Here is a 44756-nt window from a genome sequence, read left to right on the forward strand (position 1 = left end):
CCGGCAACACCATCTTCATCACCGGCGGCGCCTCCGGCATCGGCCGCGGACTGGCCGAAGCCCTGCATCGATCGGGCAATAAAGTGATCATCGCCAGCCGCCGCAAAGCGCTGCTTGATGCGGTGACCCAAGCCAATCCAGGCATGGAGTCGCTGGTCATGGATGTGAGCGATGTGGACAGCATTCGCAGCGCGGCCGCCGAAGCCATCCAACGATTTCCCGACATCAACGTTGTCATCAACAACGCGGGGATCATGGACATCGACGACGCATCCCGCCCGTTGGACGATAAGCAGCTGCTGGATACGGTGAGCACCAATCTGCTTGGCCCCATGCGCCTGACCTCGGCTTTCGTCGAGCACCTCAAGACCCGCAAGAACGCCGTGATCGCGTATGTCACCTCGGTCCTCGGCTTCGTACCGCTGGCGCCCGCCGCTGTGTACTCGGCAACCAAGGCCGCCATGCACTCCTACGCGATGTCGCAGCGATTCATGCTGAGCAACGATGATGTGCGCGTGCTCGAAATCGCCCCGCCCTGGGTGCAGACCGACCTGCTCAACAGCAGCGAAGAGCCGCGTGCGATGCCGCTCAAGCCCTTCATCGAAGAAACCATGGCTGCGCTGGCCACCGATGCCGACGAAATCCTGGTGGAACGTGCTCAAGCGCTGCGCGCCAATCCTGGCCCGGGCGAAATGGCCTTCGTGACCGAGTTCAATGGCGCGTTTCTTTCGGGCGCGGCAGCCGCGGCCTAGATCAGACTGCACGTGAACGAAACGCCAGAGACATGCGAACGGCGCTGATACGCACCTGACAAACACCTCTCCACCCGAAGGCACGTCACGACCAGCCGCTTTTCGCTATGCTGCGCGGACCCTGGCCGACCTGCCATCGGGAGGAGCGTGTATGACCTCCGTTCGCTTGACTGATCTGGCCCACGGCGGTGGCTGTGGCTGCAAGCTCGCACCATCGGTGCTGCAGGAGTTGCTTGCCAACAAGCCCGCGACGATGCCGTATGCGCATCTGCTGGTAGGCACGGAAAACAGCGACGATGCGGCCGTGTGGCAGGTGGATGAAAGTACCTGCGTCATCGCCACCACCGATTTCTTTATGCCGGTGGTCGATGATCCTTATGACTTCGGGCGCATCGCCGCCACCAATGCGCTATCGGATGTGTATGCCATGGGCGGCAAGCCGATCATGGCGCTGGCCATCCTGGGCATGCCGCTGAACAAGCTCGATGTGGAAACGGTGCGGGCGATTCTTGCCGGCGGCGAAGCGGTCTGCACGCAGGCGGGCATTCCGGTCGCAGGCGGCCACTCGATTGATTCGGCCGAGCCGATCTACGGACTTGCGGTGGTCGGTTTGTCGGCAGCGCGCAACATCCGGCGCAATTCCACCGCGCGCGCCGGCGACGCGCTGATCCTGACCAAGGGCATCGGTGTCGGCATCTATTCGGCAGCCTTCAAGAAGCAGGCGCTGCCCGCCGACGCGTACACCGAGATGCTGGTGTCCACCACCTTGCTCAACCGTATCGGATGCGAGCTGGGCAAGGACGAGGACGTGCATGCGATCACCGACGTCACCGGCTTCGGTTTGCTCGGGCATGGCCTGGAAATGGCGCGTGGCAGCGGCCTGCGCATTCGGCTGGAACAGGCGCGCATTCCGTTCTTCACGCAGGCGCAGGCCCTGGCCGAAGCGGGATACATCACCGGCGCTTCCAACCGCAACTGGAACAGCTACAGCGACGGCGTCACCCTGCCCGCGGATTTGCCGGCATGGCGCCGCGCCTTGCTGACCGATCCGCAAACCTCGGGCGGCCTGCTGGTGGCGTGCAAGCCCGAGCGGGCCGAAGCGATTCGGGCGCAGATCGAGGCGGCCGGTTATCCCTGCGCGAGCATCATCGGCACGCTGAGTGAAGGAACGCCGGGCATCGAGGTGGTTTAAGACGACCGCCAGGAGTGGCGGAAGAGCATGGGAGTCGAACCCACCCGAGACAGTCTTATCTGCCTCACCCGGATTTGAAGTCCGGACGCCCCACCGGAGACGATGCTCTTCCTTAATCGCGCGATCACGACGAGGCGGGTCCGTACAAGTCGAGGGAGCGCGCCTGCATCCTGCGCATGCTACCGCGATTGAGCGTGACGCCCTGCCGGTCGAGAAATTCTAGTATCTGGATGGCGACTTTACGACCATTGTCCAGGCGATCGCGAAACTGCGCCGCGGTGAACCGCCCGTCACTGGATTGCGCAGCAATATCCGCCGCGATCATGACCATCTCGTGCATGGTCGCGCGCAGGAAGAAGTGGTCATGCGCCACTTCGTCGGCCAGGCCCATGCGCGCCGCCAAATGCATCAGCTGCCGAATCTCCTGCTCGGGGCGCGACAGCACGCCGGCAATGTCGCGAACGCGCGGCGGACGAAAGCGCTCGCCGCCGCCCAAAAACGGCGCCACGCGTTGCCACATCGCCTCGCTGGCCGGATTCATCTGCAGGGAGTGGCTGGCCAGGCGCACAAACGCACCGTCACGGACCACGCGTCCCGCCAGGTCGGCGTGTTGCAAGGCCAGCGCAAATGCCGACGGCGGCAATTTCGGTTGCACGGCCAGCCGCAGCTTTTCCCGGCCCATGCCTTGGACATCCGGGTTGTTGGCGTGAAACGCTTCCAGCCGCTCGATCAGGTTGGCGACAAAGGTCGGCCAATGCGCCTGGCTGATCGCGATGCGTTCGTCGTCTGCCTGGAAGATGATCGGTGCCAACGCCGCTACGACGCCTTCCATCACGGCATCGGAGAGTGCGCGATCCCGCGCGAAAGCCAGCAGATCCCAGGCGAACGGCGGCGCCTCCAGCAGGCTGGCCAAGGCTTGCCGAGGATCGCTGATCGCTTGCGCTTCACGCTGCGCTTCACGCGCTGCCGTTCGCCGTTGCCGCGATGGCGCGCGCAGATCGAAAAACTGTCCGCCACCCATGGTGCGCTGGGCGGATACGTCACGCAGCACGAAGCGATCGAACGCTGCCGCGGCAATCGGACGGCTCAACACCAGTTGCACGTCGGCCATCTGGCCAGGCAAGAGCTGCTGCCCTTCGAGCAGGACGATGCGTGCGCCCACTTCCACTGCGGCGTGATGCAGCCGTGCCGGAAACCATTGGCCGATCGGCCTGGCTTCGCCGGGCAAGAGTTGCAGACGCGCATCGATGCGGTCGGTGGGCGCGTGCAGGAAAGGATCGACCACCATGTCGCCGCGATGGATCGTGTCCTTGGCGATGTCCTCGCCGACCAGGTTGAGCGCGCACCGGTCGCCTGCACGCCCGCACTCCACGTCGCGGTTCTGTGCGTGCACCGAGCGCACGCGTGCGGCAAGCCCCGTGGGGCTGAGCAACACCTGGTCTTTGACACGAACCACGCCCGACAAGACGGTGCCCGTCACCACCAGTCCGATGCCGGGCAAGGTGAAAACGCGGTCGACCGCCAGGCGAAAACGGCCGTCGCTGGCGCGCTCGCCCAGGGCACGCGCCTCGGCGACGAGTCGATCGCGCAGTGCATCGACACCCTCACCCGTGATCGAAGAAACCGGCCATACCTCGGCGCCTTCCAGTACCGTCCCTGCCATCGCCTCATGGATCTGTGCACTCACCTCGGCAAGGCGTCCGGGCGTCACGCGATCGACCTTGGTCAGCGCAACCAGGCCACGCTCGACCTGCAACAGATCGAGGATGGCCAGGTGTTCGAGGGTCTGCGGCATCACGCCATCGTCGGCTGCAACCACCAGCAGCGCGATATCGATGCCGCTCGCACCCGCCACCATGGTGTGCACGAAACGTTCGTGGCCCGGCACGTCGATGAAGCCCAGGATGCTGCTGTCGTCCAGCGCAAGAAACGCGAATCCCAGGTCGATGGTGATGCCGCGGCGCTGCTCTTCCTTCAGGCGATCGCCCTCGACACCGGTCAGGGCGCGCACCAGCGCCGTCTTGCCGTGATCGATGTGGCCCGCCGTGCCTACGATCATGGAGCGTGCGTGGCGGCGGCTGGGAGCTGGGCGAGCGCCTCGAGGAATGCGTTCTCGTCCTGTTCGTCCAGGCAACGCAGGTCCAGTCGCAATGCGCCCACGGCGACCCGGCCGATGATGGGACGCGGCAGCGCACGCAGCGCCGCGGTCAAGCGCTCCAATGCGCTCTGGCTGCCACGCGCGCGTATCACCAGGGCGGCGCTGGTCAGCGTATCCAGCGGCAAGGCGCCGGAACCGACCTGGCTGAGGCAGTCGTCGACATCCACGGCAAAAGCGTCGCCGAGACGCCCTGCTACGGCGGGGAGCAATCGTTGCGCCTGCGCCTGGATATCGGACTGCTGGCGTGCAAGAAAACGCAACGTCGGCAGCCGTTCGGCCAGGCGATCCGGATCGTGATAGAGCTTGAGCGTGGCCTCGATCGCAGCGAGGCGAAGCTTGTCCACGCGCAGCGCACGCTTGAGCGGATTGCGGTTGATCTGTTCGATCAGCGCACGATCGCCGACGATGAAGCCGGCCTGCGGACCACCCAGCAACTTGTCCCCGGAGAAGGTGACCAGCCGCGCGCCCTCGCCCACCGCCTCGCGCACAGTCGGTTCCTTGGCCAGCCCGTAGTGCGACAGATCCACCAGGCTGCCGGAGCCCAGGTCGTTCAACAACGGCACACCGGCGGCATCCGCGATGGTCGCCAGCTCAGCGGCGCCTACCTCGGCGGTAAAGCCCTGTATGCGGTAATTGGAGGTGTGCACCTTGAGCACGATGCCAGTACGCGGGTTGAGCGCGCTGCGATAGTCGGCGGCATGGGTGCGGTTGGTGGTGCCCACTTCCACCATGTGCGCGCCGGCGCGGGCCATGATGTCCGGCATGCGGAAGGCGCCGCCGATCTCGATCAGCTCGCCTCGCGAAACCACGGCGTCACGACCGAGCGCAAACGTGTTGAGGCAGAGCAGCACGGCGGCGGCGTTGTTGTTCACCACGGTGGCGTCTTCGGCGCCGGTCAGGTTGCACAGCAGGGAGCGCAGATGATCGTCGCGGTCACCGCGCCCGCCTTCGTCCAGGTCAAATTCGAGCGATACGGGATGACGCATCGCCTCCACCGCCGCATCGATCGCCGCCTCGGCCAGCAGCGCGCGACCGAGATTGGTGTGCAGCACGGTGCCGGTAAGGTTGAACAAGGGGCGCAGGCCCGGCGTGCGTGCATCCAGCCACGCGCCGGCACGCTGGGCCAGTTCGTCGGCGCCGGGTGCGGTGCCGGGCGCGGCGCGCAAGGCGGCACGCGCGTCGTCGATCATGCGGCGGATGGCGTCGGTGGTCGCCACGCGCCCGTGCCGTTCCAGCAACAGCATCGCTTCAGCCGTTGCCAGCACCGTGGCAACCGCCGGAAGTTGGCGCAGCGAGACGACATCGGGTTCCGCCATGGCGCTTATCCAGTGACATCGGCGGGCACGCTTGCGTGCCGACCGATGATGGCTAATGTTGGCCCTATGCTGCTGGGCGCGTTCAAGCCGGTCAAGGCGCTTCGTCACCACGCCTGCCTGCACATCGGATTCACGAACGACCGTGGCTATGGCCTTCGCTAGGGTGACATTGGCCAAATGCCGTAGCATGCTCTCTCGCGCGACTGCACCGCAGCCGCGATGGGCTTGCCCCTGCACAGTGCGTCCGGCCTGTGGCAGAGGTGGCAATGGCGTGCCCTGTCAGGGCCGTGATGTCACGACTGTTCGTGGGGATGTCCATGTCTGCTGCACTTCAAACAGCGCGTCATGTCCGCTGGTTCGTATTCCTGTTGCTGGTGGTTGCCGGCTTGTTCTACGTGAAGTGGCATCCGTATTACGGACGCGCCTTTGTCGCCGCGTCCCAGCATTCGATCGGCCACTCGATCCTGATGGGCGACCAGGCCAGCGCACCAGCGCCGTCCTGGAGCGCCGCACTCGGCTATGCCGTCGCTTATGGCAAGGCCATCTGGCAGGCGATGGTGCTCGGCCTGCTGCTGGGCTCGGGCGTCCAGGCCTTGCTGCCGGTACGCTGGGTGGAGCGCGTGCTTGGTCGCTACGGTTTCGGCAGTGTGCTGGCCGGCGGGCTCCTCGCGGTGCCGGGAATGATGTGCACCTGCTGCGCCTCGCCGGTGGTGGTGGGCCTGCGCGCACATCGGGCGACGCCCGGTGCGGCGGTCGCTTTCTGGCTGGGCAACACGATGTTGAATCCGGCGACGCTGATCTTCACCGGCTTCGTCCTCGGCTGGTACTGGACCGGGCTGCGCCTGCTGCTCAGCGTGCCGATGGTGTTCGGGCTGGGCTATCTGGCCAACCGGATGTCGACACCGGGCGCGGACGTGCCGATCCCGGCCCAGCCGCTGGAGTCCGAACCCGTGTCATGGGGCGAAACGCTGAAGCGCTGGGCGCGCATCTTCCTGAGGATGACGGTGCGGCTGATTCCCGAATACGTGGTGATCGTGTTGCTGCTGGGCGCGGCGCGCGCCTGGATGTTCCCGCATATCGGACCGGAGATCGGCAACCAGTGGTTCTGGATCGCGGCGCTGGCCGTGGCCGGCATGCTGTTCGTGATTCCCACCGCGGGTGAAGTGCCGATCGTGCAGGCCATGCTGGCCCTGGGCATCGGCGCCGGGCCTGCGGCGGCCTTGATGATGACCTTGCCGCCGGTCAGCCTGCCCTCGCTGGTGATGGTTGGCCGATCTTTCAATCTGCGCCTGCTGCTGGCGCTGGCAGCGGCCGTGGTCGGCTTCGGCATCCTGGGTGGCGCGCTGGCGTCAGGGCTGGGTCTGCACTGAAGCACGCGATGGCGGTGGCTAGTCGGCCACCGCTTCGCCATCGCCCACCAGCAGCAGCGGGTTGGGCGCGTGGCGGGCAAAACCCGCTTCGGTGACCAGGATGTCCAGGCCGAGCGAGGCCAGATCGTCCGCATACGGATCGACCTTGGTGTCCTTCAGCTGATAGAGGACCTTGGCGTAGGTGTGGCATTCGGCGCAGGTTTCGGCCTTGACGATGCCCGGGTCATCTTCGATGCCTTGCAGGAACAGCTTGCGTGTACCGCCGCAGGTGATGCACACCGCACGCATGTGGTTCCACGCGGTGGAGCACATCGAGCATGACAGATAGCGCGTGCCGGGCGTCACGCCGGTCGCCGTGATCACGCCCGATACCGAAGGCGAGCCGCAGCATGGGCAGAGCGAGCGTTCTTCGAGCAGGCGCAGATCGTCGGCCCGCAGACGCGCTGCCGAACAGGTGAAATACACTTGCAGCGCCGCGGCAACGAACACCACCGCGCCCACTTCGGCAGCCTCCAGTTCGCCACGCAGGAAGTGGTCGGCCAGTTCGTCCAGCGCGGCGGCATCGCTGCGCTGCAGTTGCTCCATCGCATGCACGGCCGCCGGTGGCAGGCCGGCGCGATCGATGCGTTGAAGCAAGAGCGCAAGTCCCGCGCGCCATGACGCGTCACGACGATGGCCGTCTGCGGCCAGCGGCGGCAGGCGCGCTTCCACTGCCTGCGCTACCCACGCCTCACTGAGTTCCGCGGCAGGCGTCAACGTGGTTGCCACTTCGTGCTGCGCTCGCGAGAGCATCGACATGAACTGCAACCAGGCCTCCATCGGATGCCCGTCTGCCAGCTGCTCCAAGCGCTTTGCCGTGGCTGCAAAGCGCTTGCCCGGATCGGCCAGCACGATCGGATCGGGCGAACGGACGCCGGCGTGCTGCGGGCCGGTCCATTTGCCCTCGGGCGGTGCGCCAGCCTGCTTCATGGACGCTTCCTGATGCTGTTCTTGCCGTTCTGGCCGGACGCCAGCTCCCACAGCCATTTGCGGTGATGGCGCCAGGCCCAGCCCGGCGTCACATAACCTTGGGTCATCGCACGCACCGAGTGACGCACCCAGATGCCGGCATACACGTGGACGATCCAGATGATGATGGCAAGGAAGGCTGCGGTGCTGTGGATCAGCACGGCGGCGCGCTGCACCGGAATGGAGGTGGCTTCGCCGAAATACACTTCCCAGATCGTCAAGCCGGTAATGAACAAGGTGGGGATCAGCAGGGTCATCGACCAGAACACCAGTTTCTGGCCGGCATTGTTGTGGCCAACCGCGGGTATGTGTTCCTCATCGTCCTCGATCACCGCAGGCACCGACTTCATCCACGCCGTATCTTCCTGGCGCCAGAGGTTCGCGCGCCAGAACTGCGCGATCATCCCGATATAGCTTGCCATCAGCACGCAGCCTATCCATGGATGGATCGCGCGCGTCCACTGGCCGCCGCCAAACAGATTGGACAGCCAGAACATGATCGGGTGAAACATCGACAGGCCCGACAGCACCATCAAGGTAAAGCAGATGGCATTGATCCAGTGGTTGACCCGCTGGGACGTGGTGTAGCGAACAATGACGGTCCTGGGCCGGTTCATGGCGTCTTCTCCGCGGCATCCTCCAGCACGCGCTCGCCCTGCACTTCGTCCTCTTCAGTCACTTCGTTGGGACCCTTCACGATGTAATGGAAGAAGCCCACCACCGCAGCCAGCGCGATGCCCACCATCGCCAGCGGCTTGGCAATGCCCTTCCATGCTTCCACCGCAGCGCTGATGCGCGGGTTGTCGGGCAGGCCCGAATACAGCGAGGGCTTGTCGGCGTGATGCAGCACGTACATCACGTGGGTGCCGCCCACTTCCGGCGGGTCGTACAAGCCAGCCTTTTCGAAACCGCGCGATTTCAGGTCGACGATGCGCTCGCCCGCCCAGTGCGCCATGTCGGTCTTGGTGCCGAACATGATGGCGCCAGTGGGACATGCCTTGACGCACGCCGGCTCCAGGCCCACGGCGACGCGATCCGAACACAGCGTGCACTTGTACGACTTGTGGTCCTTCTTGCTGATGCGCGGAATATCGAACGGGCAGCCCTTCACGCAGTAGCCGCAGCCAATGCACTTGTCGCTGATGAAATCGACGATGCCGTTGGCGTACTGCACGATCGCGCCGGGCGCCGGACACGCTTTGAGGCAGCCGGGATCTTCGCAGTGCATGCAGCCGTCCTTGCGGATCAGCCATTCCAGATTGCCCTGCTCGTTTTCGTACTCGGCGAACTTCATCAGCGTCCAGACATCGGGACTCAAGTCGTTGGGGTTCTGATAGGACCCCTCGAAGTGGCCGATTTCCTGGCGAAGGTTGTTCCACTCCATGCACGCCGACTGGCAGGCCTTGCAGCCGATGCAGCGGGTCACATCGATGAGCTTGGCTACCTGCTCCTCGGTGCTGCGCGCCATCGGCGGCGTCATCGTGGAGGCGGAGCGCCGGATGTAATCTTGCGATTGCAGATCGGACATGACGGCTTCCTCAGGCGGCGACTGGCGCCGTGGTCTTTTCAATGTTGACCAGGAACGCCTTGAACTCCGGCGTCTGCGTATTGGCGTCGCCCACGGACGGCGTCAGCGTGTTGGCCCCGTAGCCCTTCCTGGCCTGGCCGGTAAAGCCCCAATGCAAGGGCACGCCGATCACATGGGTCGGCTTGCCGTCCACGGTCATCGGCTTGATGCGCTTGGTGACATAGGCCTTGCAAATCACTTCGCCGCGCTTGGACGACACCTTCACCCAACCGCCCTGCTCGATGCCCTTCTCCTTGGCCAGCACCTCGCCGATCTCGATGAATTCCTCCGGCTGGAGGATCGCGTTGATCAGTGCGTGTTTGGTCCAGAAGTGGAAGTGCTCGGTGAGGCGATACGTGGTAGCCACATAGGGAAAGTTCTTTGGACTGCCAAACGCAGCGCGGTCATCGGCGAACACACGGGCGGCCGGGTTGTTCTGCACCTTCGGATGCAGCGGGTTCTCCACCGGCGATTCCAGCGGCTCGTAGTGCTCGGGGAACGGCCCCTCCGCCATCAGCTTGCGGGCGAACAGCCGACCCAGGCCTTCGTCATTCATGATGAAAGGACTGGCGCCGGCCGAGGGAGCCAGGGTGGGCGTGTAATCGGGCACGTCGATGCCCACCCAGCGTATGCCGTTCCACGAAATGACCGGCTTGGCCGGGTTCCATGGTTTGCCTGCGGGATCGGCACTGGCACGGTTGTACAAGATGCGCCGGTTCGCCGGCCACGCCCACGCCCAGTTCGGCGCGATGCCTTGCTCGCGTGGATCGGTGGCGTCGCGCCGCGCCATCTGGTTGCCCTTCTCGGTGAACGAGCCGGAGAAGATCCAGCAGCCGGACGACGTACTGCCGTCATCGCGCAATTGCCCAAAGCCATCGAGCAAGGTGCCGGCCTTGGTCACTGCACCGGTGGTCGCATCGGTGAGATCGGCCAGGGCGCGACCATTCATTTCCTTCGCCAGCTCTTCCGGGTCGGGACTCAGCGGATCGGTGTATTTCCAGGTGAGGTTGAGCAGCGGATCGGGGAAGGCGCCGCCTTCCTTGCGATACAGCTCGCGCAGCCGGTGATAGATGCCGCTCATGATCCAGATATCGGACATCGAATCGCCCGGACCTTCCGCCGCTTTCCAGTGCCACTGCAGCCAGCGCGCCGAATTGACCAGGGAGCCGTTTTCTTCGGCGAAGCAGGTGACCGGCAGCTGGAATACCTCGGTCTGGATCTCGGCCGAATTGGCCGGGTTCTGCGGGCCGAAATCCTGCCAGAAACGCGAGGTTTCCGTATCCAGCGGATCCATCGTCACCAGGAACTTCAGCTTGCTCAGGCCGCGGCGGATCTTGCCGCGATCCGGGAAGGCCTGCAGCGGATTGAAGCCCTGGCAGATGTAACCCGTCATCTGGCCGTTGTTCATCATCTCGAACGCCTTGATGATGTCGTACAGCGGGATGTCGAGCTTGGGCAGCCAATCGAACGCCCAGTTGTTTTCCTGCGTGGCGGCGTCGCCGTAGAACGCCTTCATGAAGCTCACGAACAGCTTGCGGGTGTTCTGGTAGTAGCTGATCTGTCCCGGGCGCAAAGGCTTGAACTGACGGGTCGACATGTAGATGTCGAAGTCGGTTTCCTTGTCGGTGGGCAGGTTCATATAGCCCGGCATCTGATTGGACAGCAGGCCGACGTCGGTCAAGCCCTGGATGTTCGAATGTCCGCGCAAGGCATTCATGCCGCCACCGGCCACGCCGATATTGCCCAGCAGCAGCTGGATCATCGCCATGTTGCGGATGTTCTGCGCACCCACCGAGTGCTGCGTCCAACCCAGTGCAAACAGGCTGGTCATGGCCTTGTCGGGCGCCGAGGTGCTGGCGATCAACTCGCAGATATGCAGGTACTTGTCCTGCGGCGTGCCGGTAATACGCGAGACCATCTCCGGCGTGTAGCGGGAGACGTGATGCTTGAGCAGGTTGATCACGCAACGTGGGTCTTGCCAGGTGTCGTCGGCGCGGGCAAAGCCGTCCTTGTCCAGGTCGTAGTCCCAGGTCGACTTGTCGTAGGTACGCGTTTCCTCGTTGTAGCCGGTGAACAGGCCATCCTGGAAATCGAAACCGTCCTTCACGATCAGGCTGGCATTGGTATACGAGCGCACATACTCATGCTGGATCTTGTCGTGCTCCAGCAGGTAACGAATCACGCCATTGAGGAAGGCGATATCGGTGCCCGGGCGTATCGGCGCGTAGTAATCGGCCACCGAGGCCGTGCGCGTGAAGCGCGGATCGACCACGACGAGCTTGGCGCCGTTCTCGATCTTCGCCTCGATCACCCATTTGAAGCCGCACGGATGCGCCTCGGCAGCGTTGCCACCCATGACGATAACGACATTGGCGTTCTTGATGTCCTGCCAGGTGTTGGTCATTGCACCGCGACCGAATGATGGGGCCAGACTGGCCACCGTCGGTCCGTGTCAGACACGCGCCTGGTTGTCGAACACCACCATGCCGAGCGAGCGAACCACCTTCCAGGTCAGGTAGGAGGTTTCGCTGGACGACGCCGACGCTGCCAGCATGCCTACGCTGGTCCAGCGATTGACGGTGTCGCCCTTGGCGTTCTTCGCGATGAAGTTCTTGTCGCGATCGTCCTTCATCAGACGCGCGATGCGGTCCAGCGCGAAATCCCAGGACACGGTCTTGAACTCGGTGCCGCCGGGTGCACGGTAACGCGGCTCTTTCAGTCGCGTGGGCGCATGCACAATGTCGAGCAGCGCCGAACCCTTCGGGCACAAGGTGCCGCGATTGACCGGATGATCCGGATCACCCTCGATGTGGATGATGTTGGACAGCGCGTTCTTGGCGCGATCACCCATGCTGTAGATGATGATGCCGCAGGCCACTGAACAATACGTGCAGGTGTTGCGTGTTTCAGTGGCGTGGGCAAGCTTGAAAGGTCGAACGGCGGCGGCTTGCGCCACCCCCGATTCGCCAAAGCCCAACACGCCGAGACTGGATGCTGCCAGCCCCAAGCCTGTGAACTTGATGAACTCGCGGCGAGTCATTGGCATCGCGTAGCGCTCCCGGAAATCTGGCTGGACCAACCGCCCAATCCAGGGCGTCGACGTGGCTCGAAAACTCCGTGGCGACGACGGCAATGAACCTGTCGCCTGCTCAAAAAGGTAGCACAGTTCTCAGGTCCGAGGGGTCGGATTTCTTGCGAATTTCCGTTGCCCTGAAAAGCGTTTTTGGCGGATGCAAATCGTCACATTTCTCTTAGACGAAAGTATGAAGCCGGACCCGAATAAACACGTCCGATCACACTTTCGTCACGCTGCCCTTCGGCTACGGATGGGCAGCGTTGACTGCATTGGCTATCCGCGGCATGGCCACGGCAGGCGCATCGCCGCCATCGAAATAATCCAGTCGCGTGACCTTGCCCGCGGCGTCGCGCACGGGCACGAAGTAACTGAGTTCGTCCGGCACGAAATAGAGCTTTCCATCCGCGGCGACCTGCATCGGCACCGCATGACGACCCGTGCGTTGGGCGTAGAGCTGGTGATCCTGGACCGACAGCGTCTGCGTGGTGGTGGCGTCGATGCGATACGCGCCTTCCAAGGCACTCAGCGCGGCATCGGATGGCCTCGCCGCCGCCGGCGTCACATAGGGCCGGCCCAGCGCGATGGCGGCCAGCCGGCGGCTCATGGTGCGGGCATCGAAATTGTCATCATTAGCCAGCACAATCACTGTCACATCTTGCTTCGGCAGGTAAGCGACGGCGGAACAGAAGCCGTCGATCTGCCCGGTATGCCCAACCATCTCGCTTGCGCGCACGCGCCAGAGATACATGCCCATGCCGTAGGGATGCGCAGCACCGGGCATGGCCGCCGTGATCATCATCTGGAAGTCCTGAGCGCTGATCACACGCCCATGCGTCAACGCACGCATCCAGCGCACCAGATCGTCCGCCGTGGCAACCAGGCCGCCTGCCGCTGCGGGGATGCTCATGCTGATAAACGAAGCATTCTTGACCTGGTGTGCCGGGTTGTCCGTCGTGTAGCCGGCAACGCGCCCTGGCATGACCACGGCATTGTCGCCATAGCGGATGTGTTGCAGACCCAAGGGCTCCAGCAAAAGGCGCGTCATGGCCGCGTACCAGGGTTCACCCGTCACCTTCTCGATCACCGCTCCCAGCAGGATGTAACCACCGTTCGAGTACTGCTGCTGCGCTCCCGGCGCAAAGGTCGGCGTGCGCTTGCGGATTTCGTCCACCAGCGTGGCCGTATCCACATCGCGCTTCATGAAGCCGGGCTGCGGATCCTTGGTCTTGTCGGAAACGCCTGCGGTGTGATTCAACAATTCCCGCAGCGTGATGTTGCCGGCGTCCGGGAAGTCGGGAAGATAAGTGGCGAGCTTATCGTCCAGCGACAGCTTGCCCATCTCGGCAAGCTTGATCACCGTGGCGGCGGTGAACATCTTGGTGACCGACGCAATGCGGAACACCTGATCCGGATCGAGCGGCACGCCCAGTTCGATCTGGGCCAGCCCGGTCGCACCGCGAAACACGATGGCGTCGCCCTTGGCAATCACCGCCACTACACCTGGGCCGTTCTTGATCGATGCACTCTCCAGCGCCGCCTGCGCGGCTTTGGCCAGCGGAGTATCCGACGTGGGGGACGTGGTGGCCGTCGCCGTCAGCGAGAACACCAGGGCAAACACAGCCAGGCCGATACGCAAGCGCATTCCCGTCTCCATAGGGGCACTCGGACGCAGCATGCGTCCATCCACCAGCGCGCGAAGGTATGACACCGTGCCGCTGCCTCGCAACTGCTGCCGCAGGATGACGACGCGGCTCAACTTCTTTCGATGGGTCGCGTCAGGCGCTCCTCAGCAGTGAGTTCGCCTTACTCTCACGCAGACTTGCCTGCAACGAGCGCAAAATGCAGGCTTGTCGCAACACTTTGTATCCCTATCGGGCTTAGGAAGACCAATGAAACTCGGCATGATCGGTTTGGGCAGGATGGGAGCCAATATGGCTCAGCGGCTGATGAAGGGCGGACATCAGATCGTCGGCTTCGATCCGCAAGAGGCAGCGCGCAAAGGGCTGGAAAGCAGCGGCGCGCAAACAGCCGAATCGCTTGCAGCGCTGGTTGCCGCCCTGCCCGCTCCGCGCACGCTGTGGCTGATGGTGCCCGCCGGCGACATCACGGATGCCAGCCTCGACGCGCTGCTGCCGCTGCTCGCCGCGGGCGACACCATCATCGACGGCGGCAACTCCTACTACAAAGACACACTGCGTCGCGCACAGCGTTTCGCCGAACATGCCATCGCCTATGTCGACTGCGGCACGAGTGGCGGCGTCTGGGGGCTGGCCGAGGGTTACAGCCTGATGATCGGCGGCGATGAGGCAGCGGTAGAGCGTCTGCGTCCGATTTTCGAAGCGCTGGCACCTGCCAGGGATCAGGGTTGGGCGCGTGTCGGGCCGGTGGGTTCGGGCCACTTCACCAAGATGGTTCACAACGGCATCGAGTACGGCATGATGCAGGCGTATGCCGAAGGCTTCTCCATCCTGCGGCACAAGGCGGAATTCGAACTCGACCTGCAGCAGGTTGCCGAGATCTGGCGCTACGGCAGCGTGGTGCGTTCATGGCTGCTCGATCTGACCGCCGACGCACTGAAAAAGAATCCCGATATGTCCGGCATCGCTCCCTACGTGGCCGATTCCGGCGAAGGCCGCTGGACGGTTGATGAAGCCATTGAGCTGAACGTGCCCGCGCCGGTCATCACCCAATCGCTGATCGAGCGACTGCGCTCGCGCGACAAGGATTCGTACACCGACAAACTGCTGTCGGCCATGCGCAACGAGTTTGGCGGTCATCCGATCAAGAAGGAATAACTCGCTGGCCGCCAGGCCCTGCCGCTATCGAGCGAGCAGGGCCTTGGCGCGTTGGCAGACCGCATCGACGGTGAAGCCGTATTCTTTCAGCAGCACTTCGGCTGGTGCGGATGCGCCGAAAGTCTCGATGCCCATCATGTCGCCGCGCGAACCCACGTAGCGCTCCCAACCTTGGGATATGCCCAGCTCCACGGCCAGTCGCGCCGTCACCGAGGGCGGCAATACCTCGTCACGTTCGGCTTGCGGCAACGCCTCGAACAACTCCCAGCTCGGCATCGACACGCAGCGCACAGCCACGCCCTCTTCTTCCAGGCGCTGGGCGGCCTCCACGATCAGGCCGACTTCCGAACCGCTGGCGATCAGGATCAGCTCGGGCTTTTTACCCGGTGTATCGAATAGCACATAGGCGCCGCAACGCAGCCCATCGGCGGACGCCATGCGCTCGCGATCCAGCGTGGGCACGTTTTGCCGGGTCAGCACCAACAGCACCGGACGGCCCTTGGTTTGCAGGGCCACGCGCCAGGCAACCGCGGTTTCGTTGGCGTCGCCAGGGCGTATCAGCGTGAGGTTGGGAATCGCGCGCAGCGCGGCGAGCTGCTCCACCGGCTGATGGGTCGGCCCGTCTTCGCCAAGCGCAATACTGTCGTGCGTGAACACATGGATGACGTGCAGCTTCATCAGCGCCGCCAAACGCATCGGCGGACGCATGTAATCGGAGAAGATCAGGAAGGTGGCTCCAAACGGAATCGTGCCGCCATGCGCCGCCAGTCCGTTGACGATGGCGCCCATCGCATGTTCGCGCACGCCGAAATGCAGATTGCGGCCTTGGAAACTCCAGCCCGATACATCGGAACCCTGCAGATCCCCGCCCTTTGACGCGGGCGGATTGAAGTCGCCCAGGCCCTTCATGGCGGTCTTGGTGGAGGGATTCAGATCCGCTGAGCCGCCGGTGAAAGCAGGCACTTTGGCGGCAAACGCATTCATCACCTTGCTCGATGCGTCGCGCGTCGCCATGCCCTTGGCATCGGCGGGAAACACCGGGATATCCGCGTCCCAGCCGTCGGCCAGTTCGCCGCGCAGGCTGCGTTGCAGTTCGTCATGGAGATCGGGAAACGCCTTGGCATACGCCTGCATCCGATCATCCCACGCCGATTCAAGTTCCGCCCCGCGCGGCAACGCCTTGCGGAAATGGGCCAGCGCATCGTCCGGCACGTAAAAGTCCGGCTCAAGCGGCCAGCCGAGTTTCTCCTTCGTCTTGCGCACGCTTTCCTCGCCCAGCGGCGAGCCATGCGCCTCGAACGTATCCTGCTTTGGCGAACCATAACCGAGGCTGGTGCGCACCAGGATCAAGGTGGGCCGCGTGGCTTTGGCACGCGCCGTCTCCAGTGCGGCATCGATCGCCACCAGATCGTTGCCGTCGGTCACTGCGATGGTGTGCCATCCATAGGCATCGAAACGCTGTCGCACGTCTTCGGTAAAGGTCATGTCGGTGGCCGCGGAAAGCGTCATCGCATTCTGGTCATACAGGCAGATCAGCTTGCCCAGCCGCAGATGCCCCGCCAGCGATGCCGCTTCGGACGCCACGCCTTCCATCAGATCGCCATCACTCACGATGGCATAGGTGTGGTGATCGATCACCGCATGCTGCGGACGGTTGTAGCGCGCCGCCATCTGCGCCTCCGCCATCGCCATGCCCACCGCATTGGCCAGGCCCTGTCCCAACGGCCCCGTGGTGGTCTCCACGCCGGGCGTGTCGCCCCGCTCGGGATGTCCGGGCGTCTTGCTGTGCCATTGGCGGAACTGCTTGATGTCGTCGAGCGATACGTCGTAACCGGTGGCGTAGAGCAGGCTATAGAGCAAGGCTGAGCCATGACCCGCCGACAGCACAAAACGGTCGCGATCAAACCACTCCGGGTTGGCCGGGTTATGCCGGAGCCAGCGCGTCCACAACACATAAGCCATCGGCGCCGCATCGAGCGGCAGTCCGGGATGCCCGCTATTGGCCTTCTGCACCATGTCAACCGACAGGAAGCGCAGCGTGTTGATGCCTTTCAGATCGAGCTCATCGGTCATGCGGGTCACCTGTGGGAGTGCGTACCAGACTGCTGAAACAGCGCGTGGACTATGCCTTGGCCAACTGTGCGCTCTTGTCGGTGATGCGCTGGAGCAATTGCTTCCACGACGTCACGAAGGCCGCCGCGCCTTCCTGCTGCAGCTGTTTTGCCAGCGCGTCGAGATCGATACCGACATCGGCAAAACGCTTGAGAATGACGTCCGCGTCCCCGCCATCCTCGGGCAACACGCCCGTCACTGCGCCATGCGTGGCGAAGGCCCACAGGGTTTTCTCGGGCATGGTGTCGACCGTATCCGGTGCTGCCAGTGCCTCGATGTAGAGCGTGTCGGACACGCTGGGATCCTTGGTTCCCGTACTCGCCCACAACAGACGCTGCGGACGGGCGCCCGCTTTGGAGAGTGCCTGCCAACGCGGTGAGGCGAGCAACTCGCGATAGGCGCGATAGGTCTGCTTGCCGACCGCAATACCCAGCGTGTTACGCAAATCCTGCGGGACTTTGTCCTTGACTGCGACATCCCAGCGGCTCACGAACAGCGAGGCAACGGAGCCGACATGAGGATCCAGCCCCGCATCGATGCGACGCTCGATGCCGCGCAGATAAGCCTCGGCCGCAGCCAGGTATTGATCGCGCGAGAACAGCAAGGTCACGTTGATCGGTATGCCTGCAAAGATCGCTTCCTCGATCGCCGGGATGCCTTCCGGCGTGCCCGGTATCTTCACGAACAGATTGGGCCGATCGGCCTTCTTGAAGATGTCACGCGCCGCCTGGATGCTGGCCTGCGTGTCGAAGGCCAGCAAGGGCGACACCTCCATCGAGACCCAGCCATCGACATGCTGGCTGGACTGGAACACGGGCTGGAACAGATCCGCGGCGCGACGAAGATCTTCCAGCGCCAACTCGACGAACAGGCCTTCGCCAGCTGCACCGTTGCGTGCCTTCTCGCGTATGCCGTCGTCGTAGGCATCGCCATCGCCGATCGCGGCATTGAAGATCGAGGGATTGGAGGTAAGACCGGTGACTGACAACTCGTCGATGTAGCGGCGCAAGGTACCGTTGTCGAGGATGTCGCGGGTGATGTTGTCCAGCCAGAGGCTCTGACCGAGGGCGTGCAGTTGTGCGGTGGCTTTCATGATTCAGTCCGGTGCTGCGGCGTGCGGCGCCTGTTCAAGACGGGCCTGGCCGGCGGGCTCGCCCACGGGAAAATCGGACGAGGTCAGGCTGACCAGATCGGCAATGTGCATCACGGTCTTGTCGGGCATGGGATCGATCACCAGATGCTCCGCTTCGCGCGCGTAATGCCCCTGGTTCACGAAGATGGTGGTGATATGCGCGCCAAAAATGCGCTTCATCGCCGCCAGCAACTGCGGCTTGTCGTCGACCATCACGTAGTGCGTGGCCGGAAACGCGCGCTGGATGGCTTCAGTCATGCGCTCCTTGTGCACATACACCAGCACCCTGCCCTCCACCGCCGCCCCCAGGCCGGAGTGCGCGATCTTGCGTGGCTGGAAGACGATGTCGCCATCGGACAGGATCACTGTCGAGCCCAGGGTGCCCAGGTGTGCGAGTGCGTCCAGCGCGCCGGGAAACACCTTCTCGGCGAACGGATAGTCGAGCAGGAAGTTGGAGAGCGGCACCAAGCCCGGGTGGTACTCATGGCCCAGCCGGAATTGCTGCAGCGCGCCCAGATAATCGGCAAAGCCGAGCTCGTCGCGCAGCTTGTTGTAGATGGACCAATAGCGCTCGCGCTCCATCGCGCCAAAATCGCGATCGAGCCGTGCGGTGAGATCGGCGGCAAAGCCGTCGTTGTCGAGCAAGGTGTTGTCGACGTCAAGCAAGAACACCAGTGATGTAGCAGTCAGCACGGACGTGTTTCCTCCGGTTTGGGATCGTGCCAACCGCCGTCGTCGGCGGTCAGCGTATTGGCTGCGGTCGGGCCCCAGCTGCCGGGCGCATATTCGTGCACCGGGTCGGTGTGATCTAGCACGGGATCGACGACGGCCCATGCCGCCTCCACGCTGGCATCGCTGGTGAACTGCGAGCCGTCGCCGCGCATTGCGTCACCCAGCAGGCGCTGGTAGGCCGATTGCTCGTGCACTGAGCGATGGCGCGCGACCAGCTCGACCGGTTCGCCGCGCATCGCTTCGCCGGCCCGCTTCACGCGGGCACCGGTGGAGATGACGACGTCGGGGCTGAGCCGAAAGCGGAAGTAGTTGGAGTTCTGCACGGGCGAGCCGTCGAACACGGCCAGCGGCGGCTGCTTCAAGGTGACCATGACTTCGCACGCCGTCACCGGCAGGCACTTGCCGGCGCGGATATAGAACGGCACGCCCGACCAGCGCCAGGTATCGATATGCAGGCGCAGCGCCGCGTAGGTTTCCACCTGAGAGTCGGCTGCCACGCCCTTTTCGTCGCGATAGCCGCGGAACTGGCCGCGCACCACCTGGGCAGGATCGAGCGGCCGCATCGCCTGAAAGAGCCGCTGCTTCTCCGAGCGCATCGCAGCCGCCTCGTGCCCCACCGGCGCTTCCATCGCCAGCAGCGCGGTCACCTGCAGCAGATGGTTCTGCACGACGTCGCGCAAGGCACCGGCTTCGTCATAGAAACTGCCGCGCCCCTGGATGCCGAAGTTCTCCGCCATGGTGATCTGCACGTTGTCGATGTACGTGCGATTCCACACCGGCTCCAGGAAGGCATTGGCAAAGCGGAAGTACAGCAGATTCTGCACCGCCTCCTTGCCCAGGTAGTGATCGATCCGAAAGATGCTGGCTTCGGGAAAGACCTCATGCAGCGTCAGGTTCAATCGTCTGGCCGAAGCCAGGTCGCGGCCGAACGGCTTCTCGATGACGATGCGCGCATTCTCGGCGCAGCCTGAGCTCACCAGGCCCTGCACTACGGTATCGAACATGGTTGGCGGTATCGCCATGTAATGAATCGGGTGCATGGCCTCGCCCAAGGCCTGCTTCAGGCGGGCGTACGTCGATGGGTCCTGGTAGTCGCCGTCGATGTATTGCAGCCTGGCCGAAAGCTTTTCGAACGCCGCTGCGTCGAAGTGGCCGTGCTGCTGCAAGCTGTCTTTTGCGCGGTCGCGCAATTGCTCCAGCGTGTAGTGTCCATACGCCACGCCGATGATGGGCATCTCCATTTCGCCCGCCTGGACCAGCGCCTGCAGCGCCGGAAAGATCATCTTGTAAGCGAGGTCGCCCGTGGCACCAAAAAATACGAACGCATCCGAACGCGAACCACTCATGTGACTTGCCGACTCCCAAAGCCTCAGGAGCCCACGGCGGTCGGCGCCCTGGGCAGGATCCCCACCCTGACGCACGGCGCGTTAAATTCAGGCATGGACGACATGCGATTGATGTGATGTCGCCCGCGGGTTCTTGCGCCTCAAGGATGCAGCGATAGCTCACCCTCGATTTCCACCGGGATATTGAACGGAAGCTCGGCCATGCCGACGGCGCTGCGCGTATGCGCGCCACGCTCCGCTCCATACAAGGCGAGGATCAGGTCGGAGAAGCCATTGATGACCTGCGGCTGCTGGATGAATCCGGGCGCGGAGTTGACCATGCCAAGCACCCGATGCCACTGCTGGACGCGGTCCAGATCGCCGATGCTGCGTTTGAGACTGGCCAGGATGGAGAGCGCCACCAGTCGCGCCGCCTGATAGCCCTCACTCACCGAAAGCTCGCTGCCCAGCTTGCCGAATGGGCCCGTCATCTGACCATCCGCGCCTTGCGGACCGTGGCCGGAAATCAGCACGCGCGTGCCGTGCACCTGCACGAACTGGAACGGCAGGCTCAGGCCGCTCGGCACTTCAAACGGCGGCGGCAGGCTCAGGCCCAAGCTGGCCAGACGATCTTCGATCTCGCTCATGGCGTTCTCTGTGACGGTGCCGTATCAGCTGAAGCATCCGATCCTATAACGAATGCACGATCCGCCTCAGGACAACCCTCGCTGCAGCAACGACAGCACATGCTGGGTGCGCCGCGCCGTGGAAGCCGCAGGCGCGCCGGAGGTCGCCTGCCACAATGGCGCGCCTGCTGCCGGAACCAGGGTCAGGCCCAGCAGCGTCATCACCATCTCGGTGGGATCGAGCGCGGGATTGAGCTCGCCATCGCGCTGCGCGTCGACAAAACGCGTGGTGACCAGTGGTGCTGCCGCCGACAATCGGGCCACCGCCAACTCGCGCAGCGCACCGCCCTCGCAGAGGACTTCCCGCACCCAGAGCGCGGGATACCAGGGATGGGCCTCGACCAGTTCGCCGATGCCGGTCACGAAGGCGGCCGCGAATTGCTGGATATCGCCCTCTACCCCAAACAGATGCAGGAAAAACTGCGACAACACCGGGGCGATGCGCTCATCGAATACGGCCTCGACCACCTCGGCCTTGCTGCCGAAGTAGTAGCTGAGCAAGGCCGCGTTGACGCCGGCATCGGCGGCGATGGAACGCACGGACGTCGCCGTCACGCCGGCGGCGGCAAAGCTTTTCAACGCGACATCCAGCAGGTGTTCGCGCAATTCCGGGTTGTCCACCCTGGGGCGTCCCGCACCGCGCGCTGAGGCCTTCGGCTTGGCCATAAGGCACCTAATTCATCTATTGATGAATATCTTGATCACCTGATGAAGCAAACGCAAGCACCGGCAAAAACCCTGGATTGACCGTCAACCATTGTTAACTCACAATAGTTGCATGAATACAACCATCAACGACGCACGGCGTGCGCAGACCCACCCCAACCTGATCCTCGCCATCTGTTGCCTCAGCCTGCTGATGGTGGCGATGGACGCCACCATCGTGAACGTCGCCCTGCCCGCGATCCGGCGCGACCTGGGCGCGTCGGTCTCGGGTCTGCAATGGGTGATCGATGCCTACACCATGGTGGTGGCCAGTCTGCTGATGCTGGCGGGCTCGATGGCCGATCGCTTCGGTCGTCGTCGCGTATTCCAGTCGGGCATGGCGCTGTTCGTGCTCGGCTCGCTGCTGTGCAGTGTTGCGCCGGATATCCACGGCCTGGTCGCGTTTCGCATCGTGCAGGCCCTGGGCGCGACGATGCTCAATCCGGTCGCCATGTCGATCATCGCCAATACCTTCCACGAACCCAAGGCGCGCGCACGCGCCATCGGCATCTGGGGTGCGGTTGCCGGCATCTCGATGGCACTGGGTCCGGTGATCGGTGGCGCGCTTACGGAAACCATTGGCTGGCGCTCGATCTTCTGGGTGAACCTGCCGGTGGGCGCCGCGGCGATGGTGCTGGCGTCGCGCTATATCCCGGAATCCAGGGCGCCTCGTCCGCGTCGCGTCGATCCGGTGGGACAGCTGCTGGTGTTCACCATCCTGGCCACGGTGACTTATGCCGTGATCGAAGGCCCGCATGAGGGTTGGGGCTCAACCACCATCGTTGGCCTGTTCGCCGCGGCCGCGTTGTCGCTGATCGCCTTGTTGGTCTACGAACCGCGACGCCACGAACCGCTGATCGACGTGCGCTTCTTTCGCAGTGCGCCTTTCAGCAGCGCCACCTTGATCGCCGTATGCAGTTTTTCCGCGTTCTCCGGCTTCCTGTTTCTCAATGCGCTCTACCTGCAGGAAGTGCGTGGACTATCGGCCTTCCATACCGGCTTGTGCACCCTGCCGCTCGCGCTGGCGACAGTACTGTGCTCTCCGCTGTCCGGCCGGCTGGTGGGCACGTATGGCACGCGTCCCTCACTGCTCGTTTCCGGCGCGGCCACCGTGATCAGTGCGCTGATGATGACGCAGCTCACCGCCACCACGCCGATAGCGGTGTTGTTGTTGACCTATGTGATCTTTGGCATCGGCTTCGGCATGGTCAATGCGCCCATCACCAACACGGCCGTGTCCGGCATGCCCAAGGCGCAGGCCGGTCTCGCTGCGGCGGTGGCCTCCACCAGCCGGCAGGTGGGCGCATCGCTGGGCGTGGCACTCGCCGGTACGATTCTGGGCATGCATGTGCACCAGGGCTTCGCCGAGGCCACGCATCCCTTCTGGTGGCTGATCACGGGTGCGGGTTTCACCGTGCTGCTTCTGGCCTGGCTGTCGAACACGCGCTGGGCGCACGACACGACGCGCCACGCGGCCCACTTGCTGGAAGAAGCCCCTGCCGGAGCCGCTGCATGATCCGACCCACCAACAGCCCTACCGAAGCCGACGCCGTCTGGCAGCTGATGGTTGGCATGGTGTGGGAAACGCGCGGCGTGCGTGGCGAGTGGCGCCGCAAGGTGAGCGAGATCAGCGGACTCCCTTTCAGCCGCATCCGCATCCTGTGGCGGCTGGTGGATGCTCCGATGACCTTGCGCCAGATCGCGGATGACACCGGCATGGATGCGCCGGCCGCAACCGTGGCGGTGAACGATCTGGAAGATCGCGGCCTCGTCGAACGCCACCCTCACCCCGAGAATCGCCGGGCAAAACTGGTGTCGATCACGCGCGCCGGAAAACAGGTTGTGGAACTGGTCAACCGCACCGTGCAGGATGATGCTCCCGCGGGATTCCAGCAACTTTCCAAGACTGACCTGGCCCATTTGCGGCGCATTCTGGAACGGCTCAATCGCAGCGAAAGCTAGCGTTTTTCAGCTAGTCCGGCTGAGCGCATCAACCCTCCGCCGCGTCCCGCCAACTCCCTGCGTGCCGCGCCAGCAACGCCGTTTCCCACCCCTCCAGCATGCCTCCAGGCATTTTTCCCACCATGCTGCGCCACCGCTTGACACCGGTGTCAATTACGTTACAGGCTGATAACAGTTCCACTGCGAGGGGCGGCTGGACGTGGCAAACGAGCATACGGATCGACTGGCGGGGACACCGGCGGTGCCGTTTCTGGCGGCCGATATCGGCGGCACGCATGCGCGTGTTGCGCTGATGCGCGCCGGTCCGGGCGGCATTCGCGGGGTGGAGACGCTCGCTTACCGCGTGTATGCCTGCGCCGACTTCCCCGTGCTGTCAGACCTGCTGCAAGCCTTTGTCGACGCCGAGGTGCATGCCCCGGTCAAGCACTGCGTGCTCGCTTGCGCGGGCCAGATCATGGGCAACGAGGTGGTCAACGACAACCTGCCCTGGCCCATCCACCTGGCCCAGCTGCATCAGGCGCTGGGCCTGGACGAGGTGGCCGTACTCAACGACTTCGAAGCCCTGGCCTATGCGCTCGATGGTTCGCTCGCCGAAGGCGGCCGCCATCTGTGCGGGCCCGACGCGCACGCCAGCGGAACGACCTTGGTGATCGGACCGGGCACCGGCCTTGGCGCGGCGGTGCATGTTCCCGGCCCGGCCGGCGGCCTGGTGCTGGCGACGGAAGCCGGCCAGATGGATTTCGCGCCGAACGCGGTGCGCGAGCGCGAGGTGCTCGCGACGCTGGCGCCAGAAGGCGGCTATGTGCCGTTTGAACACATCGTGTCTGGCCCGGGCCTGCTGTCGCTCTACGTCGCCTTGTGCACCTTGGACGGCGTGGCGCCGACGCTGGCTGCACCCGAGGCCATCACCACCGCGGCGCTTGCGCACAGCGACGCACAAGCGGTGGAGGCGGTGGAGATTTTCTGTGCCTCGCTGGGCAGTTTTGCCGGCAATCTGGCGATGGCCTTCATGGCCAGCGGCGGCGTGTATCTGGCCGGCGGCTTCCTGTCGTCCATCTTCGAGCTGCTCAAGCGCAGCGCGTTCGAGCAACGATTCCTGCACGGCCGCAGTGCGCGTGCGCTGCTGTCGCAAGTACCGGTGTGGGTCACCGAGCACGGCCACCATGGCGTGCATGGCGCGGCCCAGTGGTACCTCAGGCGTGGCATGTCGGACGCCGCAGCTCCACGGCAGGCTGCGACAGGTGGTGGCGCATGAGCCGCGTTGCGACAGCGAACATCCTCTGCTGCCTGGCCATCGCATGGATGGCGGCAACGAGCGCGGCCATCGCCGCGCCTGTGGTTCCCAGCTGGTCATTGTTGCCGCAGCCGGCGAAGGCCAGCCCTGCAGGCTCGGGCGCGGTGGACATCGCCGATGGTGCCGTGGTGCTGGTGCGCGGTGAAGAACGGCAACAAGTGCAGTCCATCGCCGATCGCTTCCTGCAACAGGTGGCCGCAACCAACGGATTGCACCTGCGCATGGCGACGTCGGACGCACCGCATCCCGCCATCGCATTCGATGTGAATCCGCATGCCGATGTTGCCGACGAATCCGGTTACCGCATCACCGTGGACGACGGCGGCATCGTGGTCACGTCACGAACGGCGCGCGGCGCATTTTACGGCAGTGTCACCCTGGGCCAATTGCTGACGCCATCGGGATGGGCGCGTGGCGCCCCGGTCAAAGTGGCCAGCGGCGTGATCGACGATCACCCGCGCTTCGCCTGGCGCGCACTGCTGCTCGACTCGGGGCGGCACTACCAGAGCGTGGCCGAGATCAAGCAGCTGATCGACTGGATGTCGCTGCATAAGTTGAACGTGTTGCTGTGGCACCTCACCGAAGACCAGGGCTGGCGCCTGGAAATCACCAAGTATCCCGAGCTCACCAAGATCGGCGCCTGCCGCAAGGCGGTGGGCCTGGACAGCGAACTGACCGGCTCCCCCGAAAAGCCTTATTGCGGCTACTACACGCAAGAACAGGCGCGCGAGATCGTGCGCTACGCCGCCGAGCGCTTTGTCGATGTGGTGCCTGAAATCGATCTTCCCGGCCATTCGCAGGCAGCCGTCGCGACCTATCCGTGGCTGGGCGTCACCGGCAAGCGACCTGAAGTGTGGACCGACTGGGGCGTCAGCCCGTGGCTGCTCAAGCCCGATGCAAAGACCCTGCAGTTTGTCGATGACGTGCTCGACGAGGTCATGCAGCTGTTCCCTTCGCGCTACATCTCCATCGGTGGCGACGAAGCGGACAAGCAGCAGTGGAACGCATCGCCCGAAGTGCGCGCGCAGATGCACAAGCTGGGCCTGGCGAACATGGACCAGCTGCAGGGCTGGTTTATCCAGCAGGTCGCCGCGCATCTGGTCGAGCACGGGCGCACGCCGGTGGGCTGGGATGACCAGCTGGCCACCGGCGAGAAGCTGCCGGCCTCGGAAGTGGTGATGTCATGGCATGGCGATCACAACGAACGCGTGGCGCTTACGGCCATCCGGCAAGGTCACAACGTGATCATGACGCCGCAGGAATCGCTGTACCTCGACCATGTTCAATCCGATCTGCCTGATGAATGGCCGGGTCCGCCTCCCGCAGCAACGTTGCGGCAGGCCTATGACACGATCGTGATTCCTAAGGGCGCGAGCGCGACTGAGGCGAAGCGCATCATCGGTGTGCAGGTGAGCCTGTGGGCTGAGCAGATGCCCACCTTCGCCCACGACCAACATGCCATCTTCCCGCGCATCGCCGCGTTGGCGGAACTGGGCTGGTCGCCCGCAAGCACGCACGACTGGAACAGCTTTCTGCAGCGCCTGCCGGCAGAACTGGCGCGTTATCGCGCGCTCGGCATTGCGTATGCCGACAGCGCATTTGCACCTGCTTTCCAGGTGACCGCCGCGGCCAACGGCGCATTCCGTGTCGAGCTGTCCAATCAGGTGCAGTTCGGCACCATCCGTTACACGACGGACGGCTCCGACCCGACCGCTCAATCCGCAGCCTATGCGCAACCACTCACGTTGCCGGCAAACACGAACCTGCGCGCCGCGACCTTTGCAGCGGACGGCTTCGAACTTGCCACGCCGCGCACACAGGCGCTCGATGCATCCACCCTGCTGAGCCGCGATGGCAGCGCGCTCGCGACCTGTTCCAGGCAGCCCGCCTCGCGCCTCGACGGCAGCAAGCCGACGCAGGGAACAAGGCCGGTCTATTCCGTCGATATCGGCAACGCGTGCTGGCTATGGCCACAAGCGCCGCTGGCTGGCGCCAAGCAGGTCTCGCTCATCGTCGAGCGCATCAGCTGGCGTTTCGGCGATGAGGCCAAAGACGCGGTGATGCGCCAGAAGATCAGCGCCGCGGGTGAAATCGAGATCCATGCCGACACGTGCACGGGTCCGCTGTTGGCTCGCCTGCCGCTGCAGAGCGCGGCGCAGCCAACGGGGCAAATTCGACTTGAAGCACCACTTGCCACGCCGGCGGGGGCCGGCGTTCGCAACGTATGCGTTTTCGCCACCGGCGATCCACGCGATGGACAGTGGGCGCTGGCGCGTATCGCGTTTTCGAAGTGAGCAGTAAGCGGGGCATGCGCCCCGTGCAGTAGCACTGAGCATTGGCTTTGGCTGGGGAGCCAAAGTCGGGGACAACGAAAGATGGCATCACGACGGCGTGCGTACCCGCAGGCACCGCCGGGCTACGCGCATTTTGAAATACCACGGAGCAACCGAGGTTCGACAGGCAACACCAACGAGGTCAACGCCCATGTCCACCGTACTTCGCAAACATCCATTGTCATTTGCCATCACCGTGTCGCTGTTCGCCGTCGTGTCGACGTCAGCTGCAGCCTCGACCTTCGTCGATCTCCAGCAGGACGGCCAGGCTGCGCAGACCACGACCACGCAGACGCCGCCGCCGTCGCCTGACGCCAAGAAAACCGACGCCAGGAAAGCCGACGGCACTGACGCGCAGAAGAACGCGGTCAACCTGTCGGCCGTGAATGTGTCAGGCGTACGTGCCTCGCAGATGCGCGCGATCGACCTGAAACGCGATGCCGCGAACATTCAGGACAGCATCACCGCGGAGAACATCGGCGCCCTGCCCGACACCACCATCACCGACTCGCTGCAGCGCGTCACCGGCGTGCAGATCAACCGCGATGCGGGCGTGGGTACCTCAGTGGACGTGCGCGGCCTGCCGCAGGTCGGCACCATGTTGAACGGCGAAGTATTCATTACAGCCGACCAGATCGACTCGCAGCAGCCTGACTTCACCATGCTGCCGTCGACCTTGTTCCACGGCGTGGACGTGATCAAATCCCCGACGGCCAGCACCACCGACGGCGGCATCAGCGGCGCCATCGATCTGCATACGTACCGGCCGTGGGATCTCCCCAGCGGCTTTACTTACAGCTATTCGGCCAATGGCGAACGCGGCAGCACCACCCAACACACGGGGCCTGAAGCCAACGGCCTCATTTCGTACAACGACGACGGTCACTGGGGCCTGCTGATCTCCGGCGACTTCTCCAACACGCGCCGCATGAATGCCACCGAAGGCCTGGACCAGTACGGCGTGGTGCTCAACGGCGAGAACGCCGCCAGTGCCGGCGGCTACAACGGCTTCCTGACGCCGTGGAACGGGGCACCGATTCCGTCCAAGATCGTGCAGAACGCCGACGGCAGCGTGGACGTCAACGGCGACGGGAAGTCCAACGGCGTATTCATGGGCAGCCAGGACATCGGCCTCAACGACATCATCACCCAGCGCAAGCGCAAGTCGGGCAACGCGTCGTTCCAGTTTGACTTCGGCAGCGGCTTCACCGGCACCGCCGACTACTTCTATTCGTCGCAGCGCGAGTACGACCGCAACGTCGGCATCCAGTTCAACTCCACCAACTGGCAGGGCGCCACGTACGTTCCGCTGCAGTCGCGCAATACCGGAGCACCCGCGCTGGGCTCGTACGGCACGCCGGAACCGGGCTGGGAAGGTTCGCAGTACTACACCACCCAGCAGTACGAAAAGTGGCCCGGTGACGTGGAGTCTTACTCGCAGATCATCCAGAAGAGTTCCGTTGCAAGAAACCTGAACCTGCAGCTGGATTACGACAACGGCGGCCCGTTTACGGCGAGCGTGCGCGGTATCCGCGACACGGCCTCGCAGTCGTTCCAGGAATCGGACGTCAATATCTCCGACTCCGACGGCGCGCTCTGGCCCAACGTGTTGATGGACGGCGTGGATCCCGACTCGGTGCCTCCGGGCACCATGGTCTATCCCGCGCAGTTGGGCGGCAACCGCGTGTTCAACGCCAACGGGATTCCGCAAAACACCATACCGATCATCGCCAACTTCAATGGCCGCTATATCAAGATCGATGTGCCGCCGTCGCTGGCCGCCAACTTTGCCAACCCTGCCGACTGGACGATGAAGACCCTCGAATCGTCGGGCGACTACAACCGAAAGGTCGCCCTCAACGCCTTGCGCTTCGACGGCAAGTACGATTTCCAGGACGGCTTCAAACTGGAATTCGGCATCCGCAACAGCATCCGCAGCGCCGACAACGAAGGCTGGACGCTGGAGGCGCCGGTCTACGCCGGCATGGGCGCCAGCGATCCCGCGGGATGCCTGGTGCGTTACGTCGGCGCCGACGTGGTGTTGAACAGCGGCTCGTGTACCGCCGGCAATGACCAGGGTTATTTCCGCGCCGGACCGCTGTCGGCCATCTCGATGCCCAACACCGCCGCGCCGCTGGCCAACAACTTCAAGCAGTACAACAACCTGCTCGGCTCGGGCATCAACTTCTGGGCGATCGACCCCAATGCGATGGTCAACCCCATTGCCTACTGGAACTCGCTCTATCCGGGCACCCAGCAGGTGGCTGAGCCCGGCACCACCTGGGCCGTGCGCCTGAAGGAGCTGTCGGGCTACCTGCAGGGCGATTTCAACGGCACGATCTGGGACATGCCATACAGCGGCAACATCGGCGTGCGCCTGATCCACACCAACCTCGATGTGACCCAGCACCTCAGCGGCGACCCGGGCGCCTACGGCGACGAACCGGAAGATGTGGGAACGGCGACGACCAAGCGCAGCTACCAGGACGTGCTGCCCTCGGCCAACTTCGCGCTGGACGTGACCGACAGCTTCAAGGTTCGACTGGCCTACTCCAAGAACATGATGCCGCTGGACCTGAGCACCTGGGGCGGTGGCCTTCAGCTCAACTACTCGCTGGCAGAAACGCCGCAAGGACCAATCTTCCGCGTAGCCAACGGCACGTCCACGGGCAACCCGAACCTCAACCCATGGCGTTCGACCAACTTTGGTGCCTCGGCCGAGTACTACATCAACGAAACCAGCATGCTCAGCCTGGCGCTGTTCCGCATCAACGTGGACAGCTTCATCAAGAACGGCAGCGTGACCAACTGTACGCTGCCCGACGAAGACGGCGTGGTGCGCGATCACTGCATCGTGATCACCCAGCCAGTGCAGGGTACGGGCAACTCCATCCACGGCGCCGAGTTCGACTACCGCCAGGGCTTCACCTTCCTGCCGAGCTTCCTGTCGAAGACGGGTATGGAAATCAATGCCACGTATGCGCCCAGCAACTCGGGCGAAACGGATCTGGCCGGCAAGAAGATCCCGTTCCAGGACAACTCCACCAAGTCTGGCAACTTCATCCTGTGGTATCAGGACGAGCATTTCCAGGCGCGCCTTGCCTACAACTACCGTTCGCGGCGCGCGGTGATGGACAGCGTGGGCGGCATCACCGGCCTGGAAATGTACGAGGCGCCACAGAAGTACCTGGATGCATCGATCTCGTACAAGTTCAGCAAGTACGCCGAAGTGTTCCTGGACGGTACCAACCTCACCAACGAGTATCAGAAGTACTACCTGGTGTGGCCCGACCAGCCCGGCCACTCGACGTTCTCCGAGCGCAGTTTCATGCTGGGCGTGCGAGGCCAGTGGTAAGGGAAGCGGCATGACGACGATCCCACTCCTGCCCTCGCGGGAGTGGGATCGCTGCAGGGCTTCATGCCATAGCTACAGGTTCGTTCTTCCGGGTGGCTTCACCGACGCCCCGTTCGTCACTCCGTTTCCACAAGGCAAGCATGCAGGATTCCAGCGCGCCCAAGTCCGTTCGCGACAACGCCTTCCATCGCTCCATCGGCGTGTTCTCGGGAACGGCAATCAACATGACCCAGATGTGCGGCATCGGGCCGTTCATCACCATTCCCATCATGGTCGCCACCATGGGCGGCCCGCAGGCCATCATTGGCTGGATCGTCGGCGCCATCCTGGCGATGGCCGATGGGCTGGTGTGGGCCGAACTCGGCGCCGCCATGCCCGGTTCCGGCGGCACCTATGTCTACCTGCGCGAGGCGTTCCAGTACCGCACCGGCAAACTGATGCCGTTCCTGTTTATCTGGACCATGCTGCTGGCCATTCCCTTGTTGATGTCCACCGGCATCATCGGCATGGCGGAATATCTGGGCTTCTTCTTTCCAAACCTGGGCTGGTGGCCGGTGCATCTGATCGGCGTGGCAGCCACCGCGCTGGTCACGTGGATGCTCTATCGCCGCATCGAGTCGGTGCGTGCGATCACCATCGCGCTGTGGGTGATCATGCTGGTGTCGGTGGTCGGCGTGACCGCGGCGGGCTTCTCGCACTTCCATGCGAGTTACGCGTTCGACTTCCCTGCCGATGCGTTCGGCGGCCACTTCTTCGTGGGCCTGGGCGCGGGACTGATCATCGGCATCTACGATTATCTGGGCTACAACACCACCGCCTATATCGGCGATGAGTTGCGCGATCCGGGCCGCACCATGCCCCGCTCCATCATCATCTCGGTGATCGCGATGATGGTGGTCTACCTGCTGCTCAATATCAGCGTGCTTGGCGTGGCGCCGTGGCAGGAGATCGCGCAGTCCAAGTCGGTGGCCTCGCTGGTGGTGGAACGCAGCTGGGGCCATCTGGCCGCCGCCGTGATGACCGTACTGATCATCGTGACTGCGTTTGCCTCGGTATTCACCGGCCTGCTCGGCGGCTCACGCGTGCCGTTCGAGGCGGCGCGGGACAAGGTGTTCCTGTCCGTGTTCGCACGACTGCATGCAAAACACGGCTTCCCGCACGTCGCGCTCCTGACGATGGGCGTGGTCACGGCGATCGGCACGTTCTTCGACCTCACCGAGGTCATCAATATGCTGCTGACTGCGATCATCATTGTGCAGTCCTTCGCGCAGATCGCCGCGCTGATCGTGCTGCGCAAGCGCCAGCCAAATCTCGAACGCCCGTACAAGCAATGGCTCTATCCCGTGCCCTGCATCATCGCGCAGTTCGGGTGGATCTATGTGTACCTCTCTGCCTCCACTCTTTCGCTGATCCTCTCCGGCGTGTGGATCGTCGCCGGCCTGGTGGTGTTTGCGATCTGGGCGCGACTCAATCAATCCTGGCCATTTGCGCCGGTGGAAATACGCGAAACCTATCTTGGGAAACCCTGACGTCATGCAAACTCCAGCCAGGCACACGCTGTGGATGATGGTCGCGATGGCGGCATCGGCCGCCTCGGTGGTACACGCCCAGGCGACCTACGTCCCCACCACGGTCGCCGCCGATGCGGGGTCCGTCACTTCAATCGCTCACTGGCAAATCCAGGACAGCGCGAAGGCGCAGCAAGCGGGCGCCGAGATCTCCTTGGCGGGTTACTCCACCAAGGAGTGGTACCCGGTGAGCGGCCGCGCGACCGTCATGGCCGGCTTGCTCGAGAACCACACGTTCAAGAACGATGTCTTCTACAGCGACAACATGCGCGCGGTGCAGGTGCCCGATTCCAGTGGCAACCTGTTCGTGACGCCGTGGTGGTATCGCACGCAGTTCACGCTGTCCAAGGACCTGGGTCAAAAGCACACGATGCTGCATACCAACGGCATCATCGCGAGCGCCGACCTGTGGGTGAACGGGCATCAGGTGGTCGACCACGCCGAGCTCGCCGGTGCCTATCCCGTGCACGACTTCGACGTGACGCGCTGGGTCCACGCCGGCGCCAACGTGCTCGCCATGCGCGTGCACCCGGCCGATCCGAGAACGAGCCTGTCGATCGGCTGGGTGGACTGGAACCCCACCCCGCCGGACAACAACATGGGGCCCTGGCGCGGCGTGGATATCGCGCAGACCGGACCCGTCGCGTTGAGCTCTCCGCACGTGCAATCGACGCTTTCGCCCGATCTGGCGCACGCCACGCTGGCCGTGAAAGTCAGCGCGAAGAACCTCGATACGGCGGCGCATGACGCGACGATTACCGGCACCGTGGCTGGCATTCCCATCCAGCAGACCGTGCATCTCGCGCCGGGACAAACGCAGGACGTATCACTCTCGTCCAGCACCACGCCGGGACTCGCACTGGATCACCCGAAGATCTGGTGGCCCGTCGGCATGGGCGACCATCCGCTTTACCAACTGGAGATGAGCGCCGCCGTCGATGGCGCAACCTCCGACCGCGCCACGGCAAGTTTCGGCATACGCAGCGTCAGTTCCAACCTGACCAAGCAGGGTTATCGCCAGTTCTTCATCAATGGCAAACCCCTGCTGATCCGCGGCGGCGGCTGGGCCCCGGACATGTTTCTGCGCGACGACCCCGCGCGCATGGAGGCCGAGTTCAACTATGTGCTCAATCTTGGCCTCAACACCATCCGCAGCGAAGGCAAGCTGGAGAACCAGCGTTTCTACGATCTCGCCGACCAGCACGGCATCTTGATACTCGCTGGCTGGGAGTGCTGCGACAAATGGGAATCGGCCGCCAAGACCGGCGGCTCGCCCTGGACGGCCGCTGATATGAAAGTGGCGGAAGACTCCATGGCCAGCGAGGCACGCCTGCTGCGCAACCATCCCTCGGTGATCGGCTTCCTGATCGGCAGCGACAATGCGCCCCCGCCGCCGATCGCCAAGATGTATGTCGACACGCTGCGCGCGGCGGATTGGTCCTTGCCCATCATCTCGGCGGCCGTCCCGCAGGGCACCGCCGATGCTGGTCCGTCCGGCCTGAAGATGGCCGGCCCGTACGACTGGATACCGCCGTCGTATTGGTACGCCGACAAATTGGGCGGCGCGTTCGGCTTCGATTCGGAAGTCAGCGCGGGTGCCGATATCCCGCGACTGGAAGACGTGCAGCGCATGCTGTCGCCGCAGGAGCAGGAGGCGCTGTGGAAATATCCGGAGCAGAGGCAATACCACGCCTCCGCGGACTGGTCGACGTTCGCCGTGCTCACGCCGTTCGACAACGCGCTGGCCAAGCGGTACGGCGCGCCCACGAGTCTTGCCGACTATGTTGCCAAGGCCCAGCTCGACAACTACGACAACGTGCGTGCCCAGTTCGAAGCGTTCAACGCGCACATGGATGCCGCCAATCCATCGACCGGCGTCATCTACTGGATGCTCAACAACGCGTGGCCTTCACTGCACTGGCATCTGTACGACTACTACATGAATCCCGCCGGCGCGTATTTCGGCGCCAAGAAGGCCAACGAGCTGGTGCATATCCAGTATTCGTACGACTCCAAGGCCATCGTGCTGGTGAATCAGACGCTGGATGATGTCCACGGACTGCAGGCGAACATCCGCTTACGCAACCTGGATGGCAGCGTGCGCTTCGAGAAGCACCTGCAAGACATCGACCTGGCGGGGAATCACACGCACCAGCTGGCGACACTGCCCGCGATCGCCAACCTCTCTCCCACCTACTTCATCGAGCTCGAACTTGCCGCTGCCGACGGCAAGCCGGTGAGCCGCAATGTCTACTGGCTGTCCACCCGGGCGGACGTACTCGACTGGGCGAAATCGAACTGGTATCTCACCCCGCTGACGCAGTATGGGGATCTGACCGCACTGCAGTCCTTGCCGGCCGCGACCAGCGAGATCCACGCCACCACCACGCGCGACGGCAAGGACGAGGTCACCACGATCACCCTGTCGGTGCCTGCATCGTCCAAGGCCGTGGCGCTGTTCCAGCACGTGTCGATCCGGCGTGGCGCGCATGGCGATCTTGCGCTGCCGATACGCTGGAATGACAATGACGTCACGCTCTGGCCCGGCGAGTCGATCGTGCTGACCGCGCGCTATGCATCGCAGGAAACTGTCGTACCGGTGGTCGAAGTGAGTGGATGGAACGTTCCCGCTCAAAGCGTTCCGGCTGCCATCACGCAGGGAGCAGTTCATTGAAGACGCAAAGGCTTTCATGTCGCGTGTGACCATCAACGACGTCGCCCGTGCCTCGGACACGTCGAAGAAGACCGTATCGCGCGTGCTGAACAACGAGCCGAATGTGCGCGATTCGGTACGCGACCGCGTGCTCGCCGCCGTCGCCGAACTCAACTACCGGCCGCTCACCTCGGCACGCAGCCTGGCGACGAATCGCTCATTCATGATCGGCCTGCTCTACGACAACTTGTCGCCGAGCTACATCATGGAAGTCCAGGCCGGCGTGCTGGAGGCCTGCGAGGCACGGCAATACAGCATGATGGTGCAGCCGCTGGTGTCGACGGCGCCCGATTTCGTCGAGCGCGTCGAGAGCATTCTTTCGCGGCACCAACCCGATGGGCTGATCCTGACGCCGCCCATCACCGATCATGCAAAGCTGCTCGACCATCTGCGCAAGCACGACCTGCCGTTTGCCTCGATCGCGCCGCGGCAACCCAAGGGCTGCATCGGCGTGATGCTGCGCGAGCGTGAAGCGGCGGCGGCGATGGTGGATCACCTGGTGGCCCTGGGCCATCGTCGCATCGCACACATCATCGGCGATCCCAAGCACGGCGCAGGCATCTGGCGCCTCGCCGGCTTCCGCGATGGCATGAAGCGCGCAGGCCTGGAGGAGAACCCGGCGTATATGGTGCAGGGCCAGTTTTCCTTCGAGTCCGGCGTGGCTGCAGCTCGCCGACTGCTCAAGCTCAAGCATCGGCCCACCGCCATTTTCGCGGCCGACGATGACATGGCCGTTGGTGCGATCTGGGCCGCGGCGGAGGCCGGGGTGTCGGTGCCCGGCGATATCTCCATCTGCGGCTTCGACGACACCACGATCGCGACACAGGTGTGGCCGCTGCTGACCACGGTCCACCAACCCGTACGCGACATGGGCAAGCGCGCCACTGAGGAGCTGCTGCTGCGTGTACTGGGCAAGGGAGAAGCCCGCATGGTCGAAGTCGGCTACGAGATGCGCATGCGCGCGTCGACGGCGCGCGCGCCCTGAATCGGGCACTATCCAGCAGAACCAGGCCAACGATCGAGAGGATCACCCGCATGCCAGCTACGCCAGACGCCAGCAACCCGCCGCGGAAGTTCCAATTCATTTCCGGGTTGCCGCGCGCCGGCACCACCCTGCTGGCCGCCATCCTCAATCAGAACCCGCGTTTTCGCGCCGGTATGACCAGCCCGCTGGCCGACATCATGGGCGTGGTGATCGCCGAGGCGAGCAGCAAGAACGATTTCTCCTTCGATGTCTCCGACGAGCAGCGCGTTGCGGTATTGCGCGGGCTGGTCGAGAACTTCTACTCGGTTGAAGGCGGCGCCGAGGTGGTGTTCGACACCAGCCGGCTGTGGTGCAGCCGCATGCAACTGCTCAACACGCTGTTCCCAGGCGTGAAGGTCGTCGCCTGCGTGCGCCAGCTGGCCTGGGTGCTGGACAGCATGGAGCGGCTGGTGCGCCGCCAACCGGTCAGTGTCAGCAAAGTGTTCCGTTTCGACACCAACACCACCGTGTACTCGCGCGTCGAAGCCTTGACTGATCCGCGCGGCATGGTCGGCTTCGCCTACCAGGCCACCAAGGAGGCTTTCTACGGCGAATACGCGCACGACCACCTGATGCTGCTGACCTACGAAAGCCTGGTGCGCGACCCCGCCGCCGCCGTGCGCGCGGTCTATCAATTCCTCGGCGAACCCTGGTTCGAACACGACTTCGACCACATCCAGTACAACGCCGACGAATTCGACGCCCGCGTCGGCATGCCCGGCCTGCATTCCGTCCGTCCGAAAGTGGAATCGGTGGAACGCCAGCCCATCCTGCCGCGCGAGATCTTCGGACGCTTCGCCAATGAGGCCTTCTGGATGGATCCGAAAAACAACGTCAACCAGGTGACCATTGTGTAACTGGGCGACAGCGACCCCACGAACAAAGGCCGCTTGCGCGGCCTTTGTCGTTGCTGCGAGAGGTCAATCGCTCAGGGCGCGGCGGCGTCGGCGCGCTGGAACGCATCAGGACGGCAGTACAGGATGAGGAAGGACGCCAACAAGCCGAGCCGCAACAGCGGCGGAATAATGGTTACCAGGGCGGCTATCAAAAACACGGCCAACATGATCCACGCCCTGTACCACTGCCATCGTTGCGATCGCGGATCGATGCCGTCCGGCAGGTGAGAAAAACTTTCCCGCATCAACACCATGTACGTGCCCTGCACCAGAAAAAACACCAGGGCGTAGAGCGTCAGCGGGAATGACGCCATCTCGCTTTCGGCCAGCCAGGCGGTGGTAAAGGGAATGAAGGAAATCGCAAACAGATTGGCGAAGTTCGCCAGGGCCAGGGTGCCCGTCAGATACTGCGCGTAACGAAGCGTCGCATGATGATTCAACCAGACGACGGCAATGAAGGCATAGCTCACCGCGTAACTGACCAGATCGGGCCACAGGCTGATCAATGCGGGAAGATCGTGACCGGCGGGCGCCTTGAACGCCAGAACCATCACCGTGATGATGACGGCAAAAATGCCGTCGGAAAGCGCATAAAAGCGCGCCAGCCGTTCTTTGCTCTTGGTCATGATGTCACCCAGCGACGGGTTGGTGTGGCCACTGCCGTTTCAGCTGCCGACCCCGCTTCGGGTTGCAGGCGGGCCCTATAAGGTTGCATGCAGCGCCCACTGCTCAGCAAGCTCGCCTGGCAGGTCTGCCCGAGGTCGACGAAGCGCCCGAAACGCTCCCTGGCATGACCCAATCCCCCTTATGTCCGATTGGCCTGGCAGCCCAAGGCAGCTTAAGGTTTAGCCAAGGTCACGATCGGGCTTATGGCAACGGGACCAAACGCAAATTTTCAGCGGCAAAAGTCCCGTAAGGTTTCAGCTCGCAGGACTGCGCTCAGAGGTCGGGGGGATGGGCGATGAACACGACGGTCGACTTTCACGCGATTCCGCGGGCCGCGGGTGGCCGCGCTCAAGGCGGAAGGGCAACCCAGGAAGATGACCTTATCTGCCTTCACGATTCGGCATCGTCCACCTGGCTGTTGGTGCTGGCCGATGGCATGGGTGGCGATGGCGCGGGCGAACTGGCCTCCCATGGCGTGATCCAGGCGACTCTTCGCCTGTGGGAGCAAGGTGCCTGGCGCTCCCTGCCGGGATCGCTCTTTCTCGAGACGCTTTGCCAGGAAGCGCATACCCAACTGCAGCAGCACGGCGAACATCTCGCAGCCGCGCAACCGCATTCCACCATCGTCGCGGCGCTCATTCGCGCCAGCCGGGTCTCGTGGGCACACGTCGGCGACAGTCGCCTTTATCGCTTTCGGGGAACGCGTCTGATCGGTCGCACCGAAGACCACAGCCTCGGGCAACTGAAATTGCAACGCGGGGAACTGACCGAAGGCGAGCTGGCCAACGATCCCGACCAGCATAAACTCCTGCGTGGACTGGGAGGGCCGCAACCTCCGGTCGTCGAACACGGCTTCGCTGAGCTGGACGGCGATCAGACTTTTGTCCTTTGCAGCGATGGGGTATGGGAGCAACTCACGACCGAGGAGCTGGCATCCCTCTCGCAGCGGCGTGACCAGCATGAGGCCTTGAAGGAAGCCTTGGCCACGGCGGTTGAGCGCGGCGGCCGCGACGGCGACAACGTCGCCCTGATTTTCGCCCACGCAAGCGGTGAAGGCCGCTTGCGGCGGTACCGGAACAAACTTTGGTCTGCGATGCAGCGTACCGTCGCCTTTGGGCAGCGAGCCGCTGAGCAGACCGCAACCAGAGATAGCGAAACATGAGCCTGGCTCGATCGACTGAAACCATGCACCCGATGCTTTGGCGTACGCTGCAGGTAGCGCTTTGCATGGCCCTGCTTGCCATGACCGGTTGCGCCCAGATCGGCAACCTCCGGTCCAAAGCGAGCAGCTCCGCCAACAGCAGCAGCGGCGCCGCGTCGCCGACGGCCAATCACGAGGCTGCAACCGGCGACAACGAGTCGCTTTCGTTGAATGCCATAACCAATACTTACTTTCTGCGCGGTCGCTACGCGGAAGGCGAGCAGAGCTTGCGGCAGTATCTGGCGAAATACCCGACCGACCACACGGCACAAATCCTGTTGCGGCAGCTCACGGTCGATCCGAACACGGCCCTTGGTAAACAGTCGCGCCCGTACGTCGTGCAAGCCGGGGACTCTTACGGCACATTGGCCGCTCGCAGCCTGGGGGATTCCGATCTATTCCTGCTGCTGGCTCGCTATAACGGGTCGACCAATCCCTCGTCGTTGCACGCGGGTGAGACCATCCGCCTGCCCCAATCGCCGTTGCGGGCCTCGTGGTCTTCGGATACGGCGCCGGCCAAAACCAATACGCCCAGTCGCAGCGCGGCGCCCACCGCGCCGGTCGCCACCACCGAAGCTGCACCCGCAGGCGAGTCGCCTGCCTCCAAGGCGCAACGCCTGCAACTGGAAAGTGTGGCCTTGTCGCAGCAGGGAAAGAACGCTCAGGCATTGACGCGACTGGACCAGGCGCTGACCATCGACCCGCATTTGAAGCCCGCAGGAAACCAGGCGCTGAGAGAGCAATTGGTCAGCTCCTATCACGAGCGCGCGGTAGTGCTGTATCGCGACCAGAAGCTCGACCAGGCGATTGCCTTGTGGGACCGCGTCCTCGCGATTGACCCCAACTACGAGCGCGCCGTGATCTACCGGGCGAGAGCCGTTGAACTGCAGCATCGCCTCAAGCAGCTGTAACGCGCGCCTCCCCGCCGCGTGGGTCTATCGATCCTCTTTGGCCGCTGACGGCGACATGACCACCGTTGGCTGCCTCGCCGGACTTGCCGCGACGGCAGGGGATGCCGAAGCATCGTTGCGATGCCGCGCCTCCAGGGCACTGCTCATCTGATTGAAGGCGACGAACAGGCGACCCAGTTCATCGTGGCGAACCAGGCGGATGCGCTGGCTGAAGTCGCCGCGGCCAACCTGCACCAGGGAATCCCCCAGCATGCCAAGCAAGGCCAGCGGCTGTCGGAACAGCCAATAAGCCGCGCCAACCAGCGCCATCAAGGTGATGACGAGCACCCCCACGATGACCCAGAACGTCGTGCGCTCGGCCTCGAGCAGGGGCGCCTTGCTGACGCCCAGGCGCAATTCGCCGACGGCCTTGGCCTGATAACGAATAGGCACGTCGAACAACAGCAAGTCATCGCCATGGGAGTCTGCATCGACGCGGCCAACGTAACGTTCCACCTCGCCGGCCAAGGTCTGCTTTTCGGCATCGAGCTTGGGCAATGTCCTGCCGACATCCCCCGGTTGCGTGCTCGCCACCACCGCGCCCTCTCGATTGGCAATGGCGAGGTATTGGATCTGCTGGTTGTTTGCGATGTCCTGCACCAGGGCCCGGGTGGCGGGGTCATCGCCCAGCAACAGGTTCTCGGCTGCCTCACTTGCGACCATGCGACCCAGCGAACCGCCAAAGTCGGTGGCGAGCCCCGTTACCGCGCCATGCTGCTTGGCATAGATCACCGCCAGGCCCAGCAGCAGCACCAGGCATAGCGTGGCGCCCAGGGCGCCAATCCAACGCAGGCGCAGCGAGATGATGCGCGTGGCCAGCGGCGACTCATGCGATCGCTCGTGCTCCCGGCGCGCCAACCGCAGATCGTTGATGACTTCGGCGCCGCTCTGGTAACGCGCCTCGGGCGCCGGCGCGAGCAGAGTCCGCACGATGCCCGCGAGCATCGACGGTATCGTCGGATCGACGGGCACCATCGCAGGTAATGGCTGACGCTGCCGCTCCCTGATCAGGCGCTTGAGATCGTCGGTTTCCGGCCATGGCAATTTGCCGGTGAGCAGCCAGTACAGCACGACGCCAAGCGAAAAAAGGTCGCTGCGTGCATCGGCACGCTCGCCACGCAAGCGTTCCGGCGCCATATAGGCGGGCGTACCGCCGATCTGCCTGGCCTGGCCTTGCCTGATGCTGTTGACGGGTCTGCGCTCGGCGATGCCAAAGTCACTGAGCTTGGCGCAATGCCAATTCTCCGAGAGCATGATGTTCTCAGGCTTGACGTCGTGATGGATGACGCCCTGCCCGTGCGCATAGTCCAGCGCCGATGCCACTTGTGACGCCAGCTCGATGATCACCGCCAGCGGCGGCAATCCTTCTTGCGCGACGCGGCTTGCCAGCGTCTCGCCCGAAAGCCTTTCCATCGCGATGTATTTGCGGCCGTCGTCCGTTTCGCCGGTATCAAAGATCGTGACGATATTGGGATGCACCAGGTGGCCGGATGCGCGCGCCTCCCGCAAGAACCGAACCATCAATCTCGGGTCAGTCGCCACATTGCGATGCAGGCATTTGATCGCCACCGGCCGGTCGATGCCGGGATCAAAACCGGCGTACACCACCGCCATCGCGCCCTCGCCGAGCACACCGTCGATCCGGTAGCGCCCGATGGAGCGCGGTCGCATGCGCTCGACCGTACTCATGCGCTCAACAACCACCAGGCCGCACCGCCCAGCGCCGCCAGCACCACCACGGCCAGCGCGAACCGTCCGACGGGACCGAGCCTGGACGCGCCAGGCTCCCGCGTCAGAAACACAAACTCCGACTGTCCAAAACGAATGCGATCGCCATGCCGGATGGTGGCTTCGTGCACACGCTTGTTGTTGACGAACGTGCCATTGGTGGAGAGCGTGTTCATCACCACGTAATGGCCTTGCTGGTTCATCACCCACGCATGGGTCGAAGAAACGCTCGGGTCGCAGATGACGATATCGTTCTCGCCGCCCCGCCCGATGGTTTGCCGACCAGCTCGCAACGTAAAGCGACGCCCCTTGAGCGCCGCACTGGTGCCTTCGAGCACGGGCTCGTGGACGCTGACGCCGCCATCGGACGCAAAGCCTGCCTCGACGGCGAGCCGGCTCAGCTCGTCAGCGGAAAAAAGCCGCGTCCCCTGGGGGCCCGATGAGCGTTTCCCGGTGGCCGGCAATGAACTGTAGCTACGGTTTTCCATCAAGCGCCCAGGGGTGAAGTCAATCAGTCCATCATAGCCAAGCCATCGGTCGTTCCTGCGCAAACTTGACTGCTCATTCGCGCCAAAGCGGCCCTTTCGCGAGGCTGACACAGAAAAGGGACCAACCCGCCAACAACCACCGACACTCTCGTACCACCAAGTATTCGGGTAACGAGAAGCTCATCACAACGCATGAAAGGGGCCAATCGGCACCGCCTATTTTGATGAACCGGTGGTCGATTGCCTCGCGATTCCCGCCGCCTTGCCTGCGCCCCCCGTGATCGGGAACGCCCGCAATGGGCGACACGTCGGTTGCGCCGGGATAGTTCTCCGCCCTCGCCCGACCGCCTACTGGCCAGTCGTTCTACGTAGGCCTGAATAGTCCATCCGTGGGGTTTGTTCGAAATCCGGTATGGCGTACGCAGAGTCGCGTGCCCAGGAATCAAGCACTGCGCTTGTCCATCCTCGTCGTTGCGTCAGATCGATTTGAGGATGGAAGCGGACGTCCGCTAGCCGCCCCTGGCTAGATACAAGAACGTAGCGGGCGCATAAACAAGAGTCGCCAGACCAAGTGCACTGGCAGTCAGCACCGCCCACCTCAGTCGCTTTACCGTCGCCTCAATGTCCCCGGGGACGGGACTACGAAATAAGGGCTTCCAGTTGAGCGGACCGATGCCGTACAAGACCACATCCATGCGCGAGGCATAGAGCGCAGCAGCAAATTCCGGATGGGCCTTGGAGATGCCGCCCCGAGCCCTCCCTGCAACCAGCATCAAGTACCACCGGCTGACGATCGCCGCGAAGCCCAACGTCATGGCAGCAGTCAAGTTCATCAGTTCCCCTTTTTACCCGACGTGCCGAACTTCAGCAGGTCGCTGATGCCTGCTTCTGGTTGCGACCTCAACGGGTCGAAACGGACATTTGAGTCGAACATATCAGAGCAGTCGTTCGGACAGCACACGAAACGGGACGCTTGGAACGAGGAAGCAAAGAGGTTTTCCCGTAGCTCCCTTCCGAGGCAGGTTTCTCCCCTGCGTCCAGAAGCCGGACCGCTTCGCGCTTGAACTCTGCGGTGAATCGTTGGCGCTTGACCATCTGACACCTCCCAGGGGATTGTCCCCTTTCAAAGGTGTCCGTCAAACTCGGGCCATCTCAGAGTGGACTTTCATCTTGTGACGAGGCCGGCGCATAAAAAAAGTGCACTCTGACCCCGGTTTCGGATCGCTTGTCGAAATAGCGTGCCCGTAGCTCTCCCGCCGCAACGGGCTCGGAGGACAGCAGCCGCCCCTGACCGATCACGCAGCGTCCTGCCTCCCGCGGTGAGTTTTGTATCGAAATGTTTCACGGCCTGATCTTTACACGTTTCAATACTTTTTGACGCCCGTCAGGACACAGCCGGGATACGTCGCCACGGTTTCCTATGCACACAGGCCAACGCCTCTCAAAAGCCGTCGCCGAAACGCTCCAAGGCGTTCTTTCAAACATCACTAAATGCGTGCCCTCTCAGGCAAGCAATGGAGTACTTCATGTCAAAAGTTTGGCTGGTAACGGGAAGTGCAAGCGGTTTAGGTCGTGACATCGTCGAGGCGGCCTGCGCGGCCGGCCACAAGGTTCTCGCTACGGCGCGAAACACGGCCCCGCTTGCCGAGTTGTGCAATCGATACGGCGCGAACATCCTGACAGCRCAACTCGACGTCACTGATGAAGCTCAGGCACAGGCGTCCGTCGCCCTGGCAGTTGAGCGTTTTGGACGCCTTGATGTTCTGGTGAACAACGCCGGCTACGGTGACGTTCGGCCTTTTGAGGAAACCAGCTCGTCTGATTTCAAGAAACTGGTCGATACCGTCTTCTATGGTGTCGTCAATCTGACGCGCGCCGCTCTGCCGGTGATGCGCACGCAGCGTAACGGAACGATCATGCAGATCTCCTCGGTGGGAGGACGCATTGGCACCGCCGGCTCGGCGTCGTACCACGCGGCGAAATGGGCGGTGAGTGGGTTCACCGAGAGCCTGGCGCAAGAGACCGCACCTTTCGGGGTCAAGGTGGTCGCGCTTGAGCCCGCGGCTATTCGTACGAACTGGGGCACACGCGCGACTCAGCAGCGACCCGCGATGATGCCGGACTATGAGCCGTCTGTCGGTGCCGCCATCAAGTCCATGGAGGGCCTGTGGGGTAACGAACCCATCGATCCCGCTCGTATCGCACAGATTGTGCTTTGCCTGGCCGATGCCGAGCAGGTGCCGGCGCATCTCCTCATCGGCAGCAGCGCGCGTGACTACTACGCCATGGTAGAAGGTCAGCGCTCTAGCGAGGCCGAGCATTGGCGGGATCTCAGTAATTCTGCCGACTTCAACGCAGGATCCATTCCGCTGGTTCCTTCCGCCTGACGCTGATCGTGGCTGCCTCGCCTCGCCAGGCTATTCCGCGGTAAAGAGGACGGAGGTAGCCAAATTGTGAAAACGGGCGTCTTAACTACCTCCGCCCCATTTTTCGGAAGGTCCGCTTGGGGTCGATTGTGTTGAAAAAGTCAGTTGAATCGGCCGTCTGAAGCTGATTCACTGCCTACCCATCGGACAAGTGGACGTTGCCACGATGATGGGTCGTCAGCAAGCTGCGCAAGCACCGCTGTTCTACGCCTTCAACCTCGATGAC

The 44756-nt window shown here is 63.5% G+C and carries 34 protein-coding genes and 1 tRNA gene (1 of these 35 cut by a window edge); 16 read left to right on the plus strand and 19 right to left on the minus strand.

Annotation, left to right across the window (positions count from 1 at the left end; translation table 11 throughout):
- Window positions 1-752: the 3' portion of an SDR family oxidoreductase gene (locus AC1DE1_RS10605; protein ID WP_477176436.1), read on the plus strand. The gene continues 10 nt to the left of window position 1, outside the view; the window shows 752 of its 762 coding nt (coding positions 11-762); the start codon falls outside the window, past its left edge; its stop codon occupies window positions 750-752.
- Between the two features lie 151 nt (window positions 753-903).
- The gene (gene selD / locus AC1DE1_RS10610; protein ID WP_477176435.1) at window positions 904-1944 is read left to right on the plus strand and encodes a selenide, water dikinase SelD; all 1041 of its coding nucleotides are present in this window, start codon (window positions 904-906) and stop codon (window positions 1942-1944) included.
- Window positions 1945-1959: 15 nt separating this feature from the next.
- Here selD and AC1DE1_RS10615 read toward each other — a convergent pair.
- The 3 genes from AC1DE1_RS10615 to selA form a co-directional block, all read right to left on the minus strand.
- Window positions 1960-2056: transfer RNA gene (locus tag AC1DE1_RS10615), tRNA-Sec, on the minus strand.
- 12 nt (window positions 2057-2068) lie between these two features.
- Entirely contained in the window at window positions 2069-4003 is a 1935-nt protein-coding gene (selB, locus tag AC1DE1_RS10620) for a selenocysteine-specific translation elongation factor (RefSeq protein ID WP_477176434.1), read from the minus strand.
- On the minus strand, window positions 4000-5418 hold the full coding sequence (selA, locus tag AC1DE1_RS10625; protein WP_477176433.1) for an L-seryl-tRNA(Sec) selenium transferase: 1419 nt from the start codon (window positions 5416-5418) through the stop codon (window positions 4000-4002). Before selA ends, selB begins: the two co-directional genes overlap by 4 nt.
- 317 nt (window positions 5419-5735) lie before the next feature.
- On the opposite strand from selA, the gene AC1DE1_RS10630 reads away from it, so the two are divergent.
- Window positions 5736-6788: a permease gene (locus AC1DE1_RS10630; protein WP_477176432.1), complete on the plus strand. Its 1053-nt coding sequence runs from the start codon at window positions 5736-5738 to the stop codon at window positions 6786-6788.
- An 18-nt stretch (window positions 6789-6806) separates the two neighbouring features.
- On the opposite strand, the gene fdhE is transcribed toward AC1DE1_RS10630, so the two are convergent.
- The 6 genes from fdhE to AC1DE1_RS10660 form a co-directional block, all read right to left on the minus strand.
- The gene (gene fdhE, locus AC1DE1_RS10635; protein ID WP_477176431.1) at window positions 6807-7757 is read right to left on the minus strand and encodes a formate dehydrogenase accessory protein FdhE; all 951 of its coding nucleotides are present in this window, start codon (window positions 7755-7757) and stop codon (window positions 6807-6809) included.
- Window positions 7754-8413, minus strand: coding sequence for a formate dehydrogenase subunit gamma (locus AC1DE1_RS10640; protein ID WP_477176430.1), 660 nt, complete (start codon window positions 8411-8413; stop codon window positions 7754-7756). The genes fdhE and AC1DE1_RS10640 overlap by 4 nt, the downstream gene beginning before the upstream one ends.
- Entirely contained in the window at window positions 8410-9324 is a 915-nt protein-coding gene (gene fdxH, locus AC1DE1_RS10645; RefSeq protein WP_441603631.1) for a formate dehydrogenase subunit beta, read from the minus strand. Before fdxH ends, AC1DE1_RS10640 begins: the two co-directional genes overlap by 4 nt.
- A 10-nt stretch (window positions 9325-9334) precedes the next feature.
- Complete coding sequence (gene fdnG / locus AC1DE1_RS10650; RefSeq protein ID WP_477176429.1) at window positions 9335-11803, minus strand: formate dehydrogenase-N subunit alpha; 2469 nt, start codon at window positions 11801-11803, stop codon at window positions 9335-9337.
- 12 nt (window positions 11804-11815) lie between these two features.
- Window positions 11816-12409, minus strand: a complete 594-nt coding sequence (locus tag AC1DE1_RS10655; RefSeq protein WP_046972997.1) for a sulfate ABC transporter substrate-binding protein — start codon at window positions 12407-12409, stop codon at window positions 11816-11818.
- Window positions 12410-12683: 274 nt separating this feature from the next.
- Entirely contained in the window at window positions 12684-14081 is a 1398-nt protein-coding gene (locus AC1DE1_RS10660; RefSeq protein WP_477176428.1) for a serine hydrolase domain-containing protein, read from the minus strand.
- A 247-nt stretch (window positions 14082-14328) separates the two neighbouring features.
- Between AC1DE1_RS10660 and gnd the strand changes: the two genes are divergently transcribed.
- Window positions 14329-15234: a phosphogluconate dehydrogenase (NAD(+)-dependent, decarboxylating) gene (gene gnd / locus AC1DE1_RS10665; protein WP_477176427.1), complete on the plus strand. Its 906-nt coding sequence runs from the start codon at window positions 14329-14331 to the stop codon at window positions 15232-15234.
- A gap of 24 nt (window positions 15235-15258) precedes the next feature.
- Here gnd and tkt read toward each other — a convergent pair whose 3' ends face one another.
- The 6 genes from tkt to AC1DE1_RS10695 form a co-directional block, all read right to left on the minus strand.
- Window positions 15259-17307 carry a transketolase gene (gene tkt, locus AC1DE1_RS10670; protein ID WP_477176426.1) on the minus strand — a complete coding sequence of 683 codons (2049 nt, stop codon included), beginning with the start codon at window positions 17305-17307 and terminating at the stop codon, window positions 15259-15261.
- Between the two features lie 49 nt (window positions 17308-17356).
- A complete protein-coding gene (gene tal, locus AC1DE1_RS10675; RefSeq protein ID WP_477178123.1) occupies window positions 17357-18439 on the minus strand; it encodes a transaldolase in 1083 nt (360 codons plus the stop codon).
- Window positions 18440-18442: 3 nt separating this feature from the next.
- A complete protein-coding gene (locus AC1DE1_RS10680) occupies window positions 18443-19171 on the minus strand; it encodes an HAD family hydrolase (protein ID WP_477176424.1) in 729 nt (242 codons plus the stop codon).
- The gene (gene zwf, locus AC1DE1_RS10685) at window positions 19165-20556 is read right to left on the minus strand and encodes a glucose-6-phosphate dehydrogenase (RefSeq protein WP_477176423.1); all 1392 of its coding nucleotides are present in this window, start codon (window positions 20554-20556) and stop codon (window positions 19165-19167) included. Before zwf ends, AC1DE1_RS10680 begins: the two co-directional genes overlap by 7 nt.
- Before the next feature lie 140 nt (window positions 20557-20696).
- On the minus strand, window positions 20697-21182 hold the full coding sequence (locus AC1DE1_RS10690) for a RidA family protein (RefSeq protein WP_477176422.1): 486 nt from the start codon (window positions 21180-21182) through the stop codon (window positions 20697-20699).
- Window positions 21183-21248: 66 nt separating this feature from the next.
- Window positions 21249-21887, minus strand: a complete 639-nt coding sequence (locus tag AC1DE1_RS10695; protein ID WP_477176421.1) for a TetR/AcrR family transcriptional regulator — start codon at window positions 21885-21887, stop codon at window positions 21249-21251.
- Window positions 21888-21999: 112 nt separating this feature from the next.
- Between AC1DE1_RS10695 and AC1DE1_RS10700 the strand changes: the two genes are divergently transcribed.
- From AC1DE1_RS10700 to AC1DE1_RS10740, 9 genes are all read left to right on the plus strand, one after another.
- The gene (locus tag AC1DE1_RS10700; protein ID WP_477176420.1) at window positions 22000-23442 is read left to right on the plus strand and encodes an MFS transporter; all 1443 of its coding nucleotides are present in this window, start codon (window positions 22000-22002) and stop codon (window positions 23440-23442) included.
- The gene (locus AC1DE1_RS10705; RefSeq protein WP_441603620.1) at window positions 23439-23888 is read left to right on the plus strand and encodes a MarR family winged helix-turn-helix transcriptional regulator; all 450 of its coding nucleotides are present in this window, start codon (window positions 23439-23441) and stop codon (window positions 23886-23888) included. The genes AC1DE1_RS10700 and AC1DE1_RS10705 overlap by 4 nt, the downstream gene beginning before the upstream one ends.
- Before the next feature lie 199 nt (window positions 23889-24087).
- Complete coding sequence (locus tag AC1DE1_RS10710) at window positions 24088-25143, plus strand: glucokinase (RefSeq protein ID WP_477176419.1); 1056 nt, start codon at window positions 24088-24090, stop codon at window positions 25141-25143.
- Window positions 25140-27476, plus strand: a complete 2337-nt coding sequence (locus AC1DE1_RS10715) for a beta-N-acetylhexosaminidase (protein ID WP_477176418.1) — start codon at window positions 25140-25142, stop codon at window positions 27474-27476. Before AC1DE1_RS10710 ends, AC1DE1_RS10715 begins: the two co-directional genes overlap by 4 nt.
- Before the next feature lie 190 nt (window positions 27477-27666).
- Window positions 27667-30870, plus strand: coding sequence for a TonB-dependent receptor (locus AC1DE1_RS10720; protein ID WP_477176417.1), 3204 nt, complete (start codon window positions 27667-27669; stop codon window positions 30868-30870).
- Between the two features lie 140 nt (window positions 30871-31010).
- Window positions 31011-32399: an APC family permease gene (locus AC1DE1_RS10725; RefSeq protein ID WP_477176416.1), complete on the plus strand. Its 1389-nt coding sequence runs from the start codon at window positions 31011-31013 to the stop codon at window positions 32397-32399.
- A gap of 4 nt (window positions 32400-32403) precedes the next feature.
- A complete protein-coding gene (locus AC1DE1_RS10730; RefSeq protein WP_477176415.1) occupies window positions 32404-35112 on the plus strand; it encodes a glycosyl hydrolase 2 galactose-binding domain-containing protein in 2709 nt (902 codons plus the stop codon).
- 16 nt (window positions 35113-35128) lie between these two features.
- Entirely contained in the window at window positions 35129-36136 is a 1008-nt protein-coding gene (locus AC1DE1_RS10735; protein ID WP_441603614.1) for a LacI family DNA-binding transcriptional regulator, read from the plus strand.
- Between the two features lie 50 nt (window positions 36137-36186).
- Window positions 36187-37032: a sulfotransferase family protein gene (locus AC1DE1_RS10740; RefSeq protein WP_477176414.1), complete on the plus strand. Its 846-nt coding sequence runs from the start codon at window positions 36187-36189 to the stop codon at window positions 37030-37032.
- Between the two features lie 71 nt (window positions 37033-37103).
- On the opposite strand, the gene AC1DE1_RS10745 is transcribed toward AC1DE1_RS10740, so the two are convergent.
- A complete protein-coding gene (locus AC1DE1_RS10745) occupies window positions 37104-37697 on the minus strand; it encodes a TMEM175 family protein (protein WP_477176413.1) in 594 nt (197 codons plus the stop codon).
- Window positions 37698-38032: 335 nt separating this feature from the next.
- Between AC1DE1_RS10745 and AC1DE1_RS10750 the strand changes: the two genes are divergently transcribed.
- Together AC1DE1_RS10750 and AC1DE1_RS10755 are read left to right on the plus strand one after the other, a co-directional pair.
- Window positions 38033-38899 (plus strand): PP2C family protein-serine/threonine phosphatase, encoded by an 867-nt coding sequence (locus tag AC1DE1_RS10750; RefSeq protein WP_477176412.1) that lies wholly within the window; start codon window positions 38033-38035, stop codon window positions 38897-38899.
- The gene (locus tag AC1DE1_RS10755; RefSeq protein WP_477176411.1) at window positions 38896-39849 is read left to right on the plus strand and encodes a LysM peptidoglycan-binding domain-containing protein; all 954 of its coding nucleotides are present in this window, start codon (window positions 38896-38898) and stop codon (window positions 39847-39849) included. Before AC1DE1_RS10750 ends, AC1DE1_RS10755 begins: the two co-directional genes overlap by 4 nt.
- 24 nt (window positions 39850-39873) lie before the next feature.
- Here the strand turns inward: AC1DE1_RS10755 and AC1DE1_RS10760 are convergent, their stop codons facing one another.
- The 3 genes from AC1DE1_RS10760 to AC1DE1_RS10770 all read right to left on the minus strand — a co-directional run bounded on the left by AC1DE1_RS10760 (window position 39874) and on the right by AC1DE1_RS10770 (window position 42937).
- A complete protein-coding gene (locus AC1DE1_RS10760) occupies window positions 39874-41577 on the minus strand; it encodes a protein kinase domain-containing protein (protein WP_477176410.1) in 1704 nt (567 codons plus the stop codon).
- Complete coding sequence (locus AC1DE1_RS10765) at window positions 41574-42104, minus strand: FHA domain-containing protein (protein ID WP_477176409.1); 531 nt, start codon at window positions 42102-42104, stop codon at window positions 41574-41576. Before AC1DE1_RS10765 ends, AC1DE1_RS10760 begins: the two co-directional genes overlap by 4 nt.
- A 509-nt stretch (window positions 42105-42613) precedes the next feature.
- Window positions 42614-42937, minus strand: a complete 324-nt coding sequence (locus AC1DE1_RS10770; RefSeq protein WP_477176408.1) for a hypothetical protein — start codon at window positions 42935-42937, stop codon at window positions 42614-42616.
- A gap of 693 nt (window positions 42938-43630) precedes the next feature.
- On the opposite strand from AC1DE1_RS10770, the gene AC1DE1_RS10775 reads away from it, so the two are divergent.
- Window positions 43631-44491 (plus strand): SDR family NAD(P)-dependent oxidoreductase, encoded by an 861-nt coding sequence (locus tag AC1DE1_RS10775; RefSeq protein WP_477176407.1) that lies wholly within the window; start codon window positions 43631-43633, stop codon window positions 44489-44491.
- Window positions 44492-44756 lie beyond the last annotated feature (265 nt).

It is taken from the genome of Dyella sp. 05T440 (assembly GCF_056395965.1).

Coding starts and splice junctions, on each gene's coding strand:
- AC1DE1_RS10695 (WP_477176421.1), bottom strand. CDS start 21,887: ATGGCCAAGCCGAAGGCCTCAGCGCGCGGTGCGGGACGCCCCAGGGTG.
- AC1DE1_RS10730 (WP_477176415.1), top strand. CDS start 32,404: ATGCAAACTCCAGCCAGGCACACGCTGTGGATGATGGTCGCGATGGCG.
- AC1DE1_RS10745 (WP_477176413.1), bottom strand. CDS start 37,697: ATGACCAAGAGCAAAGAACGGCTGGCGCGCTTTTATGCGCTTTCCGAC.
- AC1DE1_RS10705 (WP_441603620.1), top strand. CDS start 23,439: ATGATCCGACCCACCAACAGCCCTACCGAAGCCGACGCCGTCTGGCAG.
- AC1DE1_RS10765 (WP_477176409.1), bottom strand. CDS start 42,104: ATGGAAAACCGTAGCTACAGTTCATTGCCGGCCACCGGGAAACGCTCA.
- tal (WP_477178123.1), bottom strand. CDS start 18,439: ATGAAAGCCACCGCACAACTGCACGCCCTCGGTCAGAGCCTCTGGCTG.
- AC1DE1_RS10690 (WP_477176422.1), bottom strand. CDS start 21,182: ATGAGCGAGATCGAAGATCGTCTGGCCAGCTTGGGCCTGAGCCTGCCG.
- fdxH (WP_441603631.1), bottom strand. CDS start 9,324: ATGTCCGATCTGCAATCGCAAGATTACATCCGGCGCTCCGCCTCCACG.
- AC1DE1_RS10750 (WP_477176412.1), top strand. CDS start 38,033: ATGAACACGACGGTCGACTTTCACGCGATTCCGCGGGCCGCGGGTGGC.
- AC1DE1_RS10735 (WP_441603614.1), top strand. CDS start 35,129: ATGTCGCGTGTGACCATCAACGACGTCGCCCGTGCCTCGGACACGTCG.
- AC1DE1_RS10660 (WP_477176428.1), bottom strand. CDS start 14,081: ATGCGCTTGCGTATCGGCCTGGCTGTGTTTGCCCTGGTGTTCTCGCTG.
- gnd (WP_477176427.1), top strand. CDS start 14,329: ATGAAACTCGGCATGATCGGTTTGGGCAGGATGGGAGCCAATATGGCT.
- tkt (WP_477176426.1), bottom strand. CDS start 17,307: ATGACCGATGAGCTCGATCTGAAAGGCATCAACACGCTGCGCTTCCTG.
- AC1DE1_RS10630 (WP_477176432.1), top strand. CDS start 5,736: ATGTCTGCTGCACTTCAAACAGCGCGTCATGTCCGCTGGTTCGTATTC.
- AC1DE1_RS10715 (WP_477176418.1), top strand. CDS start 25,140: ATGAGCCGCGTTGCGACAGCGAACATCCTCTGCTGCCTGGCCATCGCA.
- AC1DE1_RS10655 (WP_046972997.1), bottom strand. CDS start 12,409: ATGCCAATGACTCGCCGCGAGTTCATCAAGTTCACAGGCTTGGGGCTG.
- AC1DE1_RS10755 (WP_477176411.1), top strand. CDS start 38,896: ATGAGCCTGGCTCGATCGACTGAAACCATGCACCCGATGCTTTGGCGT.
- AC1DE1_RS10740 (WP_477176414.1), top strand. CDS start 36,187: ATGCCAGCTACGCCAGACGCCAGCAACCCGCCGCGGAAGTTCCAATTC.
- selD (WP_477176435.1), top strand. CDS start 904: ATGACCTCCGTTCGCTTGACTGATCTGGCCCACGGCGGTGGCTGTGGC.
- AC1DE1_RS10770 (WP_477176408.1), bottom strand. CDS start 42,937: ATGAACTTGACTGCTGCCATGACGTTGGGCTTCGCGGCGATCGTCAGC.
- AC1DE1_RS10760 (WP_477176410.1), bottom strand. CDS start 41,577: ATGAGTACGGTCGAGCGCATGCGACCGCGCTCCATCGGGCGCTACCGG.
- AC1DE1_RS10700 (WP_477176420.1), top strand. CDS start 22,000: ATGAATACAACCATCAACGACGCACGGCGTGCGCAGACCCACCCCAAC.
- AC1DE1_RS10725 (WP_477176416.1), top strand. CDS start 31,011: ATGCAGGATTCCAGCGCGCCCAAGTCCGTTCGCGACAACGCCTTCCAT.
- selA (WP_477176433.1), bottom strand. CDS start 5,418: ATGGCGGAACCCGATGTCGTCTCGCTGCGCCAACTTCCGGCGGTTGCC.
- selB (WP_477176434.1), bottom strand. CDS start 4,003: ATGATCGTAGGCACGGCGGGCCACATCGATCACGGCAAGACGGCGCTG.
- fdhE (WP_477176431.1), bottom strand. CDS start 7,757: ATGAAGCAGGCTGGCGCACCGCCCGAGGGCAAATGGACCGGCCCGCAG.
- AC1DE1_RS10640 (WP_477176430.1), bottom strand. CDS start 8,413: ATGAACCGGCCCAGGACCGTCATTGTTCGCTACACCACGTCCCAGCGG.
- AC1DE1_RS10720 (WP_477176417.1), top strand. CDS start 27,667: ATGTCCACCGTACTTCGCAAACATCCATTGTCATTTGCCATCACCGTG.
- zwf (WP_477176423.1), bottom strand. CDS start 20,556: ATGAGTGGTTCGCGTTCGGATGCGTTCGTATTTTTTGGTGCCACGGGC.